Here is a 57,671-nt window from a genome sequence, read left to right as displayed (position 1 = left end):
ACCCGTTTGCAGAGGTAAGGCGAGAAGTAGCAAACATAAAGATTCCTAAGGCCGAGTAATAGGCGCCGTTAAATTAAAACCGCTGGGTGATCAGGCTATAATATAGATCTCGCAGCCACCATGATAATTGATATTGTAAATAATTAAATGTTCATCTTTTTTGAATATGGCATAAACTCTGTTGTACTTATAAATCTAAAAGTTGTGTAAACCATTGCATGTCCTTTCCGGCGCCAAGGTTAATTAAACAATATTTATATGCCATACGACAACGATAATAACGCATTCTGCGTTTATAAAAAGTTTTTCCTGTTAATTAAGGAGGTTTATATGGAACTCAAAGAAAGTTTGCCGGCATTTGTCGAGCGAATAAAAAAAACGAAAGACGCTATCACTAACGAGGAAATGACTAAAACATCTATGATAATGCCATTTTTCCAGATGCTTGGTTACGACATCTTTAATCCTCTAGAGTTTATCCCGGAATTCACCGCTGACGTGGGAACTAAAAAGGGCGAAAAAGTTGACTATGCTATTGTTATTGACGAAAGTCCTTTGATTCTCATCGAGTGTAAATCATGCAATGAGAATTTAGATAATCATAGTTCTCAACTGTTCAGGTATTTCGGGACAACATTGGCTGCTAAGTTTGGGATCCTGACTAATGGTATTGAATATAGATTCTTTACTGACTTGGATAACGAGAATCGTATGGATGAAACACCATTTTTAGTCGTAAATCTTCTTGATATGAAAGATAGGGACATTCAGGAGCTGAAGAAGTTTACTCGTGATACGCTTGATGTCGATATGATAGTCGATTCGGCTGAAGAATTGAAATACAATAAAATTATCAAGGATTGGTTTGCCAAGGAATTGGATTCTCCTTCCCCTGAATTCATAAAGTATGTTTTAGGGAATGTTTATGAAGGTACTAGAAATCAAAAGGTAATTGAGCGTTTCACCCCTACCATCAAAAAAGCGCTGCAGCAGTTTATAAATGATACCTTGAATAGCAAGATAACAAGCGCCTTGAATTCAGAAAATGTTGCTAATGCTGCTCAGGAAACTGCGGATGATCCAGACAATGCAGAGCCGGAAAGTAAAATTAATACCACCGATGAAGAATTGGAAGCATTTTGGGCTGTTAAGTCAATATTGTATGGAACAATTGATACCAGCAGGTTGGCTTACAGGGATACCGAATCATATTTTGGAATACTCGTAGATGATAATAATCGAAAATGGGTTTGCAGAGTTATTGTAGAGAGCAATAGCAAGCACATACTAATATCAGATGCAAATAAAAACCCTGTAAGATATGACATCGATACAGTAGATGACATTTACAATTATGCTAAGGAAATCAAGGAATCTTGCAAAAAGTATATTGAGGAATAATAAGGAGGTTTGATCATGGCCAGAAAAACTAATTGCACTGTGCATGGTAAAGATATGTACCGTCTCAGGGCCCAAATAGGCCGTGATCTAAACGGTACGCCTATTAATAAAAATTTCTATGGTGACTCTAAGAGAGACGCCGAGAAGAAAAGAGACAAGTATATAGCCGAACACGAGAATACTCAAGCTGACATCAATGAGACTCTAGGGCGCCTGGCTGAATATTACACATACCAGGTCCTTAGAGTTGACAATCTGGCTCCCAGTACAATTGAACTATATGAGCAGCAGTACCGTGAGAAACTTAAAGATGCTGAGATGACTATTAAACCTATAAAGAATATTACCGTGGCTATGCTGCAGAAATTCTTTAATGATTTGTCTATCGGCAAGCGTGATGGAAAGGATCTGAATGTCAGCAAGTCGTCTATTAAGGCATTATCTAAATATATGAAGAAGCTTTTTTCTTATCTCTATGCGGCCGGATACTGCCAGAACCTTATGCTATATGTAGTCATTCCTAAACTTGAAGCAGCTGACCCCTCTTCAGAAATCGAGAGCAATATTGAAGTCTTTTCTGACAATGAGGTAAAGGCAATACTTGAGGCACCTAACAGGAAACACTTTCTGTTTCTTATGGCGCTTTCTACGGGTCTACGTATAGGGGAACTCCTAGCGCTAGAATACGACGATCTCAGGGACGATTGTGTCGTGGTAAGCAAACAGCTCAATTCTCATTATAAAATCTTGGAGGACGGAAGCAGGGAGCTGGAGACAACCATAAAAAAGGTGAAGTCCTCTTCAAGCAACAGATCAGTTCCATTGCCTGCCAGCGTGCTTAGAGAATTAGAAGAATACCGGAACTGGCACCAGACTGAAATGATGCAGAACGGATACAGAACCACTTACCTGTTTACATCGGATACCGGCAAAATCATATATGCATCTAATGTGCGCCGGGCATGGATGCGGCATCTGAAAAGTTGTGGAATCGAATATCGCAAATTCCACTCATGCAGGGCTACTTACTGTACAATGCTCTGCAGACAGGGAATACCTCTAGAAACTGCTTATAAACTAATGGGCCATTCAGACATCAATGTCACAGCCCAGTTCTATCGATATGTTGGTACCTCCGAAATGAAAGAAGCCGCTCAATCCATTGATGAAAAGTTTATCATCTAAAACCTAGTGGCGACAAAGTGGCGACATACATCAAAAACTAAAAAAATGCCAGTGGCTAGAATCGTTCTAACTACTGGCATTGCTTATTTCTTGGTTGCGGGGAGAGGACTTGAACCTCTGACCTCCGGGTTATGAGCCCGACGAGCTACCAACTGCTCTACCCCGCGATATTGAATTGTCTGGCATGACTACCAATCCGATCGCAGATAATGATTGGTGCCGGCGACCGGGGTCGAACCGGTACGGGTATCACTACCCACGGGATTTTAAGTCCCGGGCGTCTGCCAATTCCGCCACGCCGGCTTAAAAATTGGCTCCGAGGGTGGGGCTCGAACCCACAGCCTATCGGTTAACAGCCGATTGCTCCACCATTGAGCTACCTCGGAATACTTGTTGTCGTGACTGACAACATTAACTATTATACAGTATCGACTTGGGGTTTGTCAACAGTAAAAATGCTAGTTCTTTAATATATTCAAGATATGCTTATCAACTACAGGTATAGTCCCATCAGCACCACTGCTACCACAGGCAAAGTTGCCATAGAGAGCAGCGTGGTAAAGGCCACGCCTTCAGCCATCAGATCAGCATTCTTCTTTTCCTTTGCGGCTACAGCCACTGTAGCCACCGCACATGGGAAAGCCGCGGCGAAAACCAATATAAGCTTCGCTTTGTTGGTCAATGGCAGCCAGTTTACTGCCAGCAGAGTCAATGCCGGTATGACCGCCACATTTACCACGGACGCTATTATGAGTTTTCCATTTGACAGAATGCCCTTCAGATCGCTGTTACCCAGCTGAACACCTACAACTATCATTGAAATTGGCACCGTCGCGTCGCCTATGGTATTAAAGAAATCCATAACTATTGACGGGAGCCTGATATCACCAATCAGAACCACAGCTCCAACAACTGCCGCCAGCATACACATATTGCACAGAGGCCTGAAAATCTCTTTAATGCTGCTTTTTTTCTTGTAGCCGTAGTTCATCTGGATCACTGCCAGGAAATACAGATAGAAAGTAAGCAGGCAGTTTTCTATGACCATGTAGAATAGGTACTCGTTGCCAAATATTGCCTTGGTTATTGGGAATCCCATGAAACCTGTGTTGACTCCGGTCATTATAACTATTAGAACCCCCTGATCCATTCTGGGGCGATACTTCAGCAGCTTAACTACAATAACTGCGAATCCCCAGGAAACCAGGAAGAAAACCACTGTTCCCAAGGCCACCTGAATTGTAGTCTTCAGGGTCTCCGAAGACAGGCTGTTGGAAGCCATAGAGCCGAAAATCATGCACGGCGTAGTGATCTCCAGCAGCAGGTTTACCAGATATTTGTTGGATTCGATTGGAAGTACGTCTTTCTTATTGGCCACATAACCTATAACAACCATGCAGAAAATGGCGAGAACTTTCAGAAATACTATTAACATCTGTCCACCTTTATCACGACAGACCAGGCATTTCAGCAGCCTTTTTCTCTTCCCTGTCTAAGGCGGCATTGGACATGACCAGATCAATTTTATTGCTATATTTTTCAGCCTTATCATCATTGCCAAGAGCCTTATATAGTTCCACAAGTTCCTTCATAGAGTCTACATTGCTCGGTGAGAACTGCAGGGCTTTCAGGAAGTGTTTCTCAGCCTCGTCAGCATCCTCCAGGCCTTTGTAAGCGCAACCTAAGTAGTACCACAGCGGCCACCAGGTATTGAAACGATCATCGGACTCATATGGGCTCAGTATGTCCACTCCCTGCTGGAATCTTCCGCTGAGGACATCGTTATAGCCCTCTTCGATCTTGCATGGCTCAACCAGTTTATCCAGGAACTGCCCTACCTCGTCACGCAGATCCGCTTCCTTGGACAGCTTCATGAAGTCATCCCAGGTCAGTTTTGCTTTTATATACAGCCCCAGATTAACGTATGCAAAACCGAGGAAGTAAAATCCCATGTCAAAACTCGGATCCTTAAGCGTAGTCTGCTCGAAGGCTTCCAATGACTCTGCTTTGAACCTGCCGATGTATTCCTCGCCTTCACCATTTTCATAGGCGTCTTTGCAGGCGCGGCCGTAACAGAAATAGGCGTTCTTTGCGTCAGGATCTATGAGCATGGCCGCCCTGAACAAAACGCAGGCCCCTTCATAATTGTCCGAGGCAGCCTCGTCTACACCCTCGCTTATGAGGGGCTTGGCAAACTCCGCCGAAAACGTGCGCTTGATGTACTCTATATAATTATCACGATATTTAAAATTGATATCACAGCCGATTATGCAGGCCATGTTTTTCGCTATTGTCAAAGTCGTAAGGCCTGTCATTTCCGTCTTCTTGATGGGAATAGGCACGTCTTTCAGTATGTCCGTTATACCTGCTTTCGCCAGGTAATTGTCCGACAGTTCATCGAACACATACTCATCTACCCTGGGAATCAGATACTCTCCGATCCTGTCGTTTAATCTCTCATTTTCACTCATTAAATATTCCAACCTTTTCTATTGAATCTTTTGACGGAATCCTCGTTCATAGTCTCCGCCATATCTCTTTCCAGAAGTTCTTTGGCTGCCAGTGAAATGCCGCTGAACCTTGCTTCCTGTCTCATGGAAAATTTGTATATTATCCTGTATAGGTCCTCTTTGCTGTGGTATGCGTGCTGATAATCCTTGGAATAGTAGAAGTCTGCCAGCCTCTCATAGAAGCCGAAAGGTGTAAGTTCCATGCGTTCTATCATGTATTCTGTAGCCCTGTCGAATCCGCCTCTGTTATGATAAAGTTCCAGTACGTTTTCTACCATTTTCAGTTTGACCAGATCCAATGACGACATGAAATCGTTAGAAATCAACTCGTAAGGAGCCTTGTTTCTGAATTTATAATGATACTCCCCGGCCTCCTGCCTGATTCTCGTTCCTTTAAGAAGCTTCAAAAATCCTAACTGAAGATTGTCGGCTCCGGCCCCATAAACTTTGTCAAAGGACCTGCCGAAGGATTTGTAATCTTCATAAGGCAATCCGGCTATAAGATCTACATGGACATGGATGTTCCCCATATCCATAAGTTTTCTCACATTATAAAGAATAGGATTGATATCCGTTTCTCTCTCAACTGCCTGCAGTGAATAAGGGTTGGCCGTCTGGACGCCGATCTCAAACTGAAATAAACCTTTGCGTGCTTTCGACAATATCCGGAAGGCATCGCTGTCAAGCATATCTCCGCAGATCTCGAAATGAAAATTGGTCTTGCCGTTATCTTTGTCTATGATGTACTTCCATATGTCATTGGCTCTCTGACGGTCGTAATTGAAGGTACGGTCGACGAATTTCACCTGCTTGACATCCTTGTACAAAAGGTAGCCTATGTCGCGTCTCACGCGTTCGAGAGGCAATCTTCTCACGGTTACCTCCAGTGATGATAAACAATATGAGCATCTGAAAGGACAGCCTCTCGATGATTCATAATATATTACCTTGTCCTGCTCGACTTCCAGAAAATTATACGGGAACGGCAGTTTATCCATTACCGGAAGAGTCGCAATAGGGTTTTCCACAATATTGCCCTTCAATCTGTAAGTCAGATTACTCACCAGTGAAGGATCTGTATTTCCCACAGCCAGACATTTACAGAACTGGAAGAAAGGATACTCCCCTTCACCTCTGATTATATAATCGACCCAGGGATTTTCTTTCATAAAATTAGTGCTGTCATAGGATACTTCCGGTCCGCCTAACATGAATTTCATATGGGGATCTGCCTTTTTCAAGTCGGTGCATAATTCTTTAATCTGCTCTATGTTCCATATATAGCATGAAACGCATACTAAATCATATCCGCCTCTCATTATCTCACCATAAACGTAGTCCTTCTCGTTGTTGATGGTAAACTCCTTAAGTTCCACATCAAGCTGGGATTCGGCTACTACGCTGTAGAGATATTTAAGAGCCAGATTCGAATGGACATATTTACTGTTCAATGTAGTCAGCAATATTTTCATTATAGCATCCTGAACCTTTCATCCTTCAACATTCCGCTGTCTTCCATAGCCCTCTTTAGTTTAGCCAGCATAACTTCCTTATCCTCAGGAAGATTGCCCTTCAGCGACAGATAGTTTGACGCATGATTACTCCTGAAGACGCAGGTTTTGCTTGGGTTCGCGTTTTCTAACAAAAGGTAAGTCTCTGCAATTACTTCCTCCGGGGACAAAAGCTCCAGCTGGCCTTTTTGTATCTGGTCGTATATAGGCGCCCTCGGGTCAAGCATCAGTGTCAGCAGCGCCACATATGACGCATTCATACGGCTGATCATTTTCCCGCTTTCAATGGCATGGTCACGCCAGCCAGCCTTGCCTGCCAGGCCTGAGATAAATGTCACTGAGGTCTGGATGCCGGAGGCTTCAACTTTCTGCACAGCCTCTATGAGTTCCTCGGGATCTACACCTTTATGTATAGCTTCAAGTACCTTAGGATCTCCCGATTCAGCCCCAAGGTAAATCATCTGAACACCTTTCTCGTGGAGTTCTTTCAATTCTTCCGGTGTCTTGTGGAGAACGTCCTTGGCATTGCCGTAGACGTTGACGCGCAGGCATTCCGGAAATAGTTCTCTGATTTTGTCTAATATCACTGCCAACTTGCTATTGGCCAGGCACAGAGCATCGCCATCGCAGAGGAATATCCTCTCGACTCTGCTGTAACTACGCCTGGCGTCTTCAAGGTCCTCTATGACTTCAGAGACATTCCTGACTCTGAAGCGCTTGTCCTTGAACATACTGCAAAATGTACACTTATTGTGTGAACATCCTATAGTTACCTGTAATAGCAGGCTGTAGGCCTCGCTTGGAGGTCTGTATATGTCTCCTTCGTATCTCATAAACTCTGATTCCTATACTCTTTATTACATGCGGTCAGGTGACTTGATCCCCAAGAGGGCCAGGCCGTTCTTGATACCGTTCTTAGCTGCCAGTGTCAAAGCCACTTTAGCTGTTTTCTCGTCTTCGTTTTCTGTAAGAATGTGCTCGTCGTGATAGAAGCGGTTATATGCCTGAGCTATATCGATCACGTGTCGAGTCACGATAGATGGCTCATATTTTTCTCCGGCTTCAACTACAACGCCAGGGAACGCATGGAGAAGCTTGATCAGTTCGAAAGCGCTGTCACTCTTCAAATAACTGTAATCGATATCCAGTTTCTCAGCCTTTGCCACTACATCCTTGCCAGCCTTACGTATAACGCTTGCGCAACGGGCGTGTGTGTACTGAACGTACGGACCTGTTTCACCGTCAAAGTTCAGGACCTTGTCCCACTTGAACACATAATCCTTGATTTTATTATTTGAAAGTTCCTGGAATACCACTGCTCCGATGCCGACTTCCTTAGCCACATCGTCGATAGTCTCAGGATCAGCACCAGGATTCTTCTCCTGGATTATTTCCTTGGTCTTTTCCACAGCCTTATTGAGTACATCTTCCAGGAATACGACTCTTCCGTGTCTTGTGGACATGGTGCCTTCTTCCAGACTGACAAGTCCGAATGGGACATGGACGCAATCCTTGACCCAATCATATCCCAGGAGCTGTACTACCTTCATCCACTGCTGGAAATACAGGTTCTGCTGAGATGCTACAACATAAATATTCTTGTAGAAATCGTAGTGTTCTTTCCTGTAAACTGCAGTAGCTATGTCACGGGTGCAGTAAAGCGTAGAACCGTCCGATTTGGTTATCAATGCCGGCGGCAGATCGAATTCCGAAAGATCTACGATCTGAGCGCCTTCTGACTTCTTAAGTATGCCCTTGTCCTTAAGCTCATCGATGAAGCACTGCATCTTATCTGAATAGAAACTCTCCCCATCGAAATCATCGAACTGTATATCCAGCATGTCATACACGCGTTTGAATTCCTTCAAAGATTCTTCTCTGAACCACTTCCAGAGTTCGACCTCTTCCTTCTCGCCGTGCTCCAGCTTAGTGAATGCCTCTCTGGCTTCATCATCCAACTCCGGATGGCTTTCCACCTCTACATGGAACTTAGTATAATATCCCAGAAGCGTTGTGATAGGTTCTCTTACCACATCTTCCTTGTTTCCCCAATGTCTGTAAGCGCAGATCATCTTACCAAACTGTGTACCGTAATCTCCTATATGATTAAGTCTCACTACCTTGAATCCAAGGGCGTCGTAAATCTTGTAAAGGGAATTACCGATTACTGTACTTCTGATATGTCCAATATGGAATGGCTTGGCTATGTTAGGCGATGAATACTCTACTATGACAGTCCTGTCATGTCCAAGATCCGTCTTTCCGAAGTTATCTTCATCAATGGCTTCTTCCATTACGCTCTCAGTATATTCTTCCTTGGAAATAAACATATTCACATAGGCTTTCACCTGTTCTACCTTTTCGAACAAAGGGTTGCCTGCGATGTCTTCCGCTATGCCCTTGGCTATAAGCGGCGGTGCCTTACGCATGATCTTAGCCAGCTTGAAGCATGGGAACGCATAATCTCCCATGGTGCTGTCCTGTGGTATTTCTATGGCTTCCTCAATTTCAGAAAGCTCCATATCCGGCAAATTTCCGGCAATTGCCTTCGCTATTTCTTCCTTATAATTTTTCATCTTTTTCTCCTATTCCGACTTGAGCTTGACGATGGTCACGCCATCGCCTCCTTCATTATAATTCCCAGCGCGAAATGACGCAACATGCTTATTTGTTTTAAAATATTTTCTCAGTCCTTCTTTCAGTATACCTTCTCCCCTTCCGTGGATTACGGTTACCTCCTTAAGTCCTGCTATATACGCATCATCCAGATACTTTCCTACATCCATTTTCGCGTCGTCCAGATTATCTCCTCTGACGTTTACTGAAGCGGAAACTGATTGTGTCTTGTATTTCATCATACTGCCATAACTTGTCTTCGCCTTGCGCTTGGCCTTGGCAGCTTCCTTACCGTCGTTTATCAGGACCAGATCATCCAGATTTACACTGGCCTTCATGATCCCCACCTGCACCGTAAGGTCTCCTTTATCATCTGGCAATGTCAGTATCTCTCCATTCTGATCCAGCGACAGAACCTTGACACGGTCTCCGACTGACAGTTCAGAAGCGCTGACAGGATTATTATTTACCTGCTTGATAATTCGCTCCGCATACTTGCCTTCGCTTTCTTTCAGCCTGCGCCTGCTTCTGTCGAATCCCTTGTTTCTGGCTCCCAGACTATCCATTTTCGAAAGGGCTTTCAGTTCCTTCTGGACCTGATCGGCCGTTTCTCTGGCATCTCTGAGCATATCTCTGGCCTCTTCCCTGGCATCAGCCATAAGCTTCGCCTTTTGTTTCTTAAAGTCCTCAGCCTGCCTCTGCAGTTCATCCTGCTGTTTCTCCATGGCCAGCTTCAATGCTGCAGCCTCCATACGCTCAGCCTCAGCCTTCTTTTTGTCCTCGTCAATGGCAGATATGACATCTTCAAATTCTATATCCCCACGCTCTATCAACTGGCCTGCCCTGTCGATTATATCATCTTCAAGGCCAAGCTTTCTGGATATTTCGAAGGCGTTGGATTTCCCCGGCAACCCTATAGACAATCTGTAGGTTGGGCTCAGGGTCTCAACATCGAATTCCATTGAAGCGTTTTCCACGCCGTCGGTGGACAAAGCGTACTTTTTGATTTCGGTGTAATGGGTCGTTGCCACGGTGGTGACGTGCTTGCACAAAAGTTTCTCCAGTATTGATATAGCCAGGGCGGCTCCTTCGGTAGGGTCTGTTCCGGCTCCCAGCTCGTCTAATAGCACCAGTGAGTCTTCGTCAGCTTTCTCAACTATTTCCACTATATTTTTCATATGTGAAGAAAATGTCGACAGGCTCTGCTCTATGCTCTGTTCATCTCCTATGTCAGCAAAGATATCCTTGTATATGGGTATCCTGCTTTCTGATGAGGCCGGTATGTGCAGGCCGCTCTGAGCCATCATAGACAAAAGTCCTATAGTCTTCAGAGTTACGGTCTTGCCTCCTGTATTCGGCCCTGTTACTACCAATGTCCTGTATTCTTTTCCTATGGCAACGTTTATGGGCACGACTTTCTTCACCTTCAGCAAAGGATGTCTGCCTTCTCTGATGATCAGGACTCCAGCCTCATCGATGATCGGCGCCTCGCCTTTCATCTTCTGGGACAGTTTACCTTTCGCCATAGCGAAATCCAGTTTGATGAGTATATCCTGATTATTTATCAGATCGTGATAGCACTCTCCGACCTGATCGGAAAGGTCCTGCAGTATCTTGGCAATTTCTGCCTGTTCTGCAAGCTCCAGTTCTCTGAGTTCATTGTTCATGTTCACAATGACCTGCGGCTCGATAAACAGCGTGGCTCCCGCCTTGGACTGGTCATGTACTATGCCCGGGAAATGTGCCCTATGCTCCTGTTTAACAGGGATCACGTATCTGCCGTCTCTCATAGTCACTATGGCATCCTGCAGATAAGTCCTGTTATTGGAACTGTTTACCATCTGACTCAGTCTGTTCCTGATTGTTTCATTCTGTCTGAGTATGCCTCGCCTGATGCTTCTCAGCTGCGATGATGCATTATCTGCAATCTCATCCTCTGAAAGTATGCATCGGTCTATTTCTTCTTCCAGCCTCGGATGGGGAACTATAAGTTCCGCAAGTGACATAAGCAACGGCATAGGAGGCACATCGTTTTTCAGGTAGCTGACCGTCCGTCCGGCTATTGCCAGATCGAAATGTATCTGCAACAATTGCTTGGGCGTCAGACACCCGCCCTTTCGGGCCAGACCTACGGCTGATCTGATATCATAAAGTCCTTCTGTAGGCAACGCTCCCTTATGCACAATAAGGTCAACCGCTTCTGTAGTTGACCTCAGCTCTTCTGTAATGTCCCTTATATCAGTTCCGGGCTTAAGGTCAGCTGCGATCTGCCTTGACATCTCACAGCCGGCCTGTTCCATCAAAAGTTCGATTATTTTATTGTATTCCAGTACTTCAATAGCCCTTTTGTTCATAAAGTTTCCTTGCCCGTTATCTGTTGTTTCTGTTCTTCTCCAATTCGCTCTTTAATTGCACATTTTCCATCTGAAGATCGAATATAGCGTTTTCATACTCACTGCATTTATCTTCCAGTTCTTTAAACTTGGCGTTCTCCTGCCTACCCTGTTCCTTAAGTTTATCCATGTTATCCTTGGACTGCATGAAGTTTTTCTTGGAATCTTCCCAGAGTTTGATGTAATGGGCCGAGTCTTTCTCCAGTTGTTCGTTGGCCGTCTTAAGACGTTCCATTTCATCCATCTGGTCGAAAAATTCTTCAGTAATATTAATAGCCGTAAGCACAGCGACACCAGTGGTACCGCCTTTTTCTGATACCTTAGCGATCAGATGCATTTTCTCATCTACATACTGTCCTATTTTCTCGATTTCTTCTCTCGATTTATCCCCGGTAATAGTATATATCTGACCGAAGATCTTTGCTTCAACTTTCTCGCCCATGATTTCACCTCAAACTTTCATTCCGGCAGCATCAGTCACGCAGTGTGGCGCCAAATTTTTCCTTCAGCATTTCTACTACGGAATTATGTGCTTCATCAGTTTCTTCGTCTGTAAGAGTCTTTTCATCGTCTCTATATGTAAGGCTGAAGGCAACGCTCTTCTTTCCCTGCTCTACCTGTTCGCCTCTATAGACATCGAAGAGTTTGATATCTCTCAGAATACCTATTCCCATAGCATTCACCTGAGCTTCTATCTCACCTATTTCAAGATCCTCGTCAACTATCAGAGCCATATCTCTCGATGTTGAAGGATATTTAGGCGGCTGGTGATACTGAACTTCTCTATCTGATAATTCATCTATCAGGTCGAAGAACAGTTCACAGCAATATGCCCTGGTATCGATGCCGAAATTCTCAGCAACATCCGGATGTACCTCGCCCATGATTCCCAGCTCGACTTCCTGACCGTTTGTGTCTGAAGTGACCACTCTGGCGCATCTGCCCGGATGATATACTCCGTATTCGGATTCAGCAACAAATTTCAGTTCTCTGATTCCAAGTCTGTCTAAAAGTGTGCATACCATTCCCTTAAGAGAGTAGAAATCTTCATTCTCTCCGTAACAGCCTATGGTAAGGTCATAGGATTCATCCGGCAGGCCCTTAGGGTCGATCAGATTCTTCATAAATGTCTTACCTATCTCATAAGCTCTGACACTTTCTATGTTTCTGGAGAAATTTCTTCCCAGAACTTCCAGCATTCCCGGCGTAAGTATAGTTCTCAGGGAAGCTGTATCCTCGCCCATAGGATTGATTATTTCCACGAAGTTCCTTTCCCAGGAGTCTTCGTCTATTCCACTCATATCAAGTATCTTTCCGTTGGAGAATGAGAAGGTCTGTATTTCGTTGGCACCCATACCACAAAGGGTCTGCCTTGCCAGTTCTCTCATATTCCAGTTTTTCGGGAATGCAGGCCTTGACTCACATTCCGGCAAAGTCATCGGCAGATTGTCATAGCCGTACATTCTGGCTACTTCCTCAACATAGTCGACTTCCTCCGGAAGATCCTGCCTTATGGTCGGCGGTGTGACATACATTTCATCGCCCTCGCCGGTGACTTCCATCTCAAGGCTTCTGAAATATCCTTCCATCTGTTCTCTTGGGATATCTGTGCCAAGGACCTTATTGATCCTGCTTACTCTGGCCATTACAGTAGGCGCCTTTTCCGGAGACGGATATACATCTACGGAGCCATTTAGTACCTTGCCGCAGCCAAGCATCTCTACAAGTTTGCAGACTCTGTCAGCAGCCGCTTCGCACAGGTTAGGATCTATGCCCTTCTCATATCTTCCTGAAGCTTCTGTTCTTAAACCAAGTCTCTTGGAAGTGGCTCTTACATTGGATCCAAGAAAATTAGCCGACTCGATAACAACTGTATTCGTGTCATCCTGTATTTCTGAATTGAGTCCGCCCATGACGCCTGCTATTGCTACAGGCTTTTCTGCATCATTGATCATAAGCATCTTATCATCAAGTTTACGTTCCACTTCATCAAGTGATGTGAAGGTATCTCCGGCTTTGGCCACATCCACTATAATATGATGGCCGGCAATGCTGTTGATATCGAAAGCATGCAGTGGCTGACCATATTCAAGCATAACGAAGTTGGTAATATCTACCATGTTATTGATTGGCCTCATGCCTGCTGCCATAAGCCTCTTCTGTAGCCACCACGGTGACTGTTCTATTTTAACATCTTTGATTATTCTGGCTGTATATCTCTTGCAGAATTCGGATCTGACTTCTACAGAAATATAGTCTGACGCTTCTTCATCTGTCTTCTGGCACTCTGTGTCAGGGTACCTGAGTTTTTCGCCAAAGGTTGCCGCCGCCTCTCTTGCCATGCCTATCATAGCCAGGCAATCCGGCCTGTTTGGGGTGATTTCAAAGTCGACTACATTGTCTTCCAGTTCCAAGACCTTATCAAAGTCCTCGCCTAAATGATCGTCCCAGTTGCCGGGGATCAGCCATATGCCATCCTTTGAAACAAAAGGCGCAACTTTATCATCAAATCCCAGCTCCTGCGGACCGCAAAGCATACCTTCACTTACTACGCCGCGCAGTTTCCCCTTTGTTATCTTAACTCCACCTTCAACCTTAGGCTGTCCATGGAGAGGCCCGGGTACACGGCTGTTGTGTACTGCCACGGGAACATACGCCCCGACATAAATATTGTCAGCGCCTGTTACTATCTGCAGAGGTTCATCTCCGCCCACATTAATGGCGCACACTACAAGTTTGTCTGCGTCAGGGTGTTTTTCTATCTTATCTATTCTTCCGAGTTTGACATTGGACATACCGGTGCCTATCTCGGTGCAGGTCTCAATATTAGAGCCTGACATTATCATCCTGTCGCAGAATTCCTGGACAGGAACATTTATATCTACATAGTCTTTCAACCATTCAACTGATACTAGCATCTATTAGACCTCCTATTTGAACTGATTGATGAATCTCATGTCGTTTTCGTATAAAAGCCTGATATCATCAATTCCATACTTCAGCATCGCTATTCTCTCTACGCCCATTCCAACGGCAAATCCGGTGTACTTTTCAGTGTCTATGCCGCCGGCCTTATGAACATGTGGATGTGTCATGCCGCATCCAAGGATTTCTATCCATCCGCTTCCCTTGCAGACAGGGCAACCTGTGCCGCCGCATTTGAAGCAGGATACGTCCATCTCAGCGCTTGGCTCCGTAAATGGGAAGTGATGAGGTCTGAACTTAGTTCTCGTTTTCGGTCCGAATAGTTTCTTGGCCATCAAATCAAGGGATCCCTTAAGATCTGCCATGGTTATTCCCTCGCCTATGACCATCATCTCAATCTGATGGAAGGTGTGAGAATGAGTGGCATCGGGAGTATCACATCTGTAACATCTTCCCGGTATCAGTATTTTATATGGAGTAGCCAGTTCTTTTTCTGCCCTTACCTCTGCTGAAGATGTGTGTGGCCTCAGAACTGTATTATCGTTGACATAGAATGTGTCTGTCATGTCTCTTGCCGGATGATCTTCCGGTGAATTGAGCGCATCGAAGGTATTATACACTGAATCTACATCAGGGCTCTCATACACTGAATAACCCATGGATTTGAATATATCCACGACTTCATTGATCGTCTGAGTTATAGGATGCTCTACTCCGTATATTACCGGACGTCCCGGTTCTGTTACATCTATTTTCTCTCTATTGAACTTTGCCTCTTTAGCCTGAGCTTTCAAGGCATCCATCTTAGATGACAAAAGGTCGCCTACTTCAGACTTTACCTTATTGGCGGACATGCCGAGTTCTTTCTTTTCTTCTGGCGAAAGCTTGCCCATACCTCTGAGTATCTCGGTAAGCTTACCCTTTTTGCCCAGAACCCTCACTCGAATTTCTTCTGTCTCCGCGATAGATGTGGCCTTGCTCAGCTGTTCCTTTGCCTCTGCTAAAACTTTTTCTAATTTTTCCTGCATTTCTTTACCTCTTCTATTTATTGCCTCATGGCTTCATACATAAGTATTCCTGCCGCAACTGAAGCATTAAGTGATTCCAGTTTTCCCTTCATTGGGATCATCACTCTGATATCAGCGTCATTGATGAGATCCGGACTGCACCCACCGCCCTCGTTTCCGATGACCAGCGCTATATCCTTCCTGATATCCTCATCATAGTAAAACTTGTCATTATTCAAACAGGTCACAGCCAGTCTCTTTCCTAGTCTGTCAACTGTCTCTCGTAGTTCCCTACCATCCTCGACGGAGACGATAGGGATCCTAAAGACTGATCCGGCCGCTGCTCTGACGACCTTAGGCGAGTAAACATCTGCTGTGCCTTTCACCGTAATGACCGCTCCATATCCGGCTCCCTCGGCCGTTCTTATAATCGTGCCGATGTTCCCCGGATCCTGTAGTCTGTCCAATACGATGAAATTGATTCCCCGCTTATTTACCTCTGCCAATGTTGCTACAGTAAACTTCTTCTTAGCCACTACGGCCAGGACACCCTGGCTGGTTTCAGTCTGAGCTATAGAATCAAAAAGCCCCGGCTCGATAATGTATGTGTCGACCCGGTCCGATCCATTGAATGTTGTTCCGTCTCGTATGAGGAGAGCACTGATATCTATTTCTTCGCTAAGGGCCTCGCCTATAAGGTTTTCCCCTTCGATAAGATACCTTTCCTCCTTATCTCTATATTTCTTACGAGTCAGTCTGACGCACTCCTTGATTATTCTGTTGTCTCTTGATTCAATATACTTTCCCATAATATTATTAAAAAGCCGGCTGTATTTACCGGCTTTTATTTAACTGCTTAGCTTACTTGTTGTTCAGGAATGTCGGAATGTCGAATTTAGAATCCGTCATGTCCTCATCTCTGGTTTCCTTGAATATTTCTTCCAAAGTCACTTCTGTGCCCTCAAGGCCATCCGGTGTTACGACCTTCTTGGATTTCAGAACATCTAGGTTCCCATAATCAATAGGATCCTTGTCTAATCCTTCTCCAAAGCCTGTGGCAATTACAGTGATCTCTATTTCATTATTCATTTCCTCTGAAACCGCTGCTCCGAATATCAGGATAGCTTCCTTATCGGCCTGCTCTTCAACAAGGCTTGCGATCTCATGTACTTCCAGCATTCCCAGATCATATCCGCCGGAGACATAAAGCAGTATCGCCTTGGCTCCAGTGATTCTGGTCTCAAGAAGAGGACTTTCAATAGCAGCCTGAACAGCTTCCTTGGCTCTGTCCTCGCCGGTACCGCGTCCAACTCCCATATGAGCTACGCCGCGATCCGTCATTACCGATCTCACATCTGCGAAGTCCACGTTTATCAAAGCGTAATCTGATATCAGATCAGATATGCCCTGGACGCCCTGTTTAAGTACGTCATCCGCCATACTGAAAGCATCCATTATGGATGTGTCCTTCTCGCAGTTCTGTATAAGCTTATCATTTGGCACTATTACCAGTGAATCTACATATTTCTTAAGGAAACCCAGCCCCAGATCTGCCTGATCAGCTCTCTTCTTGCCTTCAAAGGCAAAAGGTCTGGTCACGACGCCTACAGTAAGGATTCCCATATCCTTAGATGCCTTAGCAATTATCGGGGCAGCTCCGGTTCCGGTGCCTCCACCCATACCTGCCGTTATGAACACCATATCGGTGCCTTCCAGCAAGTCTGCTATTTCATCCAGAGTTTCTTCTGCGGATCGCTGTCCGATTTCCGGATTGCCTCCCGCGCCAAGTCCTCTGGTAAGTTTCTCACCTATCTGGACTTTAGTCTCAGCGTTACATCTGCTCAACGCCTGCTTGTCCGTATTTATCGCTATATAATCTACACCCTTCAGGTCTGCTTCCAGCATCCTGTTGATGGCATTACATCCACCGCCTCCAACTCCAATTACTTTTATTACAGCTGAATTCTCCTGTTCGTTCTCAAATTGCAACATGAACACTGCCTCCTTGAATCCAATATCATACTATGTCTTATTTTACCATATAATCTATACCTTTGCACCTGTTTTTTATCAACAAGCAGGTGAAAATGACATGTAGTTGTGATCACCTAAACTAATGGTGCCACGCTTGTAACCGCTTTTGAAAAGTTTGCTTATGACTTTCTGAAGATCACCGCTTTTTATAGCCTTCTGCATCTGCGCGGGGATGCCCTTGACTATAAGCGTGTCATATATGTATGCCTTAATAAAAATCCCAGAAACATCAATCTTTTTAAAGTAAAGATCGCCTTTGTTCATAGTTGAAAGCATTTTCAAAGTTCTTGTCAGAGTCTGTGCTTCCTCAGCCTTGACTTTTTCTCCAACCTTGATTTTGCTCAAGGTCAATCCCTTAATAATAGTTATCTTTGGATCTATCTCTGTCTTTCGCAGTACTTTTCCATCAACATCTATTACAATATACTGATCGCCATAGATCAGGGCTGCTACCTGCTTACGCTCCGTCACACTGATCTTCAATGTAGACGGCAACCCTATGCTGACCTTCACTGACGAAAAATACGGATTTCCCTCAAGTCTTGATTTTATAGATGAAATACCGGAATGAATGAAAATATTGCCTCCTTTAGTGGCATTCCCCATATTTATCACTTCCTGATCAGTGTAATAATCATTTCCGGTTACACTGATATGCTTCACATTGAAGACCGGTGAAAGCAAAAACGCCACCAACGCAATTATGACACAGAGAATTATCAGAAATCTAGCCATATAATGCTTCTTCTTCCTGACCTTCTTCTCCCTGGGTATTTCTTTGAATTCCATATCGTTATCCATTTATTTCATCCTTACAGATAGTCTGATATATCATGTTCGTAGCATCTTTAGGTGCGCACGCAAAGGCTGCATCACCCATTTTCTTTACAAACTCCGGATCATTCTTTAGTTTTGTTACTTCTTCCAACAAGAGTTCATCGGTCAGATCCTTTTCCTCTATGAGTACTGCTCCACCTCTGTCTGCCACAGATTTGGCATTGAAATACTGATGGTTTCCCGTTACATTAGGTGAAGGTATCAGTATGGACGCTCTACCGCACATACAGGTTTCTGCAACTGAAAGAGCTCCTGCGCGGCTTATGATCAAGTCTGAAGCCCCAAGATAATCTTCCATATCATTGATATACGACTCTATTCGGATGTTGGCCCCAAGCTCAATATTCTGCGCTTTCACGTCATCTAAGATTTCCTGATAGTACTGACTGCCCGTACCAAAAAGTAACGTCACATGATCCATACCGTTAACGGTCTTCATAAGCTGAAATACGACCTGATTTATCTTCTCTGCGCCCTGACTTCCACCAAATGAAAATATCACGAAATCATCTTCATCTAGTGCAAGTTTCTGTCTCGCTTCGCTCTTATCTACTCCAAGGAAACGTGATCTGACAGGATTGCCGGTCACTAGGTGTTTCTGCGGTTCTTTAAAATAATGTGATGCCTCAGGAAACCCCAGGAACACTTTGTTCACAAATTTCTCCAGAGTTCTGTTCGCAACACCCGGAAATGCGTTTTGCTCGTGTAGATAACACCGGGCGCCATACTTATGGCCTGCATATATGACAGGTACGCACACAAAGCCCCCGGTACCTATGACCACATCCGGCTTGAAGTTCTTCATGATCTTCATAGACTGCCTGATGCCCTTCATAGTACTGAAGCCTGTATCAAATATCTTGAATATATTGCTTCTGTCCAGCCACTTGGCGGAAACCAGTTCCATATCATAGCCGCTGCCCGGAACGATATCCTTCTCCAGGCCTATATCATTTCCCACATAGAGTATTTCCGATGAAGGATCTCTCTCTTTAATTTCATCTGCAATGGCAAGGGCAGGATAAATATGTCCTCCCGTGCCGCCGCCGGTCACTATTACTTTCATGCTCTTCCTCCGTACTCTCTCCTGAGGTCGTGGCGGCCTCTTGGTCTCTCCGTTTCCACAGCCTTAGCAGGTTTCTTGCTTTGCCTCGAGATATTAAGTAAAACTCCGCAGGCCCCCATCATGATCCAAAGGGCATTTCCTCCGTAACTGACAAATGGCAGGGCTATACCTGTTGGCGGCATAGATGATGTCACGACTGCAACATTCAGTACAAGCTGAATACCTATCATAAGCGTAATTCCTCCGGCCATTAACATACCGAACCTGTCCGGTGATCTCATAGTCACAAGGAAGCAACGCCATATAAGGATCGTAAATACCAATAGCAATATCAGTATTCCCACGAGCCCGAGTTCCTCGCCTATTATGGCGAGAATAAAGTCATTCTGAGGCTCAGGAAGGTAGAGATTTTTCTGTACGCTTTTGCCAAGACCAAGACCGAACAATCCACCTGTGCCCAGGGCCAATAAAGACTGAACCGCCTGGAAACCGTCTCCCTGGGGATCTTTGAATGGATCTATAAAGCTTGTGAGTCTTGTACCCCAGTAAGTGTCTGTCTTACTCAGGCCAAAGAGTCCTACTCCTCCTATAGCAAAAATGCTGATTATCCATTTCCACTTAAGGCCGGCCAGAAACATCATACCGAGTATGATGCCTACTACGGTAATAGCAGTCGAAAGATTCGGCTGTTTGATTATCATAATGCCAAAAACTGCAGCCAGTACAGCCATAGGCAGTATTCCTTCTTTGATCGACAATATTCTCTTAGGATCAGGGGCCAGATAAAATGCCACATATACTATAACGGCGATCTTAGCCACTTCGCCCGGCATAATGCTCAATGGGCCTATGACTATCCAGCGTGTCGCTCCGTTAACATTGGTTCCAAGTGGTGTAAATAAGAGTGCCAGCAGTATCAGGCTGAAAATCAGCAAAGGTACAGCCAGTTTCTTGAAAATATGATAGTCCACTATAGACATTATATACATGATCACGAAACCGCTTATAGCAAAGAATAATTGTTTCTTCAGATATCCATATGGCGATCCTGTATCGTTAAGGGAATTATAATAGCTTGCGCTGAACACCATGACTACGCCAAAAATCACCAAAGCCACCACCAGGATGACTACGGTGAAATCACAAGGCTTTATCTTTTTCAGAGTGTTCATTATCTTAGCCATTTATCTAACCAATCTGCCTACGCATTCTTTGAAATGATCTCCCCTTTGTTCGAAGTTATCATACATATCCCAACTGGCGCATGCAGGAGAAAGCAATACAGAATCGCCAGGTTCAGCTATTTCGTATGCTTTATTGACGCACTCGACCATGTCCTTGCAATATATGTAATTCTCAAATCCCAGCCTGTCGGCTGCTTCCTGTATCAGATGAGCATCGCGGCCCAGTAATATCATTTCCTTGACTCTGCCCGGGAATTCCTTGATGAATCCATCGAATTCCTGGCCTTTAGCGTCTCCGCCGGCAATAATGATTATATTCTTTTCCAGAGCCTTAAGGGCAGTGATAGATGCATCTGTATTGGTACCCTTGGAATCATTGTAGTACTTCACTCCATTGATTTCGCCACAATACTCAATTCTGTGTTCTACTCCGGCAAATGTTCTCAGAACTTCCGCAATAGTCTCACGGTCTATTCCTGCGAAATAACTTATTGCTGCTGCAGCCAAAGCGTTCTGAAGATTATGTACTCCTATGATCTTCAGTTCATCTACACCGCAGATGTCCACGATTTCCTTCTTTTCATCAGCAATGACTATCCTGCCGTCTTTAACGAAAGCACCGAAAGGAAGTTCTTCATTGCTGCTGAAAGGAACGACCTTTGCCTTACATGCCGATGAAAGTTTGAAACACTCCTTATCATCATAGTTTATTACAAGATATCCATCTTCTCTCTGATTAGCAAATATCTTAGCCTTAGCAGCGCCATAAGCCTGCATAGTGTGATGTCTGTTCAGATGATCAGGAGTCAGATTAAGTATGGCCGATACTGCCGGCTTGAAGTATCTGGTAGTTTCCAGCTGAAAACTGCTGGTCTCAGTTACCAGCCAGTCTGTGGCATCGGCATCTGCTGATGCGGAAATCACAGCTACCCCTATATTGCCTACTACGTAAGTTTTTCTTCCCGACTTCTTGAAAATTTCGCCAACCAGCGATGTAGTCGTCGTCTTTCCATTGGTTCCGGTTATGGCGATATAGTTGCCGCGTCCTATTCTATAAGCAATCTCAAGTTCGCCAATGATCTCAGCGCCCTTGGATTCAGCCTCCTGAATAAATGCCAGTTCAGGACTTACGCCCGGGCTCAGAATGAGCATGTCATAGACGCCTACATCCGGCGGTATAGTGTTCAGGAAGAAGGTCGCTCCACGACCTCTGAAATAAGTTATCAGGTTAGCATCGACATCATTTTCCTTTTTTGAGTCCTGTATAGACACCTCTGCACCCAGCTTAAGCATAGCCTGAGCTGCAGCGATACCGGATTTTCCGAATCCTACTACCAAGACCTTTTTATTCTTCATATTCTCAATGTTAGTTTTCATTTATCAACATCTCCATCCAAATCCCTACGGGATCATATTTTCATGATCAGCAGTCCTGCTACGCAACAAATTGCCGCAAAGACCCAGAACATTTTAACTACAGAAGTCTCTTTCATTCCACCCAATTCGAAATGGTGGTGGATAGGTGCCATGCGGAATAATCTCTTGCCTGTAGTTTTAAAACCAATAACCTGTATTATTACCGAAAGAGCCTCTACAACAAACACCAGCCCTACGAATGGTATCATAAGCTCCGCCTTTGTCAGGATGACTGCCGCCGCCAGGCCTCCGCCGAGAGCCATCGAACCCGTATCTCCCATAAACACCTGAGCTGGGAATTTGTTAAAGAACATAAATCCTATGCATGATCCGACAATAGCCAGGCAGTAAACTCCGCTTGGGAAAGCCGAAAATCCGTCGGCAATTAGGGCGAATCCAAAGGCGAATATAGCGGTCACGCCGGCACAAAGTCCGTCCAGACCGTCTGCAAGGTTGACGCTGTTGGCTACAGCTACGATAACAAAAGCTACAAAAGGTATGAACCACATGCCGAAGTCTACGTCTTTGTCTATGAACGGCACCCACACGTTAGTGCCCAGGTTAGTATATTTCACTACATAATATCCAAATCCAACGCCGAGTACTATCTGGAAGAGAAGTTTCTGCCAGGCTCTCAATCCAAGATTGTGTTTCTGTGTTACTTTGATAAAGTCATCAGCAAAGCCGATCAGCCCGTAAAGAGCCCCGAATATCAGAAGTATTCCCATGTCCCTTGTGAGAGACGTGCCTATCATAGATACCAGGCATATAGACGCATATATAGCTATGCCGCCCATAGTAGGCGTTCCCTCTTTCTTCTTGTGAGACTTTGGCCCCTCTTCCCTTATAAACTGCTGAAACTGTCTGTGTTTCAGAATTGGTATTTCAATAGATGTAAATACCGATGATGCCATAACGGCCAGTGCGATTATCACTATATACTGATATACTTGCATACTTTTCCCCTATCCATTAATAATTTTATCTGCAACTTCATCCATGTGTAAGGCATTAGATGCCTTTATCAAAACTATGTCTCCGGATTTCAGAAGTCCTGACAGTTTACCGTACAGTTCCTCCTTGGATCCAAACCACATAGCATTACCACCTTTTTCATCTGCGCCTGCGACGATTGCCTTAGCCTTGTCCTCTACTCCAATAAGCAGATCGACTCCGCTTTCAACTGCGAAGTCCCCCACTTTTCTGTGGTAAACTTCAGAGTCAACTCCCAATTCGTTCATTCCGCCCAAAATGGCTATATGTCTCTGACCTTCAGTATTCATGAGAGTATTGATCGCCGATTTCATTGATTCAGGAGCTGCATTATAAGTGTCGTCAATAACTTTTATTCCGCGGCTTTCCCTGAGGGCAAGCCTCTTGCCTGTAAGCTCCAGGTGACCCAAACCTGCTATAGCCTGATCCATAGTGATACCAACCTGCGAGCAGGCTGCTATGGCCAAAGCCGCGTTTATTGCATTATGAGCTCCCGGTACGCCGAGAAATATCTTCCTGCTGTCGCCATGGACAGTCAAAGTAAATTCTATACCTTTTTCGCCTAAATCGCAAACATTAGATACGGTATAATCATTATTTTTTTCTCCAACGCCGATTACCTTGTAATCTTCATGTATATCTTCCTTGTTTAAAAGGTCGCAGGACTCATTAATGACCAGCGCATTGTCCGGTCCGAAGTAGTCCGCTATTTCCATCTTCGCCTTCAGTATGTTTTCCCTGCTTCCCAGGTTTTCCAGATGCGATATGCCTACATTGGTTATTATTGCCACATCCGGTCTGGTAATAACTACAAGCCTGTGTATCTCGCCCGCATGATCCATGCCTTCTTCAAATACTGCAATGTCCATACTATCGTCTAAAGAGAAAATTGTCAATGGTACTCCCACATCATTGTTAAAATTAGCCATTGACCTGCCGGTCTTATACTTCTCACAACACATATAGTAGACCATGTCTCTGGTTGACGTTTTACCTACGCTTCCCGTAACAGCCAGCCTTTTCACATGGATCTTGTCAAGATAATACTTAGCCAGGGCCTGCATAGCCGCAAGCGTATCATCAACAAAAATCACATTGCAAGCTGTAAGGCCCGCAGTGGCATCTTTGTTCGATGTCAGGAAAGTCCTGCATCCCGCCTCGGCCGCCATGGGTATGAATTTATGTGCGTCATGATTCTCACCCTTCAGGGGTATGAACAAAGTCTTACACCCCACCCGGCGTGAATCAGTGCTGACATTATCTATTGTTGCCTGGCCATTCCCCCAAAGCAAACTCCCATTGGTTGCCTTTGTTATTTCATCTATGGTAATAGGATTCATCTACATGTTCCTTTCTATTTCTTGTAAAGGTAAACTGTGCCGCCCTTACTGATACGTTTCCCAGCCTTAGGATATTGGTCAACTACCTTGAAATCTGATTTCGACGCTGAGGACGGGCTTGCTTTATATTTAAGTCCATAGCCACCGAGTATTCCGACAGCATCACTGTAGCTCTTTCCGGTAACATTAGGCACATAAGCGTATGAAGCACTCTGAGACCTGGTCTCAGCCTTAGTGTATTTAGGAGTGATCTCCATATATGTTAATGCGTTCTGCAAAAAGTTTTTGGCAATAGGCGCTGCTACAGCACTTCCGTACTGGATACCTTTCGGACTGTCTACGACTACCAGCACAGCCAGTTTAGGATCATCTATAGGCGCAAGTCCTACGAATGATGAGTATGTATCACTGGTGTAGCTGCCGTTTACGACTTTATCAGCAGTACCTGTCTTTCCGCCTATTCTGTATCCGGTTATCTTGGCGTTTCCTCCGCCGCCTTTTTCAACAACGTATTCCATTATGTCTCTCATCTCTGATGCCGTCTTAGATGATATCACCTTGCGGACCTTGACAGTGTCATATGTCTTAACAGTTTTTTCATTTGAATCTGTAAGTTTTTCAACTATTCTCGGCTGCATCATCACTCCGCCGTTTCCTATAGAACAAACAGCAGTAAGAAGCTGTATAGGCGTTACCGCTATGCCCTGTCCATAGGACATAGTCGCCAGATCCACATTGGTCAGATTGCTCTTGCTCTTGATTATAGCCGAAGTTTCTCCCGGCAGATCCACATGGGTAATGCTGGTGATCCCAAACATTTCAAGATAATTATAATACTTATCCTTTCCGAGAGCCAGCGCCAGACGCACCTGCACAGGATTGCAGGAATTGCCTACTGCCTGTACCAGATTTTCCGCTCCATGACCCGCCAGATTCCAGCAATGAAGGGTTGTTCCGTCTACTGTTATGGAACCGCTGTCATAATACCTGGAAGATGGCGTAGTTACACCCTCCTCCAAGGCCGCTGATGTAGTTATCAGCTTAAAAGTGGATCCCGGTTCATAGGTATCGCTGATTATTGGATTCTTCCACATGGAACTTAGGTATTTACTCTGTCCATTGTCTGATAAACTGTTGAAGTATTTCTTTGCCGCAGACGAAACCGGTTCTGTAGCATTGTTGGGATCGTAGGATGGACTCGTGACCATTGCCTTGATATCACCGGTCTTAGGATCCATAACCAGACACATTATACGCTTAGCCTTAGTTTTTTTAAGGCCTGTGGCAACCGCCTTCTCCGCGTAGTGCTGAAGTACTTCGTCTACAGTCAACGTAACATTGTAACCGTCCTTAGCCTGATAGTATTTCTGACTGCCGTATGACAGAGTATCGCCATTCAGATCAGTTTCTTTGATCCATCTGCCGGCTACCCCGCTTAAGTACCCATCAAACTCTGCTTCTATTCCTGTGCGGCCTTCGTTATCATCGTTGACACTGCCCAGCAGCTGAGAAGCCGATGTTCCGAAAGGATAGTAGCGCTTGGTGTTTTCAGCTACCTCCAAACCCGTTATATCCAATTTCTTGATTTTATCTATAGTTGATTTATTCAGATACCTGGCCACCTTGACCAATGTAGTACTTGAAGTCATATCCTTCTCGACATCTGAAGATTTCACATCAAGTATCACGGCAAGTTTTTCACTCAACTCACTGATTTTAGAGGACGTATAGTTTTTCTTTATCTGCGCAGGCCTTACCCATATAGAATAACAGGTAGCACTGGCTGCCAGTTCCTGACCTTTGGTATCATAAATAGCACCCCTCTTAGCTTCCAGCGGTATGTCGCTCATCTGCTGATTAGTTGCCTTCTGACTGTAATCATCAGCCTTGACTACCTGTATCCACGCTGTACGCAATGCCAGTGCAACTATCAATGCAGCAATTATTATAAATGCGTATATTATTCTATTCTTATTTGTCTTATTGACTTTTGCCATTAGCTTCTCCATTAAAAATGCCAGACAGCTGATAATGTATTAAGTTGTCTGGCTACCCCTTATTAAATTATAATCTATATCGCTCCAATAATAAAGGCTTAATTATAAGCTTCTTTTCTAATGACCGTAGCAAGATTACTATTAGCCTTATCATTGTCAGTGATATATACACATTCGTCTGAAGTAGGATAAACCATACCTAACTTGTTCTTAGCCACAGACTCAATGTGATCTATGTTGTTTGCTGTCTTGATCTGAACGCTCAGAGTTTCAACCTCTCCCTGCAGGGCTTTATTCTTGTCTATCAGATTGTTGTTTTCTACACGAAGCTCGGCCGCATAAGCTGTAAGTACTACCATAGCTATGCAGATAACTCCTACCAGTATCAATGTCATCAGTATCCTTCTCTTGTCCTGTACATTCATATCTCTACCTCTAAATCTTCTCACACACCCGGAGCTTAGCACTCCTTGATCTCGGATTACCTTCCAGTTCTTCTTCACCCGGGATAATAGGTTTCCTCGATATTTTCCTTACATCTGCCACTTTACCGCATACACATACGGGAAATTCCGGTGGGCAGGTACATGGATCAGCTCTTCTGTTGAAAGTTTCTTTCACTATCCTGTCTTCCAGGGAATGGAATGAGATTATACATAGCCTGCCTCCTGTATTCAGCACATCGAAGAATTCATCGATGGCATCCTCAAGCTGTCCAAGCTCGTCGTTTACCTCTATTCGTAATGCCTGAAAAGTTCTCTTGGCCGGATGAGGGCCGTTCCTCCTTGCCTTGGCCGGTATGGCTGCTTTTATTACATCTACCAGTTCTGCTGTCGAAGTGATCGGTCCCTCCTTGCGCCTTTCTACTATGAACGACGCTATTCTGGCGGCCCATCTTTCTTCGCCATACTTGGAAATCACTCTCGTCAATTCCTTTTGATCGTATGTATTGACTACATCATATGCGGTAAATCTATCGTCCTGATTCATCCTCATGTCCAAGGGCGCATCCTGCATGTAGGAAAATCCCCTTTCGGCGTTATCCAGTTGGAATGATGAAACTCCCAGATCCAGCAGAGCCCCGTCTATTTTCGGGATCCCGCTCTCGGTTAGTACCGATTTAATATCCGAATAGTTACTTTGAACGAATAACTTATTGCATTTGAATTCTTTCAATCTTTCTTCTGCCGCTTCAAGGGCATCGGTATCTCTGTCTATTCCTATAAGTGTACCTTCCGGCGATAACTTCTCACAAATGTGAAATGAATGCCCTCCGCCACCTAGTGTACCATCGACGTATATTCCGTCAGGCTTTATATTGAGATTTTCGATGCACTCTGACAGCAGCACCGGTGTATGTTTAAATTCCATAACAGCACCTAGAAATTATATTCCTTAAGGGCATCTGCAAATTCATCAGAGCCCATGTTACCTTCATTTTCGGGTGTATCCCATACCTCCTTGCTCCATATCTCTATTTTCTTCATAGCTCCCATGGTTATAAGGTCTTTGGTTATTCTGGCATAGTCCTTAAGATCCTGAGGAATCACTATTCTGCCCTGCTTATCGAATTCACATTCGACAGCGTTAGCACAAAAATGTCTGATAAAAGCTCTTATCTTCGGATCCGATTCCGGAAGTTCTGCTATCTTTTCCATCTGCTGTTCCCAGTCACCCATAGAATAAATGTACAGGCACTGGTCAAGGCCTTTGGTAAGTACGCATCTTCCTCCCAGCTGATCGCGATGCTTAGAAGGCACGATCATTCTGTTCTTGGCATCTATTGAATTGTTATACTTGCCCATGAACATGTCTGTTCTCCTTCTAAACCACTACGTTACTTTACTGTTACTCCATTCTACACCACTTTCCACCACTTTTCAACAATTTATCGACAAATTCAGGTTTTTCTCACCACTATATGGTACTATATATTCAAAAAATCCATTAAAAAAACGTGCAAACCACATCATCTTGTGGTTTGCACGTCCATGCGCACTATATGTGAACTAATTACCTAGAATCTTTTCTTGTTACTGAATATAGGCTTTTCTTTCGCCTGCTTAGGATAGCGAGTTTTTCTCCTGCTCTTCTTTCCCGGTTCGAAGCCTCCGCGATACCTGCGACTGCCAATGCCACCTGCTATGAAGATGATCAGCAGCAACAGTACTGCAATGATTATCACGCCTATGCTTACTACGACGCCTACCATTTTATTAGGCTGTTTAAACAAGTTTACAGGGTTGAAACTAGTATCATAGTTAACTCTGCCATCAGCCTTTGCATAAGACGCTGTGCCCTGCTTCCTCAGGTAACTGGCTAATGAAGACCAGGCTTTCTGGTCATTACCGTTACTGCCTGCCAGGTTTACACTTGACTCGATACTTGTGTCGCCACCTAAAAGATTCTTTATCTGCTTAAATGTGTAAGCATCTGCAACTACGCTATAGGACTTGCTGTCGCTGATGCGTCCGTTTTCACCTTTTACCTTCATATCGTAAACCCTGTTAGTCGATATACGGTGTGGATTGTAGGAATAAGTCAGACCGCCAAAATACAGTTTAGAATCTGCCTTGGATTTTCCCGGCTTGGATCCCTTTTCTGCAAGTGTTTTTATCTGAGAACCTTTCAGCGAGAATTTCACTAACTGATAACCTGCCATGCCATCCTTTCCTGTGCCCTTTGACAGTACTGCGAAAGCATCTCCGGCAGTCACTTTGCCGCTACTGATAGTGTCGCTGACCGCCCCGCCTGAAACAGCACTTATGCTGCTGTTACTGTCAGAACTCAGATAAGCATCCGCTATGATATCTCCCAGCGGATTATCACCCTCTGTAGTCGCAAGACTGCTGACACTTGGAAAATCAAAGTCGCTGGTAGTCAGCCTCTGCCCATAAGTGAATCCATATTTGGAAAAATACCCGCTGTTATAGAGATTCTTCAATCTACTAGCTGTAGAAGAAACTGTATAATCATCAGTAATAGAACTGTTCAGCTTCTGAAGTTTATATGACTTATATTCATAAGAGCCGCTCTTCTTAGTGAAAACAACTGTACCTATGCTGCCTGAGCCCTCTCCTGTGCTTACTATCTCAGTGCCATTCTCTTCAACAGGTTCTGTAAGCGTTGCAGTACTGTTACCGCTGATTATGAGATCGATACCATCTACTCCGCTTGCTATTTTCTTCGCTGCTGACTGAGAAGTGTCCGAGCCGCCGTTTCCTGTATTGGCAAGGCAGACTATCATATCTACGTCTTCGCTTTTCTTGATTTCAGACACTACCTTGTTGGCAGATTCCACAGGATCATCCAAGGAGCATCCGTCTGCCGATGCACTGTCAAAGGAATCCTTGCCTATTATCCCGAATACTGCGACCTTGACGCCATAATTGTTCACAACTATGTAATCCTTAACTCCATACTTTTTGAAAGCGGCAGTAAGGTCCGAGTCACCGCTGATGTTTGCTGCCACCAGATTAGGCACCTGATCTCCGGAGTTCTTGGCTTTCTTCAGCATGGCCTCAAGGCCTGAAGCCCCATGGGATAATTCGGCGCTTCCCAGTGTAGTCGCATCATAACCTGTGGCACCCATGACGCGTAATTCTGCAGCTTCAGATTCAAATATAGTCTGATATGGATTCCCCATGGAGAAATTACCCCCATCGAACAAATATGATGCAGGATATTTATCCGCCTTAGCATCAGCATATGTCTTGATTTTCGCATAAGAATCAAACGAAGACTTCATGTCATCAGTAAATGAAATGCAGATAGAATTCTTGTCTCTCTGAGTGTAGGTATTGTTCTCATCGTAGTAGTAATCCGCAAGATAATCCATTGTCCTGTCCCCATAAACAGTACCTATGGTTGCGGAACCCTTAGTGTAATTCGTATAATCTCCATAGGCGAATACAAATGTCGGCATAGACATAGTAAATGCCAGCAAAATGGCTAATATAGTTATCCTGAATTTTGACATCTGCTTAAACCTCCAAAGTATACTTCCATGAACAGTGACAGGTATCGTCCGTTATATCCGGATAGCAGCTTATGGCCTCGCAGGAGAACCGATTGTCGATGGTCTTGCCAAAGAGCCCATACTCTATCTCACCGACACTCTTGCAGGGATGAAACTCCATTCCCTTCTTCTCCCGGGCATGCTGCACCCTGCATTCGAGTATTCTGTATGTCAATGTATTACCATCGATTATTATCTCATCCTTTGAGAAATTACAGTAAAACCTCAACTGCAAAGCCTTGGCCAGTCCTTCTATGCCTCCTTGATCAGGCAGTTTCAGAAACTCCTTGATTTTCTTGGCCTCGATCACAGTGAATTTTTCCCAGACCCTGCGGTCGTGTTCCATAGCCACGTCCATACCGTAGGTCTTTTCAAATTCCTGGAACCAAAGTCCATCATCAGCCAGCCAGTTTTTAGAATATATCTCAATAAGCTCAATTAGCTCTTCCTTGCTAAATTGCTTCAAATAATCATTTGTCATTTCTTTCATCATCAATTGTTTCTCCGTCCTGGGAAGTTTCTTGATGGCTGCTTCCCGCTTCATAGCCTCTTCTTTAGTCATATGTTCCTCATAATAGACTAATCTGACAGGTCCGCGGCCTCTGGTGTATTTAGCACCTCTGCCACAGTTATGAGTTTCTACACGCTTTTCCAGATCATTGGTCCACCCCGTATAGTAACTTCCGTCAGCACATTCTAATATGTATGTATAATTCACTTTCATCGCCTCATTATATCATAAAATCCATTATTTGACTATTTACATAACATTATATATAATAATCAATAAATAGTACATTAATTTTTCTTAAGAATAGGAGCAAAACATGAGATACAGACTACTTAGTAAAATCCTCGCCATATCATTAACTCTGGCTCTGGTATTCGCCACCGGTGTCCCATCTTTTGCTGCAGCCATCAAGAAACCTTCGATCAACGCCAGGGGGGCCATCGCCTACTGCGCCGAGACAGGGAAAGTTTTGTACTCTAAGCGGGCCAACACCAAGTACGACCCTCTCAGCACAACCAAACTGCTTACGGCGTACATCGTCATGAAGCGCGGCGTGGACCTGAACAAAACCGTCACTATAAGTTCCGAGACGGCCTCCACTCCGTGGATGAGCTGGTATCACCTGCGCAAAGGTGAAAAAATCAAGGTGAAATATCTTATGTATTTTGCTTTGCTGCCATCTGAGAATGACGCGGCCGCGGCCCTTGGACAGGCAGTCGCCGGCAACAAAAAATCCTTTGCAAAGATCATGAACAAGGAGACCAAGGCCCTCGGCTGTACTAACAGCCACTTCACCAATGCTCACGGCTGCATATATAAAACTCATAAGAGCACGGCTAAAGACATGATGCTCATAGCCAAAGCTGCCTTCAGGTACAGCTTCATCAGGAAGGTATGCGGCACCAGATCCTATACAATACCTAAGACTAATAAGTATCAAAAGCGCACGGTCTATATGACAAACAACTTTATTTACTATTTCAATAAATCCAGCTACAGCAAGTACAATGTCAAAGGCGGAAAGACCGGCACCTGGGACTATGGGAACGCCGCTTTGGTAGAAATGTCCAAGCAATCCGGGAAAACCATCTACACTGTGGTTTTCAAGGACAGCACCAAGTATAGATACACCGACACCAAGAAGCTTATCAACTACAGTAAGAAGGTTCTGGCGGCTCAAGCCAAGGAAGATCAGGATAAAGAAGATGCAACTACCGGTGATACAACCGGAGGCACTACCGGCGATACGGCAGGCGGAACTACAGGTGGTACAACCGGCGATACGACGACTACTACCGGCAACTGATAAACAACGAATGCATGTAAGGGGCTACTGCACAAAGATGCAGCGCCCCTTTTGATTGCACTCTAACGTACCTTATCCTTCTTTATAACCGGTGAGTTTATAGCCAGCTTCCTCAGTCACGGCGGCGAATTCCGCCTCGCTTACAGACTTCTCAGCCTTCACATGGGCCAGCCCATTCTCAAGATCTATGGTAGCCTCTACCCCGTCCATTTTGTTCAAAGCCTCTGTCATATGCTTCTGACACATCTGGCACATCATTCCTTCGATTTTAAATTCATAATTCATACTGTTATCCTCCTGTATTACTATATTTTCTCCGTCCGCTTCGTGGCGGTCGGTCTTAAACCTCTTAAGTCTCAAGGCATTTCCAACTACGCATACGCTTGACAGACTCATAGCTGCCGCTCCTATCATCGGCGAAAGCAATATGCCCAATGCCGGATATAAGACACCTGCCGCAACAGGTATGCATATGATATTGTAGAAGAACGCCCAGAACAGATTCTCCTTTATATTCTTCATAACGGCCCTAGAAAGTCTGATAGCAGTCACTGCATCCAGCAGGTCACTGCGCATGAGTACGGCGTCGGCGCTTTCTATGGCCACATCTGTACCCGCTCCTATGGCTATGCCCAGATCCGCTCTGGCCAGGGCCGGCGCATCGTTGACACCGTCTCCTATCATAGCCACCTTATGGCCTTCCGCCTGAAGAGCCGCCACCTGCTTCTCCTTGTCCTGAGGCAGAACTCCCGCAATGGCTTTAGTTATGCCCAGTCGCTTTCCGATGGCGTTGGCCGTCCGCTGGTTGTCTCCTGTGAGCATGACCACATCTATACCCAGCTTCCTGAAATCGTCAATGGCCTCTTTACTGGTGGCCTTTTCTGTATCTGCAACTGCGATCATGCCTATCACTTTATTGTCCTGAGCAAATATCAGCGGCGTCTTGCCCTCCCCTGCTAGGTCGTCTGCCTTCTGAAGGCTTTCATCGTCAGGGTCTACGCCTGCATCAGTCATCATGGCGGCATTGCCTGCGAAATACTGCAAGCCGCCTAAGACAGCCTTGATGCCTTTACCAAAGACAGCTTCAAAGCTTTCCACTTCTGCGGGGGCCATTTTTTGTTCCCGTGCGAAAGTGCACACTGCCTCAGCCAGGGGATGCTCGCTGCCCGTCTCCATGGCGGCGGCCATAGACAAAAGTCTGCTTTGGTCTATTCCGAATGTCAGCACATCGGTCACCTTCGGTCTGCCTTCGGTTATGGTGCCGGTCTTGTCCATGACCACAGTGTCTATGCTGTGGGCCGTTTCCAAAGCCTGGCCGGACTTGATGAGTATGCCGTTTTCCGCGCCTTTTCCTGTGCCGACCATTATTGCCACAGGCGTGGCAAGACCCAGGGCACATGGGCATGAGATGACCAGGACAGCAATGGCTGTCGACAGGGCGAAGCCCAATGTGGCGCCGGCTACGAGCCAGATCACGGCCGTTGCCAGGGCTATGAGCATGACCACAGGAACAAAAACTCCCGCTATCTTGTCTGCAAGTCTGGCTATAGGGGCTTTGCTGGCGCTGGCTTCGTCCACAAGTTTTATTATCTGATTAATGGTAGAATCACTGCCGACCTTGTCGCAGATCACCTTTATGAATCCGGTTTTGTTTATGGTGCCGGAAACCACTCTGCTTCCTGCGGACTTCTCCACAGGCATACTTTCACCGGTTATGGCCGATTCGTCCGTAGTGGTATTTCCCTTCTCAATTCTCCCATCTGCGGCGATTCTCTCTCCCGGCCTGACGACCAGAATATCTCCGACTCTCAGCTCATCAGCAGATATTGTAACTTCTACGCCATCCCGCTCCACGTTAGCTGTAGCAGGAGCCAACTCCATGAGTTTCTCAATAGCCTGGCTGGTCTTCCCCTTGGAACGTGATTCCAGATACTTTCCAACAGTTATGAGAGTAAGAATAGTTCCTGCAGATTCAAAGTAAACCTGAGAACTGTATTTATGTATCAGCTCCATATTGCCAATCTCGTAGCCTCTGGTCATCATAAATATAGAAAACGTTCCATATAAAATTGCTGCCAGTGTACCTACGGCAATGAGGCTGTCCATATTTGGGCCGCCACGCAAGAGGCTCGGTATGCCGTTTCTGAAATACTTGAAGTTCAGTGCTACGATAGGAATCAGGAGCAGCACCTGAACCAGAGCTATGGTCAGGGGACCGCCCATGATCCCATGACCCACCACCATATGGCCCATGGCCACTGCCATCAGCGGCAACCAGAATACTACAGACCATATGAGCCTGAGTTTCATATTGGCCGCGTCATCAAGAGCCGCGTCTGATGCTCCTCCGGTCCTGGCATTGCTGACCTGCCCGCCTCTTTGATCCGGCCCATCTACAGCCGCGCCATATCCGGCCTTTTCCACAGCCCGTACTATATCGGCATCACTTATTTTATTGTCATCGCGGTTCAGTCTCATGGTCCCCGTCAGAAGATTGACACTGACATCCTCAGCTCCGTCCAGTTTCTTAACGGCCTTTTCCACCCGCGAAGAGCAGGCAGCGCAGGACATTCCCGTTACGTTGAATTTTTCTTCTATCATTTCATCATCTTCGGAAGCAGTTCGCAGAGTTCTGCCACTGCCTCGTCATTCCCCTCTTTAATATCTTCTACTACGCATGACCGAATATGCTGCTTCAGCAAAGCCGTGTTGAAAGCCTTCATGGCCGACTCGGCGGCGCTGGCCTGGGTCATGATATCTACGCAGTATTTATCAGCCTCCACCATTTTCCTGATGCCTCTGATCTGGCCCTCTATCCTGTTAAGCCTCTTGATCAGGTCATCGTATTCTTTTCCTTCTCTATGCTTGGTCTTGCCGGTGCAGGCAGGACATGTATTCTTATCCATAGGTACGCCTCCTTTATGCTAGGGATTATATACCCCCTTGGGGTATATGTAAACCCCTTAGCACAAAGTTATCTTTGTCAGGCTTATGCCAGCCCATAATAAAAGAGCGCCCTGTACACGGCCGTACAGCTGGACGCTCCATTAATAAGCTATATTTTGTTCCTGACCGGACTCAGACCCGGAGGCCCCCTTCTACCAATACATTCTCAACAGGCCTGACGCCCATAAGACATTCGATGTTGGTTTTGCCCGTGACCTTTGTCTTGAAGCCGTACAACTCCCTGGCCACCGGATCACCACTTAAGGAAATCTCCGGCTCAGCCATGTATATTTCTATGTCCGAATCCAGAGGCGCTTCCTTCATGAATCTGATGTTGATAGAAGTCACTTCCTTTTCCGTAATGCCTGGGATCCTGTCCCATACCATATCCGGATAATTGGTGTTGGTCAGATGCCCGTTCATATCAGTTTCACTGTAGTAAACATGGTGGTCGCCGGCCTTGCGAAATTCCAGATCCTTAGGGAAATGGAACTTCTTAGGTATATCCAGATTCAGCGGCTCATCGGTCTCGTATCCTGATATATCTACCTCGCTGGACCTCCAGAGCCTTCCCGTTTCGTGATTGACTACGGCCCACTCGCTGTAGCCCTCCGCCACGACCTTACCTTCACGTCTTATGACATAACATCTCGGGAAAGTTGCACCCTTGTCAGGGCATCTCCAGGTACCCACCTCAATATGGTCGTACTGGTGGAGCTGGTCATAGATCTGGACCGACATTCTGGTCACTATGAAAGCTTTGCCTTCGAAGAACAGGTCGTAATATGACGGTTTCCTGTCCCTCATCTGATGATTGGCCGTTTCCTGCATATAACGTATGAGGATCGTCGGCCTTATATTATTGTTCTTGTCCGCATCGTGACAACCTATCTCGTATTTTTCTGTGTATTCCATTAGATTTTCTTCCTCTTGCAGTATTAATTTCTCATAAAATTATAACATGGTTTAGGTCAAAAATCTCTGTACGATTCTGTGGTTTTGTACAATTTTCTTCTATTGTTCGCCCCACTGGACTATCTTGTAATACTCCTTGGCCGTAACCAGATACACGAATGCGTATATGGCCGCGAAGGCCAGGAATGTCAGCGCAGAGCACTCCACGAACAGGCCTACATTGTTCAGACTGAACAGACTCAGCATCTGCCGAACCATATTGAAAGCGCCTGCCATATGACAGCCTGCCACAATGAGTGGTACGAAGAATACTGCCACTACCTGAGACCTTATGCTCTTGCGGACTTCGGCTTTGCCCATGCCCACCTTCTGCATAATCTCGAATTTTTCTTTGTCGTAATAGCCTTCTGATATCTGCTTATAATAGATTATCAAAGCTGCCGCGAAGGTGAACACCAACCCTAAGAAGATTCCCAGGAACAGGAAGCCGCCAGTGAATCCGCCTAACTGGTTTTTTATATCCGAACGCAGCCGTACCCTACCGCCTCCAACAGAAGAGCAGTTAGCATACTTCTGAGCCATTGCTTCTGTAGCACTATTGGAACTGTCAGTATCAAAGGTTGCAATATACGTCATACCATTATAGGCATCGCCTGCGGCCCTGACCATGGACTTTACCTTACTCAGATTGGATACCACTATGTTATATGTATTCACACCATTGATGTTCCCTGAAGCCATAAGGTTCTTCACGTACTTGACAGTCGTGTAACTCTCACCGCCATAAGTGAATGTGTCCGGAGTTTCAGTACCAGAGCTTATTACTTCATTTCCGCTTATGCCGGCCTTCTCCCCTGTAATCCGTTCGTACTCGTCAGCGGTAATAATATTCATAATGCTATAAGAATCGCCAAACTCGAAGGACGTATCCTTGAGTTTCAGCGCTATGGCAGCCGCTGTGAAATTAGTGGTGCCCTTCGCCTTCACGTCGGACCTAGCCGCAACGGCCTTAAGACCCGACAATGTGGAATCCAGATATGCCGGTTCCATTTTGTTCATATCAGGCTCATCTATGAAAACCTGGCTTACAGTCACGTCCTTCGGCGTCATCTGATCGATTACATCGTTGATTCCTGCTGACATGCAGACCGTAGTAGATACCATTACCAGTACCATAGTCGACAGTATGCAGATGTTCGCCATGCCTACAGCGTTTTGTTTCATCCTGTACAGCATACCCGACACGGCCGTGAAATGTCCCGGCTTGTAATAGTAATTTTTGTTCCTGCGCAAAGCCTTCAGTACGACTATGCTCACAGTCGTGAACAGAAGGTACGTGCCGATGATGACCAGCACCACAGCCACAAAGAACAGCGCGATGGCTTGCAGCGGGTTGTCTATGGTTATGGCTATGATATAGCCGGCCGCCAGGCATATTACGCCGATGACTGACATTACTATTTTAGTCTTAGGTTCCTGTTCGCCTACGCTTGAACCGTGGAGAAGCTCTATTGGCTTGGCCAGGTGTATCTTCATCTGATTTCTCAGAAGGACCAGCAGGAACAGCGCACCGAAAAATATGGCGGTAAAAACTACGCCTATCCAGGAAATGTTGAAGACTATAGGAACGGATACTCCCATTATCTTGCATAGTATCATGTGGACAAGTTTGCTGAACAGTACGCCGATCAACAGGCCTGCAACTATGGAAAATAAGGAGGTGATGAGATTCTCCGTAAAGAGGATCTTACCTATGTGCTTTTTTTCCATTCCCAGTATGTTGTACAGGCCTATCTCCTTATTGCGTCGCTTCATGAGGAAGCTGTTTATGTAAAATATGAAAATGATAGAAAATATCCCTATTATCACACAGCCCAGTACCATTATGAAGGAGATATACTCCGCTCCCGCCAGACTGGCGAGGCCTTTGTTAAATGCCAGATAACACATGATATAAAACATCATGATTATGCCAACCGATGCCAGAACGTAAGGCAGATAGAACTTTCTGTTCTGCTTGATATTGTTCCAGGCCAGCTTAAGTGTAAATCCCTTACCCATTGCAAACACCCCCGCTTGCAAGAATAGTCAAAGTGTCCGAAATCTTTGCGAACATTTCCTCGTTGGTCATCTTCGCCTTATATATCTGATGGAATACTTCTCCATCCTTGATAAACAAAACTCTCTTGGCATGGCTTGCAGCCTTGGTGCTGTGGGTTACCATGAGTATTGTCTGACCCTCGTCGTTTATTTCATTGAATAGATCCATGAGGCTGTCTGCGGCGTTAGAATCCAAGGCCCCTGTCGGCTCGTCTGCAAGAATAAGCTCCGGCTTGGTTATGAGAGCTCTTGCTACGGCCGCCCTTTGTTTCTGTCCGCCTGATACCTCGTATGGGAATTTCTCCAGCAGATCGTTTATCCCCAGTTTATCTGCTATAGGTTTGATTGAGGATTCCATAAGGCTCATATCTTTGCCTGCCAGTACCAGTGGCAGATAAATATTGTCTCTCAGTGAGAATGTGTCCAATAGATTGAAGTCCTGGAATACGAATCCCAGATTATCTCTTCTGAAAGCTGAAATTTCCTTTTCCCTTATCTGAGTGATGTTCCTTCCGTTAAGGAGGACCTCGCCGCTCGTAGGTTTATCAAGAGACGCCAGTATATTCAGCAGCGTCGTCTTTCCTGAACCGGATTCTCCCATGATTGCCACGTATTCACCCTCTTCAACAGAGAATGTCACATTCTGCAACGCCTGTACCTGATTGCCACCGAACCTGGTAGTGTAGATTTTCTTTAAATTCTTAACTTCTAATAACGACATTAATAACTCCTTTCCTTATCTCAAATGCCCTTCTTGTTATTATATTAGCAAAAAAAATAAGGCAGTGCATATACATTGCCTTACAATCCATCACTCAAAACTTACATTTTTGTAAGCCAGGTCAAGCTTTAGCTTTGTTCCTACGCCTACCTCTGACTCGGCCGTAATACTATGACCAAGTCTTTTGGCTATGACCGAGCAAAGGTAAAGGCCTATGCCTGTGGATTTCTGGTCGTTACGACCGTTATACCCGGTGAAGCCCCGATCGAATATACGCGGCAGATCCTCGTCCTTGATGCCTATGCCGGTGTCCTGGATCACCAGAGCACTGCCTTCCATATATATGGATATGCCGCCAGAATCTGTGTACTTCAAGGCGTTGGAAACCAGCTGTCCTATGATGAATGACAGCCACTTGGCATCGGTGATCACCGTCACATCTGTCGGTTCATAGCTTAACTTGAGCTTTTTCTTTACAAATACTACAGAGTACTTCTTAATTACATCCTTTATTATCAGGTCCAGCTCCTGTTGCGTAAACAGATAGTCCGTCTGCTCGCTGCCCAGTCTCAGATACTGCAGCACCATCTCAACATATTCCTGGATCTTCATGAGTTCCAGCTTCATGTCAGCCTTTTCTTCTGAGTCGCTGCTCTGTACAAGCAGATCCAAGGCCGCTATAGGCGTCTTGATCTGATGTACCCACATAGTATAGTAATCTGTCATATCAGTCCTGGCTATATCAAGTTTGGACGCAGCATCTTTAGATGCATTCATGAGTTTGTCCGTTATAGCCTGATACTCCGACTCTATATCGTCCGCCGCCTGGGGATACTGATATGATCCATAAGGCACGCTTCCCTCAATATGTTTCAGCTTATCTACCTTCTCGCAATACCTGTAGCAGTCGTAAGCCAGAAAAACTGCGCCGAAAAAGGCGCACAAAGTAATGGCATATAAGCATCCTGCCGCCGGCATGTCATACAACTTAGCCACCAGTATGAAAATCATCAGGAATACTACAAATCCTACTATTGACTTGGCTTTACTCTTAAGATACCGTCCAAACATCACTCCACCACATATCCCATGCCTTTCTTGGTCTTGATGAAATCCGCAAGGCCGCTGGCTTCCAACTTCTTTCTGAGCCTTGCCACATTGACTGTAAGCGTATTCTCATCTACGAAACTCTCTGTCTCCCAGAGCTTGATCATAATGTCATCTCTGCTGACTACCTTACCCTTATTGCTCATGAGAATTTCCAGTATCTTATACTCGTTCTTGGTAAGATCGATTTTCTCACCGTTATAAGACAAACTGGCATCGTTAAGATTCAATACGGCTCCCTGATGTTCCAAAACTCCTATCTCTGACTGACCTCCGAAATCGTAGGTACGTCTTAAGAGTGCCTGCACCTTAGCAGTAAGCACCGTCAGATCAAAAGGTTTGGCGATGAAATCGTCAGCTCCCATATTCATGGCCATAACTATATTCATATTGTCAGCTGTAGATGAAATAAATATTATAGGTACCTTGGAAACTTCTCTAATCTGTGTGCACCAATGGTATCCATTATAAAAGGGCAGAGAAATATCGAGAAGGACCATGTCCGGCTCATAATCGGCGAAATCAGTCATGACGGAATTGAAATCCGTCACGACCATTGCCCGAAAGCCCCATGCTTCCAACTGTTTCTTTATCTGCCCCGAAATGATCTTATCATCTTCGACAATTAAAATCTTATGCATTTATATAAGCCCTTTTTCCTGTAAAAATTCCTTAGCTACATCGGCAGGCTCTCTACCCTTTACATCGACTTCATAGTTGAGTTTCATCATTACCTTGTCTGTAAGGTATGGACTCAGACTATTTACGACCTTCTTGAGTTCAGGATATTTCTTCAGTATCTCTCCTCTTATACACGGTACGGCATAGTATGGAGGGAACAGCTGATCCATATCCTTCAGAACTACCAAGTTATACTTGAGCAACAATCCATCTGTAGCGAAGGCATCTACCACTTCAACCTCTTTATTCTTAAGAGCAGTATACCGCGGCGAGCCGTCTAAGGCAACAACTTTCTTGAAGTTTGCTCCATACTTGGATTTCAGAGCCGGCATACAGTCGCCTCTGTTCTGGAATTCCAGAGTACACCCTAATCTGAGCTGATTATCATAATTCATCAGATCCGATATGGACTTGATGTTGTACTTCTTGGATGTGTCTTTTCTTACGGCCAGTGTGTAAGTATTGTTGAAATTACACTGGTTCAACAGTTTGATATTGTATTTGCTATCCATCTCAGACTTACAGCTGTTATATACCTTATTCATATCAGTCGCAGCCGAATGTTTCAGCAGATCGCAATATATGGTGCCTGTGTAGTCCACATACATATCTATTTCGCCCTTCTTCAGAGCTTCATAGCAGACCTGCGTACCGCCCAGGTTTTCCTTGCGTACGACATTTATATCTGTCTGTTTTTCTATGACATCCGAGTACAGGTTACAAAGTATAAGCTGTTCTGTGAAGTCCTTACTTCCTATGGTTATAGTCTTCTGAGTTTTTTCTATGCTGCTGTATATACCATTTCCTATGAGTAAGCAGATCAGAACTGCCGCAACTATGAGAACGACCTTCTCGCGTTTTCTGCTCTTCCTGACCTGTTCCTTAGAAGCACCGAATTTCTTCTGCAGACTGATAGGTGTAACCAGCTTTTCTACGAGTCCCATGAGGAAATCTACGATCAAAGCCAGTATACATGCAGGTATAGCACCTGCCAGTATCTGATAATTGTTTACTGTACGTATTCCAGCGAATACCAGATATCCTAATCCGCCGGCACCGATAAATGCAGCCATTGTCATAAGACCTACAGCTGTTACAGCTGATATCCTGACTCCGGCCATTATTATAGGTAATGCCATCGGTAACTTGACCTTTTTCAGGACTTGCCACTTGGTAAGTCCGATTCCGTATGCAGCCTCTACCAACTGCGGATCTATGCCTGAAATACCTGTGTATGTGTTTTTGATTATAGGCAATAACGAGTAGATTATTACCATTACCACTGCCGGCAAAACTCCGATGCCCAGCAAAGGTATGCCGAGTCCTAAAAGGGCCATGCTTGGTATGGCCTGAACAACATTGGCTGCTCCTATTACAGGTTTATCAAGTTTTTTTACGTAACTGATGAGTATTCCAAGTGGAACACCTATAAGTATTGAAATGCCTACGGCTATAGCCGTCATTTCTATATGCTCTATTGTGAGGCTCCAGATCTGCGATCCGTGAGCCACCATATAATTGATCAATGTGATCATGACAGGCTCACCTCACTCTCTTCTGATATTTCATTCTCTGCCGGTGTTTTCCGGTCTTCCTGCTCTTCCGTAACTTCCTGATTTTCCAGCAGGAACTGTTTGCTCAATGTGGAGACAAGATTACTGTTCGTAAGCAGACCAACCAGTTTTCCATCATCGTCCACTACCGGCACATTGTTTACCTCCGCCTCATCTATCATCTTAAGGACATCTACGATACTGTCCTGCGGATGAGCAGTATAACTGACTGATGACATTATGTCATCGGCTCTTGACAAAGGATTACGGCTCTTGAACAAAGCCTTTCTTCCTACCATGCCAAGGAGCTTGTCTTCTGTATCAGTGACAAGCAGTGTATCTATGTGATGGTTTTTCATTCTTGTAACGCACCTCTTGGCATTTAACTCTCCCGAGCATGTTATGGGACTTCTTATCATAAAGTCCTCTACCTTGATATACTCCGGCGAATCCCATATCCTGTTTACGCCTACAAAGTTGGCTACATAGTCATCAGCAGGATTTCTTAATATTTCTTCTGGAATGTCATACTGTAATATGTGACCATCCTTCATGATACATATCTTATCCGCTATCTTAATAGCTTCATCCATATCATGTGTGACAAAAATCATTGTCTTTCCGACTTGAGACTGTAGTTTAACAAGCTCATCCTGCAAGGCTATCCTGGTCAACGGATCCAATGCCGAGAACGGCTCGTCAAAAAGAATGATTTCAGGATCGTTGGCCATGGCTCTTATAACGCCTATTCTCTGTTGCTGACCACCCGAAAGTTCTGTTGGATATCTGTCCAGATACTCATCCGGATCCATATCCACCATTTTCATCAACTTTACGGTATTCTCCATTATTTCTTCCTTGGGTTTACCTTCCAGTTCTTCTATTATCTCTATATTCTGTCTTATAGTCATGTGTGGAAAGAGTCCGCCCTGCTGGATCACATATCCCATTCTCCTACGCAACTGGACCTTGTCTATATCTTCGATATCAACATCATCGATAAAAATTTTGCCTTTGGATACCGGCGTAAGCCTGTTTATCATCTTCAGCGTAGTGGTCTTACCGCAACCGCTCGGGCCGATGATAACTGTCAGCTCTCCATCTCGGATGTCCATGGAAATGTCATCTAATACCAACTTCCCCTTGAAGTCTTTAGAGACATCTTGTATTCTGATCATAACAAAACCCCCTGTTCTAAAAAAAAACGCTCATTCCTTCTCCACGAGCAATACCTAACTTTAATTATACCTATAATTCTGAAAATAGTCAAACTACAGAATCTCAGTTTTGTATAAAGAGGAGACCATACTTGTATGATCACCTCGAGTTTTCTACGGTTTAAGGTAGCAGCGCGCATACCCCTACTGCGCATATGATGCCTACCATACCTCCTGCTATTACTTCCGGTATAGTGTGACCCGTTCGCTCAAGCATAGGCTTCTCATAGAGAGGCTCCTCACCGCGGTCTATTTCTATTTTTCTTATTTTGTTCAGTGCCTTTGCGGCCTGACCTGTCTCATAGCGCACGCCAACAGAATCATATATTACTACTATTGCAAAGAACACAGCCATAGCAAACTCAAATCCGCCCAGACCACATACAATGCCTGTAGATGCTGCAAGGCTCACAACTGTAGCCGTGTGGGCACTGGGCATTCCACCGCTGGCGAAAATACTATCGCGGGCAAACCTGCCTCTGAACTGGTCTACTACATTCTTTGCTAACTGAGCAGCAAACCAGGCAGCAGCAGCCGATACAAATATTTTGTTCGTTATGAGATCGATCAAAATCCCCATGATTTTCTCACCATACCCATTTCTGTATGCTATTCAGGCAACTTGGCGTTTTCTGACATTTTCGCCATATCCTCCCCAATGGCTTTTAGATCGGATTCTATCTTCAGAAGATCTTCAGTTCTAACCGTTTTAGGGCTCAGAAGCAATTCTTCCATACTTTTGTTTACATTAGCGTAAAGGCCCTGCAGATCTAAGAACTTACAGAAATTAGTGCTTGTCAATGCGCTCTTAAATTTATCGATATCCGCCCTTATGACCTTAATAAGCTCGTTTTCATTAGACGGCTTGCCCATAAGCATTGGATAGGGTTCAAGTCTCTGAAGATAAATATCATCGTTCTCCTTCATTTCGTAAAGATAGAACACCTCAACCTTCTTAGAGTCATTAGGTGTGTCAAGTTCAAACTTGGCTATGTTTATATAACACGGTTTGACCTTGATCGAAACGGCTCCCATTTGTTTTAGAACTGTATTTACCATATAATCGGTAACAGTATCTTGTAACATAATTATTTCCTCCTTAATTTCTTTTCATCTACTAGTAAATTATATCATCTTTCATTATATAGGTAAACCTACCTGATACTTCAAAAGAAGGAATATCATAGCGATAGTTACCGTTATTATCATGACCGGCATGCCGACCTTAGTATAATCCTTAAAGGATATAGGGTATCCATGTCTGCCGGAAATACCTGACAGTACAACGTTAGCTGAAGCACCGATCTGAGTACCATTTCCGCCGAGACATGCGCCCAGTGAAATAGCCCACCATAGTGGCGTAATATCCATTCCCTGCTGTCCCATAGCCAATATCAACGGGATCAGAGTTGCTACGAATGGTATATTGTCCAATATGGCTGACAGGAACGCTGAAGCCCACAGCAGTATCATCATTGTCATTATCAGATGTCCACCTGAGAAATCCATAATAAGGTTTGCAAGCTGACTTATTACACCGGTCTTGACCATACCTCCTACTACTATGAACAAGCAGATAAAGAACAACAACGTAGGCCATTCTACATCCGATACTACTTCATCAATATCCTGATGCCCAATTATCATCATTATTGCTGCAGCCGTAAGAGCCACTGCCGAACTTTCGATTCCAATCTTACCATGTATAACGAAGGCTACTACGATAAGGACTATCATGGCTATGCTGATTTTCATCAGCTTAGGATCTGTTATAGCCTTATTCTCATCAAGTTCCATGATTTCCTTGACCGCATCGGCATCTGCCGAAAGCTTCTTCTTATACGCAACCTTCATAAAGAATATTATTACTATCAGTCCTATTGTACAGGCAACTCCTGTGTTTTCCACGAAATCCATAAAACTCAGATTAGCTGCACTACCGATCATAATATTCGGTGGGTCGCCTATGAGTGTCATAGTACCGCCTATGTTAGAAGCAAATATCTGTCCGAGAAGTATAGGTACCGGATTGATTCTCAACATCTGCGCCATTGTCAGCGTCATTGGTCCCATAAGCAGTACAGTAGTAACGTTGTCCAGTAACGCAGAACATACAGCAGTAATTATCATAAACACTACCATTATCTTCCACGGATCACCCTTTGCCATCTTAGCTGATTTAATTGAAACATACTCGAAAAGGCCAGAATGTTTAACTACTGCTACGAACAGCATCATTCCTACCAGCACTCCAATCGTATTGAAGTCAACATAACCTATGGCCTCATCCACAGTGAGTATTCCTGTCAGAAGCAAGGCTACTGTCCCTGCTAAAGCTGCAGCTGTCCTGTGGACTTTTTCAGTCATAATAACCGTTATGACAGCTACAAAAATAATAATTGATACAACTTCCTGATTCACTAATTCCTCCGATTCTATCCTAACTGGTAATAAATCACCTTCAAAACTATAACTATATTATTGCGTCAAACTCCGCATAAGTCTGCGTCCAATGTACATCCAGAAGATATTTGGCTAACGCCTCACCGTCCTTCTTCTTAAACAATTCAAGTATCTTACGGTGCTCTTCATTGGTGGTCAGAAGTATCTCCTTGGTTCTGCCCTTTTCATCATCCACATAACTTTTCTTTAAAAGCTTGCTTTTCATCTTTTCAATAGTATCGATAAGGGTCTCATTTCCACATTCCTGCAGATAAATATTATGAAATGCTATCTGCTGTATATGATACATTTCAAAATTCGAAGCCTTGATTGCAAGATCCATGCTTTCAATATAGAAATCCATATTAGCGAGATCCTTATCAGTCAGATTGTTTACAGCCAACTTAGCGGCATATCCGTCTAAAACTCCAATAACGCTATAAAGTTCTGCCACCTCCTTTTCTGAAAGGGCTTTTACAACAAAACCTTTCCTGGCCATGTTTTTCAAAACACCTTCTGAAGATAGCTGTATCAGCGCTTCGCGCACAGGCGTCCTGCTTATGCTGAGTTTCTCGCATATAACGCTCTCATTGATTTTCTGTTCAGGGGCAAGTTTTCCTTCCAGTATCTGTTCTGCTATATAGTCGTACACATGATCCTTCAAGGACTTAAATTTCTCCATATATATATCCTCCGCATTTCTAACGACTAATTATAGCATAAACTAAATATAAAGCAACCGAAACAAAATAATAAAGTTGTTGACAAATATTATATATTGTATATAATATATCTATAAGTTGAAAACTACATTTTTTCTAGGAGGAAACATTATGAAAAAGTTTAATCATTGCATCGTAAGAAAGCCTTGCAAGGCTGTATGCGACGGAATTACTTCCGCACCTGAACTTGGTAAACCTGATTACGAGCTTGCTCTTAAGCAGCATGCTACATATATTGAAGCTCTGAAAAAGTGCGGCGTAGACGTACTGGTACTGGAAGCTGATGAAAGATATCCGGATTCATGTTTCGTAGAGGATCCAGCTATCGTAACCAAAAACTGCGCTATCATCACTAACCCTGGCGCCGCTTCAAGAAACGGCGAAAAGGCAGAGATCGTAGATGCTATCAAGAAGTTCTACAAGGACGAAGACATCGAGCATATCGTTGCCCCTGGAACTCTTGAAGGCGGAGACGTTATGATGGTCGGAGACCACTTCTATGTTGGAAGATCAGCAAGAACCAACGAAGAAGGCATCAAGCAGCTGACAGCTATTCTTGAGAAGCATGGAATGACATGCTCAGAAGTACCTCTTGAGAAGGTTCTTCACCTGAAGACTGGCGTAAACTATCTCGAGAATAACAACATGCTGGTTGCTGGCGAATTCGTAACCAAACCTGACTTTGCTAAATATAACAAAGTTGAGATCCCAGAGAGCGAATCTTATGCAGCTAACTGCATCTGGATGAACGGCACAGTAATCGTTCCTGAAGGATACCCGGCAGTTCTCGCAGCTGTCAAGGGGCTCGGCTATGATACAATGACAGTAGACACATCAGAATTCAGAAAGATCGACGGCGGACTAAGCTGCCTGTCCCTGAGATTCTAATAACCCTATTCACCGGTTTATTAAAGGGCCATCGCTAAAGCGGTGGTTCTTTTAATATCAGAAATATGTGCAATATCAAAACCAAAACCCAAGCAACTTTCAATTAAAGCGGCCGCCCCTATTTAGGCCTTACCGACAGTCTCTCGATCAGCCCGTCCTCCGTCGTCCTTCTGATATTAGCAATAGCCATAACCAGGAATCCGTTATAACTTGCGACAAACTTAGCCTGAGACTCACTTAAGATCTCAGCCTCAGAAATCGAGTGCTTGCCGAAAGTAAATTTGTTCCTGTAAAACATGCCTATGGCCTCTTTGCCATATACGTGATACTCAAGCTGATTCGCTCCATTAGGACAATGATCCATTATAGTGCCGTCCTTGGCAAATAATTCAGCCAATGCAGTGTAATCTTTCTCCTGCATAGCTTTTACATATTTTTCTATCAATGTCATCATAAACCTCCCTAATATACTTTCTCAGAATTGAGAAGAGCATCAGTTCCACCGTCAAAGAACATTACATTTCCATTTACGCCCATAGCTTCCGGCGAAGTAAGGAAGGCGAACACTCCTGCTATCTGCTCAGGAGGCATCAGAGATTCCTTGCCATACATAGTAGGAATAGGAAGAGCATTCAGAGCCTCTCTCGCTGATCCCTGAAGTGCCTTAGTCATTGGCGTCTGAATATTTCCGGGAGCTACAGCATTGACTCTGACTCCTCTTGCTGCCCATGAAGATGAAACCCTTCTTACCCAACGAGCAAGAGCATACTTGGTTGCTACATAGATACTGTTTCCTACATATACATCCTTGGCGTCTAATTTCTTTACGATCTCGCAGATCATCTTTTCATCGCCTATATTATTCAGAAGGTCTGCGATGTCCCTGCGTCCGGCACCCTGGGAGATAGTATTTGAAGAAGTAATGATACAGCATCCCTTCTTCTTCTCCAATAAACCTTCAACGCCTCTGGCGAGTCTTACCGAGCCAAAATAGTTCAGCGAAATTATCAGCGGAAGATTTCCGCTTGCGCCTGAAACTCCTGCATTGCAGATCAGTCCATCCAATCCATCCGGACACATTTTATATAATTCGTCGATAGCTATTCTCTGCCCTCCTCAGAAGCCAGATTCACGCTGAGATCGCCTCCTTGGAGGTCGATATTGATTACTTCATCACCACGTTCTTTCAGCAGATCCACAGTCTTACTGCCGATACCGCCGGAACCACCGGTTATTGCAAATACACCCATTTATTTTCTCCTTACTCTATAACTAAAGTTCTTTTTTTAATTGGGTATCAGTATATACGCGGAAAATCAATAATTCAAGGGCTTCTTTGAAAGTAGATTTTTTAATTTAATTTGAATAATTATTTAACAAAACCCCCCATCTTTAATTAAAAATGAGGTTTTTCGACAGATTAGATTTATTTTTTCTAACAAATAGTTGTATTGCATTGTATTTTCAACGATGCAAGTCTGTTAAAACCTGTGTTAATTTTTCTGATATAGGCCTATTTATCCGTATATTTCTTATACAACCACTCAAAGGCCGGCAAACTTGCCTCTGCCACTTCACTCGGTACGCAATACGATATCCTCACCCAGCCCGGTCCATAGAACGCTGTTCCCGGAGCCATTAGTATCTTCTCTTCCTTTGCCACCTGGCAGAACCGGAAGTCGTCATCCTCCAAAGCTTTCATAAACAAATAGAAGGCTCCGTCGGGATGTATGCAGGTGTAGCCGATCTTCGTCAGACCATCGTACAAAATATCCCTGGTTTTTTTATATATGCTGATGTCCACCTTCTCGCCGGCGCACTTGAGCATGATTTTCTGCTGCAGCGAAGGCGCGTTCACATAACCAAGATAGCGTATGGATGCGGTGATCCCTGCAAGGAGATCTTTGTAATCCTCAACGTCAGGCTGCATGGCAAGCCAGCCGATACGCTCGCCCGGCAGGGACAAAGCCTTGCTGTACGAGTATACGACTATGGTGTTGCGATAGTAGTCAGGTATCCACGGCACTTCAATATCGTAAGCCAAAGCTCTGTATGGCTCGTCTGAAACCAGATAGATCGGATGACCGTATTCCTTTTCCTTGCGCTTCAATATGTCCGTAACTTTTATGATGGAGTCCTCGGTGTATACTGCTCCCGTTGGGTTATTTGGGGTGTTTATGAGTACAAAACGAGTCCTTTCGGACAGGGCTGCCTCAAAGGTCTCCGGGTCCGGCTGCAGTGTTTCCATGTTGCACTGAGCAGGCACCAGTTTTCCGTAAACTGTCCCGACATAACTCTTATACTCCCAGAAATATGGCGCGAAGGTAACCGCCTCATCGTCCATATCCAGAAGCGTATGGCATATCTCAACTATGGCAGCTGCCGCCCCCGTAGTCATCACTACTCCCTCGGTTGTGTACTTGCCGCCGTATTCCTTATTCAATACATCTGCAATATGGCTCCTGACATCAGGATGTCCCACATTGGCCGGATATCCGTGAAGTTCCTTAGCCGGAACAGTGTCCAGCATTTCATGGAAGGTCTCGTTTACAATGGCCGGTGGAGCAACGCTTGGATTTCCAATGGTAAAATTGAAAATATTTTCAGCGCCGTATATATCGGCCATCTTCTTTCCCTCTTCAAATATATCGCGGATGGATATTGCCTCATCCAGTGATTTTCTCAATCTTTTCGCTATCATGATCTGTATCCTTTCTCTGACTAATAGATTCAATGCTATTATAACATAACTTTTCAATTATGAATCAAAATTATGGTCTTGACACTGCCCAAGTGCTGTGTTAACCTTGTTACCAAGATAGAGGTCGCGGAAACGACATCGCTGCATGAGCCGGCAGGCTATGAGGGCAGTTGACAGCAATTCCGCCGAACTTTGACGGCAGGCGTGTCGCCATAGTGGGACTACGGAGAATATCCGTAGGACTGTCTTCAGGCAAAGGAAGTTATATGCCTGAAGGGGTGCTGTCGGAGTATTTGATAACTTAGCGCGCGTTTTATCGAAGAATTCCAACAGCAGGCTCTACGGAGCCTGTTTTTTTAATATCGCTATCTTAGTTAATGCATTTAGAAAATGAAAGGTTGGAAAATAAAATGAATTTAAGAGGATTAAAAGGATCTATAGTAGCTCTGGTCACGCCCTTCGATGAAAACGGCGACCCGGATTTCAATCAGCTGGGTGATCTTATAGACTGGCACATTGCCAACGGAACGGATGGCATAGTCACCCTGGGCACCACAGGAGAAAGCGCAACTATGCTTCAGGAGGAAGACGATGAGGTCTGCAGGTTCACTGTAGAACGTGTCGCGGGCAGGATTCCTGTCATAGCCGGCAGCGGTTCCAACTGTACGCAGGCTATGCTTGAGCGCAGTCTTTCCTTTGAGGCTATGGGCGTTGACGGGCTGCTGCTCATCTCACCATATTACAACAAAACAAACGACGAGGGCATGTACATGCATTTCAAGACTATTGCAGACGCTGTACACATTCCCTGCCTTATCTACAACGTGCCCGGCCGCACCGGGTGCAACATCTCTGAAAGCGTAGTGGCTCGTCTGAGCCGGCACCCTATGATCTACGGCATCAAAGAAGCCTCCGGCGACATGAGTTACGCCATGAAGATCGCCAGGTACCTTTCCGACGACTTCGTCATGTTCTCAGGAAACGATGATATCACCATTCCTATTCTGTCCATCGGCGGCAGCGGAGTCATATCCGTCCTGGCCAACATCATGCCACACGAGACCCATGAAATGGTCATGAACTATCTGAACGGTCACACTGCCGAAGCGGCCGCCAGCCAGTTACGGTATCTGGAGCTGATCAACGATCTCTTCCTGGAAGTGAACCCTATCCCCGTAAAAACTGCTTTAGGCCTTATGAACAAGTGCGGCGACAATCTGCGCATGCCTTTGTACAATATGAGTTACGGTGCCAAAGACGCGCTGTCAGCCACAATGAGAAAGGCTGGCCTCATATGAATATAGTGTTGATAGGTACAGGCCGTATGGGCCGGATCGTCCGTGAGCAGGCCGAGGCCCACGGGCACAAAATAATACTTACAGTGGATCGCGGCTCCGCCGGTGCTCTTGCCGGCAAGCCGGCCGCCGATGCCGTCATAGACTTTTCCGGACCCGGGGCACTGCCTCAGGTCCTGGACTACCTCAGACAAACAGGCACCGCTTATGTCTGCGGAACCACCGGATATTCTGATGATGAAACATCTTTAATCCGAGAAATCGCAAAGTTCTCACCAGTACTATACAGCGGCAACTTTTCCCTTGGCGTTGCTGTAGTGAAGCGTATGCTGGAAACATATTCGCCCTTCCTCACAGAGGCGGGCTGCGACTGCGAGATCGTCGAAACTCATCATAAGTCCAAGAAAGACGCACCCAGCGGCACAGCCAGACTACTGAGGGCCGCCATCAGTTCCGATGAAAATGTCGGCATCCATTCCCTGCGAGGCGGAACAGTATGCGGCATACATCAGGTGAACTTTTTCGGTCAGGACGAAACCGTGACCCTGACCCATGAAGCAACCAGCAGAGCCATCTTTGCCAAAGGCGCACTGACTGCAGCCTGCAGCCTGGCCCACCGAAAAGCCGGCTGGTATTCTTTTGAAGAGATAATATTTGGAGGTAATGACAATGAATGCTCAGGAACTGATCAACTACATAAGCAGCTCAGATAAGAAAACGCCGGTGAAGGCTTATATAAATTCAGACAAACTGCCGGATTTCCCCGGATGCAAAGTATTCGGCAACGGCGCGACTTCGGCCATCGTATTCGGTGACTGGAAGGAAATGGAACCTGTTCTTAATGCTAATGCCGATCATATTCAGGATCTGGTGCTGGAAAACGACAGAAGGAACAGTGGCGTCCCAATGCTTGACTATAAAAAAATAAACGCCCGCATAGAACCGGGCGCAATTATACGTGAACATGTGGAAATCGGTGACAACGCCGTAATAATGATGGGAGCCATCATAAATATCGGGGCCGTCATCGGAATGGGGTCCATGATAGACATGGGCGCAGTCCTCGGCGGCCGAGCCACTGTAGGAAAGAACTGTCATATTGCAGCAGGAGCAGTACTGGCCGGCGTCATAGAGCCTGCCAGCGCGACCCCTGTCGTCGTTGAAGACAATGTGATTGTCGGCGCCAACGCCGTCATCCTGGAAGGCGTCAGAGTCGGCAGGGATTCCGTAGTCGCCGCCGGAGCTATCGTCGTAGATGATGTGCCCGCCGGCACAGTAGTAGCAGGCGTTCCGGCTCGCGTCATAAAGGACAAGATAAATGTAGCCTCATCGAAGACGGAACTGATCGAGGCTCTTCGTAGATTATAAAGAGCTAATATATCAGCCTGTTTCTGATATTTTCAAAGGCCTCCACAGACACATTCCTGGCCTTGGCTCCTGACGTGGCCAAAGGCGCAATGAATCCTATGACTACAGTAGTGACGCCCTTCTTATGCTTGAAGTACCCTGCTGTCTCGTAGACGCTTTCAACATTTCTGGTCTTGACGAAAACTGTAGTCTTGTTGAACCCGCCAGATGAAATAGAAATGTTGTTTCCATTTCCATATATAGATGTGTTATAGTGCTGCATCATGGCTCCTGCAAATGCCATTGCAAGAATTGCCAGCCCCATGATCCAGAATTGGCTGGCAGCCGGGAAGAAATACGGCAATACTATCAGTCCTGCCAGTACTATCAGAGATAATAATACTGACCAGCTGTAGAGGAAATAGTACCAGCTGCGGCCCAAAGGCTTCTCCCTCTCCCCTGCCTCTGCCATTTCCGGCAGGATCCCGGCCATAGTCCGTCTCAGTTCTGCGGACTTTATCAGAGGAATAAGAATGGGATCCTCGCTGGTATCCTCATCAGAAGAATCACCGCCGTAACCTATGGCATAGCAGTGGAGTGTTCCCGTCTTCATACACCTCATGAGTATAGATTGTTCGTAATAAAATCCGCTTATTCTGCTCTTATGTATGGTGTAACTTTTCCTGGTCAGTAGCCCATATCTTATACGTATAGTGTCTCCGCTGTCTGATATATGAAAACCGTAGTACTTGATTACGGCGCCAATAGAACCTGCCGCAATGGACAAGAGGAATATACCGGCTATCAGTATGACTGCTACCCATATAAGTCCCAGACTGTTGACGATCCTGGTGCCCTGATGCTCCAGGCCTGCCTCCGACACAGTAACTATCCCTGCGAGGAATGAGGATCCTCCGCAGACTATAGCGATCAGCTGCAGAAGAAATTTCCCTTTATCTTTGATGGCCCCCATAAGAGCCAGATCACCCATGCTGAAGTAATATTCGCCGGCCTTGCCTTCCAGTTTTTCATCGCCGTCGGACTCCAGATTGAAACCGTCAAGACCCGCCTTGCCCGGCTGAAGCAACTCTTTTAACTTTGTTGCATCCTCCTTGCCGAAGCTCATGGATATCTTAGTCACATCTCCGGACATGTTTCCGGCGTTGTCGATTTTCACCTTGTATGCGCCCAGCATCTGATGGAATACACCCTGTGAAAAGTCGATCGTGGTAATAGTAGCAACAGGTATTTCCATATGCTTTTTGAAAAGCCAGCCGGACCTGACCGTCAGTTTCTGGTCGTCAACAGAAATATATGTGGTAAGGTAACTGACCAGTCTGATGAAAGGCATTGCAAAAATAATGACATCGTAGGCCAGATTGCTGGTAAATATGCTCATATCACCTTTGAAAAGAGCTATTATCAAGGCAATAAACAGAAGCACGAAGTCATTGATATTCTCGAATATATAGATGGGATGGCCGCGTTTAGGTCCGAAAGACATTACAGCACCCCTTTCTCAGCCACCCTGCTGTAAAGCCTGGTCTTCAGGTTATCGCTTATCTCGTCGGCCACTTCCTTAGTCAGTCCCTCGATTTCAAAGGTACCGCTGGCCAGGACCATTTCCACCTTGAACAGACCCAGTTTTCTGTTGACAGGGCCCTGCTTCACGGTTATATTCTGTATCCTTATGATTGGAATTATGCTTTTCCTGACGAAAAATATGCCGTGGCGTATTACGACCTTATCTTCTGTGACCATATATCCCCACTGCATATACTCCAGTTTTGGCATGATAATAACGGCTATGACGAAGTAGACCACAGCCAGGGCCAAGGCTGCCAGCACAGCTATTCTTCCCGTGGAGTCCCCTTTTCCTTCCCACATGGCGAAGAAATCTCCGTTCCATTTCTTGGATATGGTAATAGCGAAGGCTGCCACAACTATGGCCGTAACAATAACAAACCCTATCAGTTCTCCTATTCTCCAGCCGGTGATGGCTTTCTTGTCTGGCTTTTTGAATTCTTCCACCTGCGGATCTCCTCTCTTAATCAAACAAAACTGCCGCTGCGGGTTACAGCGCCTGCGGCGGCATTAAATGCATTTATTTACTTGCTCAGCCAATCAGCTATTTCGCCGATCGATTTCATATATTCAGGCTTCTCCTTACATTCGCCGAGACCGTTGATGCCTCCGCAAACAAGAGACCTGGATTCAGCGACTCCTATTGTATCCATGCAATGAACTGTTTCCTCAGCATACTTATCATATGCCCCTGATCCATCGCCACAGGTGCAGATAAGAGCTGTCTTCCTGTTGCTCTTAGAAGCGTTAGTCATAGACGGTTTTCCCGGATCGAAGAAGCAGTACATACGGTCTATGAACATCTTGGCCTGAGCGCTGACCTGACCGAAATAAATCGGTGTGTTGAGAACCACAGCATCACTCTCATCTATTCTGGAAATCAGCGCGCCGATGTCGTCCTTCTGAACGCAGCCGGCCTTGTCCCTGCCCTTGCAGGCATCACAGCCGTGGCACGGATTAACTGTTTTCTCTCTGATCTTGAAAACCTCTACATCAGCATTCTTGATCTCTGCACAGAGCTTATCTGTTACAACATCTGAATTGCCGCCTTTACGAGGGCTGGCATCTACAATAATTATTTTCTTCATTGTTTTAACCTCCAAATCTAGTTTCAATTATATCACTATAAATGGAGTAGTGCTACCATTAATATCCGCCCGGTCCACCGTGCCCGCCGCCTGACTGTGCCGAGTCATTAGGATTGTCGAAGGATATATCCAAAGCGTCTGCAACGGCGGCCCTGATTCCATTGCTGCTGAATGTGGCTCCTGAGACCGTATCTACTTCTACATCCTGAGAATCCTTGATCTCAGATATTATCACATCCACACATCTGTCGAAATATTCCTGGTCGTCCACATAAGATGTCACGGTTATAGCTGTAATATTGCCGTTCTTCACAGTAACTTTTACCTCTGTTGTCCCGCGGAATCCGCTGCCGCTGCCTGTGTACGTACCGTCTTTATACTTCCCCGTATCTGTGCTTTCGTTGGCATCGGACACCAGACCCGAAGACTTGTCATATGTAGTAGTCGTAGTCGCGTAGGCCTTGGACAAAACATTGCCTCCGAAGTATCCGCCGGCCATTACTGCCAGACAAAGTACAGCCACCGCCGCCGCCGGGATCTTGCGCGGGAATTTTTGTACCCGGGCGTTTCCCCTCGGACAGGCATCGACGCAGGCCATGCAGTTGACGCATTCCCCTGTGCATACCTTTTCCATTTTTGTCAGTTCCAGAGCCATAGGGCAGGCTTTGGTGCACTGCCTGCATGAGCCGCAGCCTTCCGTCGGCTTTTCGATCTTGGTGAGCCTGCATTTAGCCAGGATCGTGAGCCCTGCGCCCAGTGGACAGAAGTATCTGCAGAAGACTCTCGGCATCATCATAGACGCTATGAAGATGAGCGCCAGCAAAAGTCCGCCGATTGAGATCATATATGAAATGCCCGGCCATGTACCTATCTTAGCGTACATGCCGAAGACTGTCCACGGGTCGGAAGCGCTTGGTATCTCAACCGCTGCCAGGATCCATACCAGTACGACTATAGCTGCAAGTATTACGTATTTCAGCCATCTCAAGGCCCGATCAATAGTTTCCGGCACCTTGATTTCCGGCATATGGAGTTTCCTGCCCAGGAAATACGCCAGATCTCCCATGGACCCGAATGAACAAAGGAAACCGCAGAATATCCTGCCTGCGAAGACGGTTATCAGGGCTACGGTGGCCACTGTCATTACCTGAAAACTGTATTCTCGGAAAGTGAAACTGCCGCTCATAAGCGCTGTCACTATGGACTTCATTCCCACAAACGTATCTATAAACAACCCGGGCATTGCCAGGAAAGCTGCGATCTGTATCACACGCCGCAGGATGGTCAATGTCTTTATCTTTTTCATTTGATTTATCCTCCGATAATTTCATACACATTACCTGATTACTGATTAGAATATACCCTGCTAAGATGAAATTAACGTGAAAATTACCGGTGCGCTATATGTTGATTGTCTGAATACTCCAATCATTGTATTCCGATACATTTGGTGCTATACTTGGTTTATGAAATGGAGGTATTTTCTATGTTAAATGAAAAGGTAAAAGATCTTTTGAACGATCAGATCAACAAAGAGTTATACTCCGCATATCTGTATATGCAGTTTGCAAATTACTATGAAGAAAAGGGATTGTCCGGTTTCGCTAACTGGTACAATATCCAGGTCCAGGAGGAAAAGGATCACGCTATGCTGATGCGTCAGTATATGCAGATGCACGGCGACGCCATCGTCCTGGAAGCTATAGCAAAACCTGACGCAGTGCTGAAGGAGCCTATGGATGCTCTTAAGGCCGGCTTTGCTCACGAGCAGTACGTTACAGGTCTTATCAATAACATCTACAGCGCAGCTTACGATGTCAAAGATTTCGGAACCATGCAGTTCCTGGACTGGTTCGTCAAAGAGCAGGTGGAAGAGGAAAACAACGCAAGCACTCTCATCCAGAAGATGGAACTATTCGGCGGAGACCCTAAGGGCCTTTATATGCTGGATCAGGAATGTGCTGCCAGAGTTTATACTGCGCCGTCACTGGTTCTCGGCTAAGCCGATTTCATATGACCAATCGAGTAGGGGCTAACAGTAGCCCCTCTCACACCACCCAGCATGCCGTTCGGCACTGGGCGGTTCAATTCATATAATAATCTAAACAACTGAC

53 protein-coding genes, 3 tRNA genes and 1 riboswitch (1 of these 57 running past the window's edge) are annotated in these 57,671 nt (G+C 45.2%); of the genes, 9 read left to right on the top strand and 47 right to left on the bottom strand.

Features of this window, described 5'->3' with window-relative positions:
* The 3 genes from EV211_RS00730 to EV211_RS00720 form a co-directional block, all read left to right on the top strand.
* A protein-coding gene (locus EV211_RS00730) for a helix-turn-helix transcriptional regulator (protein ID WP_133527516.1) crosses the window boundary here: on the top strand, positions 1-59 show its final stretch. The gene continues 358 nt to the left of window position 1, outside the view; only the last 59 of its 417 coding nucleotides appear in the window; its start codon lies off the left edge, out of view; the stop codon is at positions 57-59.
* Positions 60-330: 271 nt separating this feature from the next.
* On the top strand, positions 331-1,401 hold the full coding sequence (locus EV211_RS00725) for a type I restriction endonuclease (RefSeq protein WP_133527515.1): 1,071 nt from the start codon (positions 331-333) through the stop codon (positions 1,399-1,401).
* A 15-nt stretch (positions 1,402-1,416) separates the two neighbouring features.
* Entirely contained in the window at positions 1,417-2,586 is a 1,170-nt protein-coding gene (locus EV211_RS00720) for a tyrosine-type recombinase/integrase (protein ID WP_133527514.1), read from the top strand.
* Between the two features lie 91 nt (positions 2,587-2,677).
* Here EV211_RS00720 and EV211_RS00715 read toward each other — a convergent pair.
* The 26 genes from EV211_RS00715 to EV211_RS00590 all read right to left on the bottom strand — a co-directional run bounded on the left by EV211_RS00715 (position 2,678) and on the right by EV211_RS00590 (position 31,151).
* Positions 2,678-2,753, bottom strand: a tRNA-Met gene (locus EV211_RS00715).
* Between the two features lie 47 nt (positions 2,754-2,800).
* A tRNA-Leu gene (locus EV211_RS00710) sits at positions 2,801-2,889 on the bottom strand.
* Positions 2,890-2,897: 8 nt separating this feature from the next.
* Positions 2,898-2,972: transfer RNA gene (locus EV211_RS00705), tRNA-Asn, on the bottom strand.
* Between the two features lie 107 nt (positions 2,973-3,079).
* The gene (locus EV211_RS00700; protein ID WP_133527513.1) at positions 3,080-4,021 is read right to left on the bottom strand and encodes an AEC family transporter; all 942 of its coding nucleotides are present in this window, start codon (positions 4,019-4,021) and stop codon (positions 3,080-3,082) included.
* 13 nt (positions 4,022-4,034) lie between these two features.
* On the bottom strand, positions 4,035-5,057 hold the full coding sequence (locus EV211_RS00695; protein WP_133527512.1) for a tetratricopeptide repeat protein: 1,023 nt from the start codon (positions 5,055-5,057) through the stop codon (positions 4,035-4,037).
* Positions 5,057-6,568: a B12-binding domain-containing radical SAM protein gene (locus tag EV211_RS00690; RefSeq protein ID WP_133527511.1), complete on the bottom strand. Its 1,512-nt coding sequence runs from the start codon at positions 6,566-6,568 to the stop codon at positions 5,057-5,059. The genes EV211_RS00695 and EV211_RS00690 overlap by 1 nt, the downstream gene beginning before the upstream one ends.
* Positions 6,568-7,440 (bottom strand): B12-binding domain-containing radical SAM protein, encoded by an 873-nt coding sequence (locus EV211_RS00685; protein WP_133527510.1) that lies wholly within the window; start codon positions 7,438-7,440, stop codon positions 6,568-6,570. The genes EV211_RS00690 and EV211_RS00685 overlap by 1 nt, the downstream gene beginning before the upstream one ends.
* A gap of 24 nt (positions 7,441-7,464) precedes the next feature.
* Positions 7,465-9,183: an arginine--tRNA ligase gene (gene argS, locus EV211_RS00680; protein WP_133527509.1), complete on the bottom strand. Its 1,719-nt coding sequence runs from the start codon at positions 9,181-9,183 to the stop codon at positions 7,465-7,467.
* A 9-nt stretch (positions 9,184-9,192) separates the two neighbouring features.
* Positions 9,193-11,577, bottom strand: coding sequence for an endonuclease MutS2 (locus tag EV211_RS00675; RefSeq protein ID WP_133527508.1), 2,385 nt, complete (start codon positions 11,575-11,577; stop codon positions 9,193-9,195).
* 16 nt (positions 11,578-11,593) lie between these two features.
* Entirely contained in the window at positions 11,594-12,058 is a 465-nt protein-coding gene (locus tag EV211_RS00670; protein ID WP_133527507.1) for a cell division protein ZapA, read from the bottom strand.
* 31 nt (positions 12,059-12,089) lie between these two features.
* Positions 12,090-14,534 (bottom strand): phenylalanine--tRNA ligase subunit beta, encoded by a 2,445-nt coding sequence (gene pheT / locus EV211_RS00665; RefSeq protein ID WP_133527506.1) that lies wholly within the window; start codon positions 14,532-14,534, stop codon positions 12,090-12,092.
* 12 nt (positions 14,535-14,546) lie between these two features.
* A complete protein-coding gene (gene pheS, locus EV211_RS00660; protein ID WP_133527505.1) occupies positions 14,547-15,569 on the bottom strand; it encodes a phenylalanine--tRNA ligase subunit alpha in 1,023 nt (340 codons plus the stop codon).
* A 17-nt stretch (positions 15,570-15,586) separates the two neighbouring features.
* Positions 15,587-16,357, bottom strand: a complete 771-nt coding sequence (locus EV211_RS00655; protein ID WP_133527504.1) for a TrmH family RNA methyltransferase — start codon at positions 16,355-16,357, stop codon at positions 15,587-15,589.
* A 52-nt stretch (positions 16,358-16,409) separates the two neighbouring features.
* Positions 16,410-17,540 carry a cell division protein FtsZ gene (gene ftsZ / locus EV211_RS00650; protein WP_133527503.1) on the bottom strand — a complete coding sequence of 377 codons (1,131 nt, stop codon included), beginning with the start codon at positions 17,538-17,540 and terminating at the stop codon, positions 16,410-16,412.
* Between the two features lie 78 nt (positions 17,541-17,618).
* Positions 17,619-18,383 carry a cell division protein FtsQ/DivIB gene (locus EV211_RS00645; protein ID WP_133527502.1) on the bottom strand — a complete coding sequence of 255 codons (765 nt, stop codon included), beginning with the start codon at positions 18,381-18,383 and terminating at the stop codon, positions 17,619-17,621.
* Complete coding sequence (gene murG / locus EV211_RS00640; RefSeq protein WP_133527501.1) at positions 18,376-19,485, bottom strand: undecaprenyldiphospho-muramoylpentapeptide beta-N-acetylglucosaminyltransferase; 1,110 nt, start codon at positions 19,483-19,485, stop codon at positions 18,376-18,378. The genes EV211_RS00645 and murG overlap by 8 nt, the downstream gene beginning before the upstream one ends.
* A complete protein-coding gene (gene ftsW, locus EV211_RS00635) occupies positions 19,482-20,669 on the bottom strand; it encodes a putative lipid II flippase FtsW (RefSeq protein WP_133527500.1) in 1,188 nt (395 codons plus the stop codon). Before ftsW ends, murG begins: the two co-directional genes overlap by 4 nt.
* Positions 20,670-22,046 carry a UDP-N-acetylmuramoyl-L-alanine--D-glutamate ligase gene (murD, locus tag EV211_RS00630; protein ID WP_207667972.1) on the bottom strand — a complete coding sequence of 459 codons (1,377 nt, stop codon included), beginning with the start codon at positions 22,044-22,046 and terminating at the stop codon, positions 20,670-20,672. It abuts the gene before it with no gap.
* A gap of 32 nt (positions 22,047-22,078) precedes the next feature.
* Positions 22,079-23,041 carry a phospho-N-acetylmuramoyl-pentapeptide-transferase gene (mraY, locus tag EV211_RS00625; protein ID WP_133527499.1) on the bottom strand — a complete coding sequence of 321 codons (963 nt, stop codon included), beginning with the start codon at positions 23,039-23,041 and terminating at the stop codon, positions 22,079-22,081.
* A 9-nt stretch (positions 23,042-23,050) separates the two neighbouring features.
* Positions 23,051-24,418 carry a UDP-N-acetylmuramoyl-tripeptide--D-alanyl-D-alanine ligase gene (locus EV211_RS00620; RefSeq protein ID WP_133527498.1) on the bottom strand — a complete coding sequence of 456 codons (1,368 nt, stop codon included), beginning with the start codon at positions 24,416-24,418 and terminating at the stop codon, positions 23,051-23,053.
* A 14-nt stretch (positions 24,419-24,432) separates the two neighbouring features.
* Positions 24,433-26,415, bottom strand: a complete 1,983-nt coding sequence (locus tag EV211_RS00615) for a penicillin-binding transpeptidase domain-containing protein (protein ID WP_166635314.1) — start codon at positions 26,413-26,415, stop codon at positions 24,433-24,435.
* 98 nt (positions 26,416-26,513) lie between these two features.
* The gene (locus EV211_RS00610) at positions 26,514-26,840 is read right to left on the bottom strand and encodes an FtsB family cell division protein (RefSeq protein WP_133527496.1); all 327 of its coding nucleotides are present in this window, start codon (positions 26,838-26,840) and stop codon (positions 26,514-26,516) included.
* A gap of 10 nt (positions 26,841-26,850) precedes the next feature.
* Positions 26,851-27,786 (bottom strand): 16S rRNA (cytosine(1402)-N(4))-methyltransferase RsmH, encoded by a 936-nt coding sequence (gene rsmH, locus EV211_RS00605; protein WP_133527495.1) that lies wholly within the window; start codon positions 27,784-27,786, stop codon positions 26,851-26,853.
* 8 nt (positions 27,787-27,794) lie between these two features.
* Positions 27,795-28,226, bottom strand: coding sequence for a division/cell wall cluster transcriptional repressor MraZ (mraZ, locus tag EV211_RS00600; protein WP_133527494.1), 432 nt, complete (start codon positions 28,224-28,226; stop codon positions 27,795-27,797).
* Positions 28,227-28,432: 206 nt separating this feature from the next.
* Positions 28,433-30,394: a bifunctional metallophosphatase/5'-nucleotidase gene (locus tag EV211_RS00595; RefSeq protein ID WP_133527493.1), complete on the bottom strand. Its 1,962-nt coding sequence runs from the start codon at positions 30,392-30,394 to the stop codon at positions 28,433-28,435.
* A 4-nt stretch (positions 30,395-30,398) separates the two neighbouring features.
* On the bottom strand, positions 30,399-31,151 hold the full coding sequence (locus EV211_RS00590; RefSeq protein ID WP_133527492.1) for a DUF6125 family protein: 753 nt from the start codon (positions 31,149-31,151) through the stop codon (positions 30,399-30,401).
* Positions 31,152-31,260: 109 nt separating this feature from the next.
* Between EV211_RS00590 and EV211_RS00585 the strand changes: the two genes are divergently transcribed.
* The gene (locus tag EV211_RS00585) at positions 31,261-32,250 is read left to right on the top strand and encodes a D-alanyl-D-alanine carboxypeptidase family protein (RefSeq protein ID WP_133527491.1); all 990 of its coding nucleotides are present in this window, start codon (positions 31,261-31,263) and stop codon (positions 32,248-32,250) included.
* Positions 32,251-32,322: 72 nt separating this feature from the next.
* On the opposite strand, the gene EV211_RS00580 is transcribed toward EV211_RS00585, so the two are convergent.
* From EV211_RS00580 to EV211_RS00520, 13 genes are all read right to left on the bottom strand, one after another.
* Positions 32,323-34,851 (bottom strand): heavy metal translocating P-type ATPase, encoded by a 2,529-nt coding sequence (locus tag EV211_RS00580; RefSeq protein ID WP_133527490.1) that lies wholly within the window; start codon positions 34,849-34,851, stop codon positions 32,323-32,325.
* Positions 34,848-35,156, bottom strand: coding sequence for a metal-sensing transcriptional repressor (locus EV211_RS00575; RefSeq protein WP_133527489.1), 309 nt, complete (start codon positions 35,154-35,156; stop codon positions 34,848-34,850). Before EV211_RS00575 ends, EV211_RS00580 begins: the two co-directional genes overlap by 4 nt.
* A gap of 172 nt (positions 35,157-35,328) precedes the next feature.
* Positions 35,329-36,111 carry an acyl-ACP thioesterase domain-containing protein gene (locus tag EV211_RS00570; protein WP_133527488.1) on the bottom strand — a complete coding sequence of 261 codons (783 nt, stop codon included), beginning with the start codon at positions 36,109-36,111 and terminating at the stop codon, positions 35,329-35,331.
* A gap of 99 nt (positions 36,112-36,210) precedes the next feature.
* A complete protein-coding gene (locus tag EV211_RS00565) occupies positions 36,211-38,172 on the bottom strand; it encodes an FtsX-like permease family protein (RefSeq protein ID WP_133527487.1) in 1,962 nt (653 codons plus the stop codon).
* Entirely contained in the window at positions 38,165-38,932 is a 768-nt protein-coding gene (locus tag EV211_RS00560) for an ABC transporter ATP-binding protein (protein WP_133527486.1), read from the bottom strand. Before EV211_RS00560 ends, EV211_RS00565 begins: the two co-directional genes overlap by 8 nt.
* Positions 38,933-39,022: 90 nt before the next feature.
* Positions 39,023-40,003 carry a sensor histidine kinase gene (locus tag EV211_RS00555; protein WP_133527485.1) on the bottom strand — a complete coding sequence of 327 codons (981 nt, stop codon included), beginning with the start codon at positions 40,001-40,003 and terminating at the stop codon, positions 39,023-39,025.
* Positions 40,003-40,680, bottom strand: coding sequence for a response regulator transcription factor (locus EV211_RS00550; protein WP_133527484.1), 678 nt, complete (start codon positions 40,678-40,680; stop codon positions 40,003-40,005). Before EV211_RS00550 ends, EV211_RS00555 begins: the two co-directional genes overlap by 1 nt.
* Positions 40,681-42,255: an ABC transporter permease/substrate-binding protein gene (locus EV211_RS00545; RefSeq protein ID WP_133527483.1), complete on the bottom strand. Its 1,575-nt coding sequence runs from the start codon at positions 42,253-42,255 to the stop codon at positions 40,681-40,683.
* Positions 42,252-43,451 (bottom strand): betaine/proline/choline family ABC transporter ATP-binding protein, encoded by a 1,200-nt coding sequence (locus EV211_RS00540; RefSeq protein WP_133527482.1) that lies wholly within the window; start codon positions 43,449-43,451, stop codon positions 42,252-42,254. Before EV211_RS00540 ends, EV211_RS00545 begins: the two co-directional genes overlap by 4 nt.
* Positions 43,452-43,611: 160 nt before the next feature.
* Positions 43,612-44,070 (bottom strand): divergent PAP2 family protein, encoded by a 459-nt coding sequence (locus EV211_RS00535; protein ID WP_133527481.1) that lies wholly within the window; start codon positions 44,068-44,070, stop codon positions 43,612-43,614.
* Positions 44,071-44,099: 29 nt separating this feature from the next.
* A complete protein-coding gene (locus EV211_RS00530; protein ID WP_133527480.1) occupies positions 44,100-44,576 on the bottom strand; it encodes a hypothetical protein in 477 nt (158 codons plus the stop codon).
* 54 nt (positions 44,577-44,630) lie between these two features.
* The gene (locus tag EV211_RS00525) at positions 44,631-45,911 is read right to left on the bottom strand and encodes an ArsB/NhaD family transporter (protein WP_133527479.1); all 1,281 of its coding nucleotides are present in this window, start codon (positions 45,909-45,911) and stop codon (positions 44,631-44,633) included.
* Positions 45,912-45,963: 52 nt separating this feature from the next.
* Complete coding sequence (locus tag EV211_RS00520) at positions 45,964-46,614, bottom strand: GntR family transcriptional regulator (protein WP_133527478.1); 651 nt, start codon at positions 46,612-46,614, stop codon at positions 45,964-45,966.
* Between the two features lie 151 nt (positions 46,615-46,765).
* On the opposite strand from EV211_RS00520, the gene EV211_RS00515 reads away from it, so the two are divergent.
* Positions 46,766-47,542: a dimethylarginine dimethylaminohydrolase family protein gene (locus EV211_RS00515; protein WP_133527477.1), complete on the top strand. Its 777-nt coding sequence runs from the start codon at positions 46,766-46,768 to the stop codon at positions 47,540-47,542.
* A 118-nt stretch (positions 47,543-47,660) separates the two neighbouring features.
* On the opposite strand, the gene EV211_RS00510 is transcribed toward EV211_RS00515, so the two are convergent.
* The 4 genes from EV211_RS00510 to EV211_RS00500 form a co-directional block, all read right to left on the bottom strand.
* Positions 47,661-47,996, bottom strand: coding sequence for a Cif family virulence factor (locus tag EV211_RS00510; RefSeq protein ID WP_243108520.1), 336 nt, complete (start codon positions 47,994-47,996; stop codon positions 47,661-47,663).
* Between the two features lie 8 nt (positions 47,997-48,004).
* Positions 48,005-48,622: an SDR family oxidoreductase gene (locus EV211_RS00505; protein ID WP_243108519.1), complete on the bottom strand. Its 618-nt coding sequence runs from the start codon at positions 48,620-48,622 to the stop codon at positions 48,005-48,007.
* Between the two features lie 20 nt (positions 48,623-48,642).
* Positions 48,643-48,792 carry a hypothetical protein gene (locus EV211_RS10840; RefSeq protein ID WP_243108518.1) on the bottom strand — a complete coding sequence of 50 codons (150 nt, stop codon included), beginning with the start codon at positions 48,790-48,792 and terminating at the stop codon, positions 48,643-48,645.
* Between the two features lie 263 nt (positions 48,793-49,055).
* Positions 49,056-50,243, bottom strand: a complete 1,188-nt coding sequence (locus EV211_RS00500) for a pyridoxal phosphate-dependent aminotransferase (protein WP_133527476.1) — start codon at positions 50,241-50,243, stop codon at positions 49,056-49,058.
* A 110-nt stretch (positions 50,244-50,353) separates the two neighbouring features.
* Positions 50,354-50,535: riboswitch (Lysine riboswitch) on the top strand.
* 118 nt (positions 50,536-50,653) lie between these two features.
* On the opposite strand from EV211_RS00500, the gene dapA reads away from it, so the two are divergent.
* The 3 genes from dapA to dapD are packed head-to-tail and all read left to right on the top strand — an operon-like array spanning position 50,654 to position 52,906.
* Positions 50,654-51,541 (top strand): 4-hydroxy-tetrahydrodipicolinate synthase, encoded by an 888-nt coding sequence (dapA, locus tag EV211_RS00495; protein ID WP_133527475.1) that lies wholly within the window; start codon positions 50,654-50,656, stop codon positions 51,539-51,541.
* Positions 51,538-52,251 (top strand): 4-hydroxy-tetrahydrodipicolinate reductase, encoded by a 714-nt coding sequence (locus EV211_RS00490; RefSeq protein ID WP_133527474.1) that lies wholly within the window; start codon positions 51,538-51,540, stop codon positions 52,249-52,251. The genes dapA and EV211_RS00490 overlap by 4 nt, the downstream gene beginning before the upstream one ends.
* Positions 52,208-52,906 (top strand): 2,3,4,5-tetrahydropyridine-2,6-dicarboxylate N-acetyltransferase, encoded by a 699-nt coding sequence (gene dapD, locus EV211_RS00485; protein ID WP_133527473.1) that lies wholly within the window; start codon positions 52,208-52,210, stop codon positions 52,904-52,906. The genes EV211_RS00490 and dapD overlap by 44 nt, the downstream gene beginning before the upstream one ends.
* A 4-nt stretch (positions 52,907-52,910) precedes the next feature.
* On the opposite strand, the gene EV211_RS00480 is transcribed toward dapD, so the two are convergent.
* The 4 genes from EV211_RS00480 to EV211_RS00465 all read right to left on the bottom strand — a co-directional run bounded on the left by EV211_RS00480 (position 52,911) and on the right by EV211_RS00465 (position 56,863).
* Positions 52,911-54,389, bottom strand: coding sequence for a PH domain-containing protein (locus EV211_RS00480; RefSeq protein WP_133527472.1), 1,479 nt, complete (start codon positions 54,387-54,389; stop codon positions 52,911-52,913).
* Positions 54,389-54,916 (bottom strand): PH domain-containing protein, encoded by a 528-nt coding sequence (locus tag EV211_RS00475; RefSeq protein WP_133527471.1) that lies wholly within the window; start codon positions 54,914-54,916, stop codon positions 54,389-54,391. Before EV211_RS00475 ends, EV211_RS00480 begins: the two co-directional genes overlap by 1 nt.
* A gap of 77 nt (positions 54,917-54,993) precedes the next feature.
* Positions 54,994-55,557, bottom strand: a complete 564-nt coding sequence (locus EV211_RS00470; RefSeq protein ID WP_133527470.1) for a flavodoxin family protein — start codon at positions 55,555-55,557, stop codon at positions 54,994-54,996.
* A gap of 58 nt (positions 55,558-55,615) precedes the next feature.
* Positions 55,616-56,863, bottom strand: coding sequence for an FMN-binding protein (locus EV211_RS00465; RefSeq protein WP_133527469.1), 1,248 nt, complete (start codon positions 56,861-56,863; stop codon positions 55,616-55,618).
* 180 nt (positions 56,864-57,043) lie between these two features.
* Here EV211_RS00465 and EV211_RS00460 point away from each other — a divergent pair, with 180 nt between their 5' ends.
* A complete protein-coding gene (locus EV211_RS00460) occupies positions 57,044-57,559 on the top strand; it encodes a ferritin (protein WP_133527468.1) in 516 nt (171 codons plus the stop codon).
* Positions 57,560-57,671 lie beyond the last annotated feature (112 nt).

It is taken from the genome of Aminicella lysinilytica (genome assembly GCF_004362975.1).
Taxonomy (GTDB): domain Bacteria; phylum Bacillota; class Clostridia; order Peptostreptococcales; family Anaerovoracaceae; genus Aminicella; species Aminicella lysinilytica.
The sequence above is the reverse complement of the archived record's forward strand: the minus strand, read 5'-3'. Positions and strand labels throughout refer to the sequence as shown.

Bases quoted from the DNA above. Each gene is read 5' to 3' on its own strand.
- EV211_RS00725 (WP_133527515.1), top strand. From the start codon at position 331: ATGGAACTCAAAGAAAGTTTGCCGGCATTTGTCGAGCGAATAAAAAAA.
- EV211_RS00720 (WP_133527514.1), top strand. From the start codon at position 1,417: ATGGCCAGAAAAACTAATTGCACTGTGCATGGTAAAGATATGTACCGT.
- EV211_RS00700 (WP_133527513.1), bottom strand. From the start codon at position 4,021: ATGTTAATAGTATTTCTGAAAGTTCTCGCCATTTTCTGCATGGTTGTT.
- EV211_RS00695 (WP_133527512.1), bottom strand. From the start codon at position 5,057: ATGAGTGAAAATGAGAGATTAAACGACAGGATCGGAGAGTATCTGATT.
- EV211_RS00690 (WP_133527511.1), bottom strand. From the start codon at position 6,568: ATGAAAATATTGCTGACTACATTGAACAGTAAATATGTCCATTCGAAT.
- EV211_RS00685 (WP_133527510.1), bottom strand. From the start codon at position 7,440: ATGAGATACGAAGGAGACATATACAGACCTCCAAGCGAGGCCTACAGC.
- argS (WP_133527509.1), bottom strand. From the start codon at position 9,183: ATGAAAAATTATAAGGAAGAAATAGCGAAGGCAATTGCCGGAAATTTG.
- EV211_RS00675 (WP_133527508.1), bottom strand. From the start codon at position 11,577: ATGAACAAAAGGGCTATTGAAGTACTGGAATACAATAAAATAATCGAA.
- EV211_RS00670 (WP_133527507.1), bottom strand. From the start codon at position 12,058: ATGGGCGAGAAAGTTGAAGCAAAGATCTTCGGTCAGATATATACTATT.
- pheT (WP_133527506.1), bottom strand. From the start codon at position 14,534: ATGCTAGTATCAGTTGAATGGTTGAAAGACTATGTAGATATAAATGTT.
- pheS (WP_133527505.1), bottom strand. From the start codon at position 15,569: ATGCAGGAAAAATTAGAAAAAGTTTTAGCAGAGGCAAAGGAACAGCTG.
- EV211_RS00655 (WP_133527504.1), bottom strand. From the start codon at position 16,357: ATGGGAAAGTATATTGAATCAAGAGACAACAGAATAATCAAGGAGTGC.
- ftsZ (WP_133527503.1), bottom strand. From the start codon at position 17,540: ATGTTGCAATTTGAGAACGAACAGGAGAATTCAGCTGTAATAAAAGTA.
- EV211_RS00645 (WP_133527502.1), bottom strand. From the start codon at position 18,383: ATGGATAACGATATGGAATTCAAAGAAATACCCAGGGAGAAGAAGGTC.
- murG (WP_133527501.1), bottom strand. From the start codon at position 19,485: ATGAAAGTAATAGTGACCGGCGGCGGCACGGGAGGACATATTTATCCT.
- ftsW (WP_133527500.1), bottom strand. From the start codon at position 20,669: ATGGCTAAGATAATGAACACTCTGAAAAAGATAAAGCCTTGTGATTTC.
- murD (WP_207667972.1), bottom strand. From the start codon at position 22,046: ATGAAAACTAACATTGAGAATATGAAGAATAAAAAGGTCTTGGTAGTA.
- mraY (WP_133527499.1), bottom strand. From the start codon at position 23,041: ATGCAAGTATATCAGTATATAGTGATAATCGCACTGGCCGTTATGGCA.
- EV211_RS00620 (WP_133527498.1), bottom strand. From the start codon at position 24,418: ATGAATCCTATTACCATAGATGAAATAACAAAGGCAACCAATGGGAGT.
- EV211_RS00615 (WP_166635314.1), bottom strand. From the start codon at position 26,415: ATGGCAAAAGTCAATAAGACAAATAAGAATAGAATAATATACGCATTT.
- EV211_RS00610 (WP_133527496.1), bottom strand. From the start codon at position 26,840: ATGAATGTACAGGACAAGAGAAGGATACTGATGACATTGATACTGGTA.
- rsmH (WP_133527495.1), bottom strand. From the start codon at position 27,786: ATGGAATTTAAACATACACCGGTGCTGCTGTCAGAGTGCATCGAAAAT.
- mraZ (WP_133527494.1), bottom strand. From the start codon at position 28,226: ATGTTCATGGGCAAGTATAACAATTCAATAGATGCCAAGAACAGAATG.
- EV211_RS00595 (WP_133527493.1), bottom strand. From the start codon at position 30,394: ATGTCAAAATTCAGGATAACTATATTAGCCATTTTGCTGGCATTTACT.
- EV211_RS00585 (WP_133527491.1), top strand. From the start codon at position 31,261: ATGAGATACAGACTACTTAGTAAAATCCTCGCCATATCATTAACTCTG.
- EV211_RS00580 (WP_133527490.1), bottom strand. From the start codon at position 34,851: ATGATAGAAGAAAAATTCAACGTAACGGGAATGTCCTGCGCTGCCTGC.
- EV211_RS00575 (WP_133527489.1), bottom strand. From the start codon at position 35,156: ATGGATAAGAATACATGTCCTGCCTGCACCGGCAAGACCAAGCATAGA.
- EV211_RS00570 (WP_133527488.1), bottom strand. From the start codon at position 36,111: ATGGAATACACAGAAAAATACGAGATAGGTTGTCACGATGCGGACAAG.
- EV211_RS00565 (WP_133527487.1), bottom strand. From the start codon at position 38,172: ATGGGTAAGGGATTTACACTTAAGCTGGCCTGGAACAATATCAAGCAG.
- EV211_RS00560 (WP_133527486.1), bottom strand. From the start codon at position 38,932: ATGTCGTTATTAGAAGTTAAGAATTTAAAGAAAATCTACACTACCAGG.
- EV211_RS00555 (WP_133527485.1), bottom strand. From the start codon at position 40,003: ATGTTTGGACGGTATCTTAAGAGTAAAGCCAAGTCAATAGTAGGATTT.
- EV211_RS00550 (WP_133527484.1), bottom strand. From the start codon at position 40,680: ATGCATAAGATTTTAATTGTCGAAGATGATAAGATCATTTCGGGGCAG.
- EV211_RS00545 (WP_133527483.1), bottom strand. From the start codon at position 42,255: ATGATCACATTGATCAATTATATGGTGGCTCACGGATCGCAGATCTGG.
- EV211_RS00540 (WP_133527482.1), bottom strand. From the start codon at position 43,451: ATGATCAGAATACAAGATGTCTCTAAAGACTTCAAGGGGAAGTTGGTA.
- EV211_RS00535 (WP_133527481.1), bottom strand. From the start codon at position 44,070: ATGGGGATTTTGATCGATCTCATAACGAACAAAATATTTGTATCGGCT.
- EV211_RS00530 (WP_133527480.1), bottom strand. From the start codon at position 44,576: ATGTTACAAGATACTGTTACCGATTATATGGTAAATACAGTTCTAAAA.
- EV211_RS00520 (WP_133527478.1), bottom strand. From the start codon at position 46,614: ATGGAGAAATTTAAGTCCTTGAAGGATCATGTGTACGACTATATAGCA.
- EV211_RS00515 (WP_133527477.1), top strand. From the start codon at position 46,766: ATGAAAAAGTTTAATCATTGCATCGTAAGAAAGCCTTGCAAGGCTGTA.
- EV211_RS00510 (WP_243108520.1), bottom strand. From the start codon at position 47,996: ATGATGACATTGATAGAAAAATATGTAAAAGCTATGCAGGAGAAAGAT.
- EV211_RS00505 (WP_243108519.1), bottom strand. From the start codon at position 48,622: ATGTGTCCGGATGGATTGGATGGACTGATCTGCAATGCAGGAGTTTCA.
- EV211_RS10840 (WP_243108518.1), bottom strand. From the start codon at position 48,792: ATGGGTGTATTTGCAATAACCGGTGGTTCCGGCGGTATCGGCAGTAAG.
- EV211_RS00500 (WP_133527476.1), bottom strand. From the start codon at position 50,243: ATGATAGCGAAAAGATTGAGAAAATCACTGGATGAGGCAATATCCATC.
- dapA (WP_133527475.1), top strand. From the start codon at position 50,654: ATGAATTTAAGAGGATTAAAAGGATCTATAGTAGCTCTGGTCACGCCC.
- EV211_RS00490 (WP_133527474.1), top strand. From the start codon at position 51,538: ATGAATATAGTGTTGATAGGTACAGGCCGTATGGGCCGGATCGTCCGT.
- dapD (WP_133527473.1), top strand. From the start codon at position 52,208: ATGAATGCTCAGGAACTGATCAACTACATAAGCAGCTCAGATAAGAAA.
- EV211_RS00480 (WP_133527472.1), bottom strand. From the start codon at position 54,389: ATGTCTTTCGGACCTAAACGCGGCCATCCCATCTATATATTCGAGAAT.
- EV211_RS00470 (WP_133527470.1), bottom strand. From the start codon at position 55,557: ATGAAGAAAATAATTATTGTAGATGCCAGCCCTCGTAAAGGCGGCAAT.
- EV211_RS00465 (WP_133527469.1), bottom strand. From the start codon at position 56,863: ATGAAAAAGATAAAGACATTGACCATCCTGCGGCGTGTGATACAGATC.
- EV211_RS00460 (WP_133527468.1), top strand. From the start codon at position 57,044: ATGTTAAATGAAAAGGTAAAAGATCTTTTGAACGATCAGATCAACAAA.